Origin of the sequence: Hymenobacter aerilatus (genome assembly GCF_022921095.1) — a bacterium.
Lineage (GTDB): Bacteria > Bacteroidota > Bacteroidia > Cytophagales > Hymenobacteraceae > Hymenobacter > Hymenobacter aerilatus.
Genome location: NZ_CP095053.1, coordinates 1469901 through 1527571 on the forward strand (window position 1 = coordinate 1469901; position 57671 = coordinate 1527571).

Annotated in this window: 51 protein-coding genes (1 of these 51 only partly in view); 28 read left to right on the forward strand and 23 right to left on the reverse strand. The window is 55.1% G+C overall.

Going from position 1 to position 57671, the window contains the following annotated elements:
- The first annotated feature begins 159 nt into the window (after positions 1 to 159).
- Positions 160 to 1584, forward strand: coding sequence for a peptide MFS transporter (locus MUN82_RS06160; RefSeq protein ID WP_245095817.1), 1425 nt, complete (start codon positions 160 to 162; stop codon positions 1582 to 1584).
- A gap of 346 nt (positions 1585 to 1930) precedes the next feature.
- On the opposite strand, the gene groL is transcribed toward MUN82_RS06160, so the two are convergent.
- The 8 genes from groL to MUN82_RS06200 form a co-directional block, all read right to left on the reverse strand.
- On the reverse strand, positions 1931 to 3568 hold the full coding sequence (gene groL / locus MUN82_RS06165; protein WP_245095820.1) for a chaperonin GroEL: 1638 nt from the start codon (positions 3566 to 3568) through the stop codon (positions 1931 to 1933).
- A 51-nt stretch (positions 3569 to 3619) separates the two neighbouring features.
- Positions 3620 to 3910 carry a co-chaperone GroES gene (gene groES / locus MUN82_RS06170; protein ID WP_185283850.1) on the reverse strand — a complete coding sequence of 97 codons (291 nt, stop codon included), beginning with the start codon at positions 3908 to 3910 and terminating at the stop codon, positions 3620 to 3622.
- A 261-nt stretch (positions 3911 to 4171) separates the two neighbouring features.
- Positions 4172 to 4582 (reverse strand): preprotein translocase subunit SecG, encoded by a 411-nt coding sequence (gene secG / locus MUN82_RS06175; RefSeq protein WP_245095822.1) that lies wholly within the window; start codon positions 4580 to 4582, stop codon positions 4172 to 4174.
- Between the two features lies 1 nt (position 4583).
- Positions 4584 to 5822 carry a DUF8458 domain-containing protein gene (locus MUN82_RS06180; RefSeq protein ID WP_245095823.1) on the reverse strand — a complete coding sequence of 413 codons (1239 nt, stop codon included), beginning with the start codon at positions 5820 to 5822 and terminating at the stop codon, positions 4584 to 4586.
- Positions 5823 to 5981: 159 nt separating this feature from the next.
- A complete protein-coding gene (gene lptE, locus MUN82_RS06185) occupies positions 5982 to 6395 on the reverse strand; it encodes an LPS assembly lipoprotein LptE (RefSeq protein WP_245095825.1) in 414 nt (137 codons plus the stop codon).
- Between the two features lie 106 nt (positions 6396 to 6501).
- Positions 6502 to 7818, reverse strand: a complete 1317-nt coding sequence (locus tag MUN82_RS06190; protein WP_245095827.1) for a sigma-54 interaction domain-containing protein — start codon at positions 7816 to 7818, stop codon at positions 6502 to 6504.
- Between the two features lie 165 nt (positions 7819 to 7983).
- Positions 7984 to 9447 carry a tRNA (N6-isopentenyl adenosine(37)-C2)-methylthiotransferase MiaB gene (gene miaB / locus MUN82_RS06195; protein ID WP_245095828.1) on the reverse strand — a complete coding sequence of 488 codons (1464 nt, stop codon included), beginning with the start codon at positions 9445 to 9447 and terminating at the stop codon, positions 7984 to 7986.
- A gap of 253 nt (positions 9448 to 9700) precedes the next feature.
- Positions 9701 to 9949: an HAD family hydrolase gene (locus tag MUN82_RS06200; protein ID WP_245095830.1), complete on the reverse strand. Its 249-nt coding sequence runs from the start codon at positions 9947 to 9949 to the stop codon at positions 9701 to 9703.
- Between the two features lie 177 nt (positions 9950 to 10126).
- Between MUN82_RS06200 and MUN82_RS06205 the strand changes: the two genes are divergently transcribed.
- Positions 10127 to 10783: a chloramphenicol acetyltransferase gene (locus tag MUN82_RS06205; protein WP_245095833.1), complete on the forward strand. Its 657-nt coding sequence runs from the start codon at positions 10127 to 10129 to the stop codon at positions 10781 to 10783.
- A gap of 136 nt (positions 10784 to 10919) precedes the next feature.
- On the opposite strand, the gene MUN82_RS06210 is transcribed toward MUN82_RS06205, so the two are convergent.
- The 4 genes from MUN82_RS06210 to MUN82_RS06225 are packed head-to-tail and all read right to left on the reverse strand — an operon-like array spanning position 10920 to position 15636.
- Positions 10920 to 12194, reverse strand: a complete 1275-nt coding sequence (locus tag MUN82_RS06210) for an anthranilate synthase component I family protein (RefSeq protein ID WP_245095835.1) — start codon at positions 12192 to 12194, stop codon at positions 10920 to 10922.
- Positions 12195 to 12241: 47 nt separating this feature from the next.
- Positions 12242 to 13741, reverse strand: a complete 1500-nt coding sequence (locus tag MUN82_RS06215) for a tetratricopeptide repeat protein (RefSeq protein ID WP_245095837.1) — start codon at positions 13739 to 13741, stop codon at positions 12242 to 12244.
- Positions 13742 to 13796: 55 nt separating this feature from the next.
- The gene (locus tag MUN82_RS06220) at positions 13797 to 14546 is read right to left on the reverse strand and encodes a zinc ribbon domain-containing protein (protein WP_245095841.1); all 750 of its coding nucleotides are present in this window, start codon (positions 14544 to 14546) and stop codon (positions 13797 to 13799) included.
- Positions 14536 to 15636 carry a Nif3-like dinuclear metal center hexameric protein gene (locus MUN82_RS06225; protein WP_375374092.1) on the reverse strand — a complete coding sequence of 367 codons (1101 nt, stop codon included), beginning with the start codon at positions 15634 to 15636 and terminating at the stop codon, positions 14536 to 14538. The genes MUN82_RS06220 and MUN82_RS06225 overlap by 11 nt, the downstream gene beginning before the upstream one ends.
- Positions 15637 to 16137: 501 nt before the next feature.
- Between MUN82_RS06225 and MUN82_RS06230 the strand changes: the two genes are divergently transcribed.
- Genes MUN82_RS06230 through MUN82_RS06240 form a run of 3 tightly spaced genes read left to right on the forward strand, consistent with a single transcriptional unit; the run spans position 16138 to position 21960 of the window.
- Complete coding sequence (locus tag MUN82_RS06230; protein WP_245095844.1) at positions 16138 to 19365, forward strand: SusC/RagA family TonB-linked outer membrane protein; 3228 nt, start codon at positions 16138 to 16140, stop codon at positions 19363 to 19365.
- Positions 19366 to 19380: 15 nt separating this feature from the next.
- Complete coding sequence (locus tag MUN82_RS06235) at positions 19381 to 21264, forward strand: RagB/SusD family nutrient uptake outer membrane protein (protein WP_245095847.1); 1884 nt, start codon at positions 19381 to 19383, stop codon at positions 21262 to 21264.
- A 9-nt stretch (positions 21265 to 21273) separates the two neighbouring features.
- A complete protein-coding gene (locus tag MUN82_RS06240; protein ID WP_245095849.1) occupies positions 21274 to 21960 on the forward strand; it encodes a DUF3823 domain-containing protein in 687 nt (228 codons plus the stop codon).
- A 63-nt stretch (positions 21961 to 22023) separates the two neighbouring features.
- On the opposite strand, the gene MUN82_RS06245 is transcribed toward MUN82_RS06240, so the two are convergent.
- Positions 22024 to 22704 carry a uracil-DNA glycosylase family protein gene (locus MUN82_RS06245; RefSeq protein ID WP_245095852.1) on the reverse strand — a complete coding sequence of 227 codons (681 nt, stop codon included), beginning with the start codon at positions 22702 to 22704 and terminating at the stop codon, positions 22024 to 22026.
- A 106-nt stretch (positions 22705 to 22810) separates the two neighbouring features.
- Here MUN82_RS06245 and lpxK point away from each other — a divergent pair, with 106 nt between their 5' ends.
- From lpxK to MUN82_RS06265, 4 genes are all read left to right on the forward strand, one after another.
- Positions 22811 to 23866: a tetraacyldisaccharide 4'-kinase gene (gene lpxK, locus MUN82_RS06250; RefSeq protein ID WP_245095854.1), complete on the forward strand. Its 1056-nt coding sequence runs from the start codon at positions 22811 to 22813 to the stop codon at positions 23864 to 23866.
- Positions 23859 to 25973 (forward strand): putative porin, encoded by a 2115-nt coding sequence (locus tag MUN82_RS06255; protein ID WP_245095857.1) that lies wholly within the window; start codon positions 23859 to 23861, stop codon positions 25971 to 25973. Before lpxK ends, MUN82_RS06255 begins: the two co-directional genes overlap by 8 nt.
- Before the next feature lie 116 nt (positions 25974 to 26089).
- Entirely contained in the window at positions 26090 to 26686 is a 597-nt protein-coding gene (locus MUN82_RS06260) for a MiaE family protein (RefSeq protein ID WP_245095859.1), read from the forward strand.
- A 222-nt stretch (positions 26687 to 26908) separates the two neighbouring features.
- Positions 26909 to 28810: a glycoside hydrolase family 2 protein gene (locus MUN82_RS06265; RefSeq protein WP_245095861.1), complete on the forward strand. Its 1902-nt coding sequence runs from the start codon at positions 26909 to 26911 to the stop codon at positions 28808 to 28810.
- Positions 28811 to 28885: 75 nt separating this feature from the next.
- Here MUN82_RS06265 and MUN82_RS06270 read toward each other — a convergent pair whose 3' ends face one another.
- The gene (locus MUN82_RS06270; protein ID WP_245095863.1) at positions 28886 to 29983 is read right to left on the reverse strand and encodes a glycoside hydrolase family protein; all 1098 of its coding nucleotides are present in this window, start codon (positions 29981 to 29983) and stop codon (positions 28886 to 28888) included.
- Between the two features lie 166 nt (positions 29984 to 30149).
- Entirely contained in the window at positions 30150 to 31427 is a 1278-nt protein-coding gene (locus tag MUN82_RS06275; RefSeq protein WP_245095865.1) for an asparagine synthetase B, read from the reverse strand.
- 223 nt (positions 31428 to 31650) lie between these two features.
- Here MUN82_RS06275 and MUN82_RS06280 point away from each other — a divergent pair, with 223 nt between their 5' ends.
- The 4 genes from MUN82_RS06280 (at position 31651) to MUN82_RS06295 (ending at position 35917) form a co-directional block, all read left to right on the forward strand.
- The gene (locus MUN82_RS06280) at positions 31651 to 32889 is read left to right on the forward strand and encodes an ABC transporter permease (RefSeq protein WP_245095866.1); all 1239 of its coding nucleotides are present in this window, start codon (positions 31651 to 31653) and stop codon (positions 32887 to 32889) included.
- Between the two features lie 280 nt (positions 32890 to 33169).
- Positions 33170 to 33727, forward strand: coding sequence for a hypothetical protein (locus tag MUN82_RS06285; RefSeq protein WP_245095868.1), 558 nt, complete (start codon positions 33170 to 33172; stop codon positions 33725 to 33727).
- Between the two features lie 186 nt (positions 33728 to 33913).
- Positions 33914 to 34909, forward strand: coding sequence for an aldo/keto reductase (locus MUN82_RS06290; protein ID WP_245095869.1), 996 nt, complete (start codon positions 33914 to 33916; stop codon positions 34907 to 34909).
- A gap of 90 nt (positions 34910 to 34999) precedes the next feature.
- Complete coding sequence (locus MUN82_RS06295) at positions 35000 to 35917, forward strand: helix-turn-helix domain-containing protein (RefSeq protein ID WP_245095871.1); 918 nt, start codon at positions 35000 to 35002, stop codon at positions 35915 to 35917.
- Positions 35918 to 36132: 215 nt separating this feature from the next.
- On the opposite strand, the gene MUN82_RS06300 is transcribed toward MUN82_RS06295, so the two are convergent.
- The 3 genes from MUN82_RS06300 to MUN82_RS06310 form a co-directional block, all read right to left on the reverse strand.
- On the reverse strand, positions 36133 to 37182 hold the full coding sequence (locus MUN82_RS06300; protein ID WP_245095872.1) for an aldo/keto reductase: 1050 nt from the start codon (positions 37180 to 37182) through the stop codon (positions 36133 to 36135).
- A 180-nt stretch (positions 37183 to 37362) separates the two neighbouring features.
- On the reverse strand, positions 37363 to 38700 hold the full coding sequence (gene mtaB, locus MUN82_RS06305) for a tRNA (N(6)-L-threonylcarbamoyladenosine(37)-C(2))-methylthiotransferase MtaB (RefSeq protein ID WP_245095873.1): 1338 nt from the start codon (positions 38698 to 38700) through the stop codon (positions 37363 to 37365).
- A gap of 66 nt (positions 38701 to 38766) precedes the next feature.
- Entirely contained in the window at positions 38767 to 40623 is a 1857-nt protein-coding gene (locus MUN82_RS06310; RefSeq protein WP_245095874.1) for an LTA synthase family protein, read from the reverse strand.
- A 387-nt stretch (positions 40624 to 41010) separates the two neighbouring features.
- On the opposite strand from MUN82_RS06310, the gene MUN82_RS06315 reads away from it, so the two are divergent.
- Complete coding sequence (locus MUN82_RS06315; protein ID WP_245095876.1) at positions 41011 to 43200, forward strand: glutamine synthetase III family protein; 2190 nt, start codon at positions 41011 to 41013, stop codon at positions 43198 to 43200.
- Between the two features lie 216 nt (positions 43201 to 43416).
- Here MUN82_RS06315 and MUN82_RS06320 read toward each other — a convergent pair whose 3' ends face one another.
- Positions 43417 to 44769: a phage integrase SAM-like domain-containing protein gene (locus MUN82_RS06320; protein ID WP_245095878.1), complete on the reverse strand. Its 1353-nt coding sequence runs from the start codon at positions 44767 to 44769 to the stop codon at positions 43417 to 43419.
- Positions 44770 to 44919: 150 nt separating this feature from the next.
- On the opposite strand from MUN82_RS06320, the gene MUN82_RS06325 reads away from it, so the two are divergent.
- Together MUN82_RS06325 and MUN82_RS06330 are read left to right on the forward strand one after the other, a co-directional pair.
- Positions 44920 to 47004, forward strand: a complete 2085-nt coding sequence (locus MUN82_RS06325; RefSeq protein ID WP_245095881.1) for a PAS domain-containing sensor histidine kinase — start codon at positions 44920 to 44922, stop codon at positions 47002 to 47004.
- An 18-nt stretch (positions 47005 to 47022) separates the two neighbouring features.
- Entirely contained in the window at positions 47023 to 47433 is a 411-nt protein-coding gene (locus MUN82_RS06330) for a response regulator (RefSeq protein WP_245095883.1), read from the forward strand.
- A gap of 122 nt (positions 47434 to 47555) precedes the next feature.
- Here the strand turns inward: MUN82_RS06330 and MUN82_RS06335 are convergent, their stop codons facing one another.
- From MUN82_RS06335 to MUN82_RS06350, 4 genes are read right to left on the reverse strand one after another with little or no spacing between them, the layout of a single operon-like run.
- Positions 47556 to 49601 carry a hypothetical protein gene (locus MUN82_RS06335; RefSeq protein ID WP_245095886.1) on the reverse strand — a complete coding sequence of 682 codons (2046 nt, stop codon included), beginning with the start codon at positions 49599 to 49601 and terminating at the stop codon, positions 47556 to 47558.
- A 14-nt stretch (positions 49602 to 49615) separates the two neighbouring features.
- On the reverse strand, positions 49616 to 51010 hold the full coding sequence (locus tag MUN82_RS06340; RefSeq protein ID WP_245095889.1) for a hypothetical protein: 1395 nt from the start codon (positions 51008 to 51010) through the stop codon (positions 49616 to 49618).
- 23 nt (positions 51011 to 51033) lie between these two features.
- A complete protein-coding gene (locus tag MUN82_RS06345; RefSeq protein ID WP_245095892.1) occupies positions 51034 to 52026 on the reverse strand; it encodes a DUF4062 domain-containing protein in 993 nt (330 codons plus the stop codon).
- Between the two features lie 48 nt (positions 52027 to 52074).
- Entirely contained in the window at positions 52075 to 52575 is a 501-nt protein-coding gene (locus MUN82_RS06350) for a helix-turn-helix domain-containing protein (RefSeq protein ID WP_245095895.1), read from the reverse strand.
- A 110-nt stretch (positions 52576 to 52685) separates the two neighbouring features.
- On the opposite strand from MUN82_RS06350, the gene MUN82_RS06355 reads away from it, so the two are divergent.
- The 12 genes from MUN82_RS06355 to MUN82_RS06410 all read left to right on the forward strand — a co-directional run.
- Entirely contained in the window at positions 52686 to 53051 is a 366-nt protein-coding gene (locus tag MUN82_RS06355; RefSeq protein ID WP_245095897.1) for a hypothetical protein, read from the forward strand.
- Positions 53052 to 53101: 50 nt separating this feature from the next.
- Positions 53102 to 53347 carry a hypothetical protein gene (locus MUN82_RS06360; protein WP_245095899.1) on the forward strand — a complete coding sequence of 82 codons (246 nt, stop codon included), beginning with the start codon at positions 53102 to 53104 and terminating at the stop codon, positions 53345 to 53347.
- Between the two features lie 34 nt (positions 53348 to 53381).
- Entirely contained in the window at positions 53382 to 53741 is a 360-nt protein-coding gene (locus MUN82_RS06365; RefSeq protein ID WP_245095902.1) for a hypothetical protein, read from the forward strand.
- A gap of 26 nt (positions 53742 to 53767) precedes the next feature.
- Positions 53768 to 54121 carry a helix-turn-helix domain-containing protein gene (locus MUN82_RS06370; protein WP_245095905.1) on the forward strand — a complete coding sequence of 118 codons (354 nt, stop codon included), beginning with the start codon at positions 53768 to 53770 and terminating at the stop codon, positions 54119 to 54121.
- A gap of 35 nt (positions 54122 to 54156) precedes the next feature.
- Positions 54157 to 54399 carry a hypothetical protein gene (locus tag MUN82_RS06375; protein ID WP_245095908.1) on the forward strand — a complete coding sequence of 81 codons (243 nt, stop codon included), beginning with the start codon at positions 54157 to 54159 and terminating at the stop codon, positions 54397 to 54399.
- Between the two features lie 4 nt (positions 54400 to 54403).
- Positions 54404 to 54586: a hypothetical protein gene (locus MUN82_RS06380; protein WP_245095911.1), complete on the forward strand. Its 183-nt coding sequence runs from the start codon at positions 54404 to 54406 to the stop codon at positions 54584 to 54586.
- Between the two features lie 8 nt (positions 54587 to 54594).
- Positions 54595 to 54819, forward strand: a complete 225-nt coding sequence (locus MUN82_RS06385; RefSeq protein WP_245095914.1) for a hypothetical protein — start codon at positions 54595 to 54597, stop codon at positions 54817 to 54819.
- Between the two features lie 246 nt (positions 54820 to 55065).
- Positions 55066 to 56478, forward strand: a complete 1413-nt coding sequence (locus MUN82_RS06390; RefSeq protein WP_245095915.1) for a hypothetical protein — start codon at positions 55066 to 55068, stop codon at positions 56476 to 56478.
- A 21-nt stretch (positions 56479 to 56499) separates the two neighbouring features.
- A complete protein-coding gene (locus MUN82_RS06395) occupies positions 56500 to 56808 on the forward strand; it encodes a hypothetical protein (RefSeq protein ID WP_245095918.1) in 309 nt (102 codons plus the stop codon).
- Entirely contained in the window at positions 56805 to 57065 is a 261-nt protein-coding gene (locus MUN82_RS06400; protein ID WP_245095920.1) for a hypothetical protein, read from the forward strand. Before MUN82_RS06395 ends, MUN82_RS06400 begins: the two co-directional genes overlap by 4 nt.
- Positions 57062 to 57454, forward strand: coding sequence for a hypothetical protein (locus tag MUN82_RS06405; RefSeq protein ID WP_245095922.1), 393 nt, complete (start codon positions 57062 to 57064; stop codon positions 57452 to 57454). The genes MUN82_RS06400 and MUN82_RS06405 overlap by 4 nt, the downstream gene beginning before the upstream one ends.
- Positions 57455 to 57652: 198 nt before the next feature.
- Positions 57653 to 57671, forward strand: the 5' end (the start) of a protein-coding gene (locus MUN82_RS06410; RefSeq protein WP_245095925.1) for a hypothetical protein. The gene runs 599 nt beyond the window's last position; 19 of the gene's 618 nt are visible here — the first part of the coding sequence; the start codon lies at positions 57653 to 57655; its stop codon lies beyond the right edge, outside the window.

Sequence of the window (57671 nt, forward strand, 5' to 3'; positions counted from 1 at the left end):
TAAAACACTACCTAATTGGCAAAATCAACGCGGCAAAGTCGGTGGAAAGCTGTACGGGTTGCCTCTGCGGCGCAGTAGGGAAAGTTTTGTAGCTTTACCAACCCCCATTCGGCTTTAGCTAGGGGAGTTTCTGTCTTTCATCATTTTCAACTTCTTTTCATGCAAACTGCATCTGCTGTTCAAGAACAGCCCGCTATGCGGCAAGGCCATCCGCCGGGCCTCTATCTGTTGTTCTTCACCGAGATGTGGGAACGGTTCAGCTATTACGGTATGCGGGGCCTGCTCATTCTCTATTTATCTAAAACAACCTTAGAAGGTGGCCTAGGTATTAGCCCCGATAGTGCCTCGCTGATTTATGGCTATTTCACGGGGTTTGTATATCTGACGCCTATTATTGGAGGCTGGCTAGCTGACAAGTACATAGGGCAGCGGCGTGCTATCCTAATGGGTGGTCTGACAATGGCGGTGGGGCAGTTTTTTCTGTTTATGCAGCCTGCCCTGTCAAATGCACCTTTTTTCTTCGGTCTACCCTGGCCTACGGTAATAGGGTTGCTCCTACTGATTCTGGGCAACGGCTTTTTCAAGCCTAATATTTCTACCATTGTAGGCAAGCTATACAGCCAGGGCGACCCGCGGCGCGATTCAGCTTTCACTATCTTCTATATGGGTATCAACACCGGGGCATTTATTGCTCCCTTGGTGTGCGGATACTTTGCTGAGGATCTATTTGCCACTAAAACTGTAGTAGATGGTGTAACGCAGGTGGCTAGCTATGGCTTTCGCTATGGGTTTCTGGCAGCTGGTATCGGTATGCTATTCGGTCAGTTGGTATTTAACCTACTAGGCAAACGCTACCTCGGCGACATTGGCATGTATCCTGAAGGGCAAAACGAAGACAAAAGCGTTGTAAAAGCGCCGCTGACTAAAGAGGAAACCGACCGCATGGCCGTTATCTTCATTATCACCCTGTTCGTTGTGTTCTTCTGGGCTGGCTTTGAGCAAGCTGGTTCCTCGCTATCCTTGTACACCGATAAATACATCGACCGCGAAGTAGCTGGGTTCCTGATTCCTACTTCTTGGTTTCAATCTGTCAATGCGGGCTTTATCGTTTTACTGGGCGTGCCTATGGCTTCTTTGTGGGTGAGCCTTAGCCGCAAAGGCAAAGACCTTAGCATTCCCGTAAAAATGGGATTGGGGATGGTGCTGCTAGGAGTAGGCTTCCTATTTATGGTAGGAGCCGTGATGCAACGCGGTGGCGACGTGCCTGATCAAACAATAAAGGCTAGCATCTTGTGGCTGCTGGCTACTTACTTCTTTCATACAGTAGGCGAGTTGTGCCTGTCGCCTGTAGGGCTTTCCATGGTATCGCGCCTGTCGCCGCCTACCCTCACGTCTATGCTGATGGGCGTGTGGTTTCTGGCTCCCTTTGTGGCGCAGATTGCTGGCGGCTATATAGCAGCCTATGTGGAGGAGCTAGGTGCCCTGAAAGTATTCGGCCTTATTGCTGGTTTCGTTATTGTGGCGGGACTACTACTGATTGCCATTGCCCGCAAGCTATTCGCGATGATGCATGGTCGAGGGTAAAGCTAGTAACGCTACTTAAACAAAAGGGCCGTTGCGCATATCGCGACGGCCCTTTTGTTTAAGTAGCGTTTACTCCGTAAGCAAGACATTATGTAGTCGTGGGAATAAGATGCACGCTAGAACAGAGCTGAATCAATAAGGAAGGTTTTACAATAGGAATAGAACGAGGCTTAGATGCGATACATACTGCACAAAAGTGAGAAGGTCCTTCGCAAGCGGACGCCAGATCAGGGATGACAGCAAGGGTAGGGCGTCAAAAACAGAACGGTCCCGCAACCATCGTTGCGGGACCGTTTTAATAAGCATCCGATTCAGCGAAATCCGCTGAATCAGCGGTGAGCTGCGATTACATCATGCCACCCATGCCACCCATACCAGCAGCACCAGCGCCAGCACCGCCTTTGTCTTCTTCAGGCTCGTCGGTGATAACGGCTTCCGTGGTCAGCAGCAGGCCAGCAATGCTAGCCGCGTTTTCTAGTGCCAGACGCGTTACCTTGGTGGGGTCCAGGATACCAGCCGACACCAGGTTTTCGTAACGGTCTTCGCGGGCGTTGTAGCCGTAGTCGCCTTTGCCTTCGCGCACTTTCTGTACTACTACCGAGCCTTCGCCACCAGCGTTAGCCACGATGGTGCGCAGGGGAGCTTCGAGAGCCGTGCGGATGATGTTTACGCCGGTACGCTCGTCGCTATTAACAGTGTCAACTGCTTCCAGCGAATCCAGAGCACGTACCAGAGCAACACCACCGCCGGGTACTACGCCTTCCTCAACGGCGGCGCGAGTAGCGTGCAGGGCATCGTCTACGCGGTCTTTCTTCTCCTTCATCTCTACTTCCGTGCTAGCACCGATGTAGAGGATAGCCACACCACCCGACAGCTTGGCCAAGCGCTCTTGCAGCTTCTCCTTGTCGTAGTCGGACGTAGTGGTACCGATTTGAGCTTTGATTTCGTTTACGCGAGCCGTAATGGTCTCTTTATCACCGCGGCCATTGACAATCGTCGTGTTGTCTTTGTCGATGATGATCTTCTCAGCCTGACCCAAGTACTCCAGCGTAGCGCTGTCGAGCTTGTAGCCACGCTCTTCGCTGATAACCGTACCGCCCGTCAGAACAGCAATGTCTTCCAGCATAGCTTTGCGACGGTCGCCGAAGCCAGGAGCCTTCACAGCGGCAATTTTCAGCGAGCCGCGCAGTTTGTTTACTACCAGAGTAGCCAGCGCCTCACCGTCTACATCTTCTGAGATGATAACCAGCGGCTTACCCGTCTGAACTACCTGCTCCAGTACGGGCAGCAGCTCTTTCATGGTGCTCACTTTCTTGTCGTAGATCAGAACGAAGGGGTTTTCAAACTCCGCTTCCATCTTCTCCGGGTTGGTTACGAAGTAGGGCGACAGGTAACCGCGGTCGAATTGCATGCCTTCCACCGTTTTCACTTCGGTTTCAGTGCCACGCGCTTCCTCTACCGTGATAACGCCTTCCTTGCCTACTTTGTCCATCGCGTCGGCAATCATCTTACCGATTTCCGCGTCGTTGTTGGCCGAAATAGTACCAACTTGCGCGATTTCCGACGAATTCTCAATTTTCTTCGACTGCGACTTCAGGTTTTCCACAACGGCTTTCACCGCCTTGTCGATACCACGCTTTAGGTCCATCGGGTTAGCACCGGCAGCTACGTTTTTCGAGCCAGCCGTGTAGATAGCCTGGGCCAGTACAGTAGCAGTGGTCGTGCCATCACCAGCTTGGTCGGCAGTTTTGCTGGCTACTTCTTTCACCAGCTGAGCGCCCATGTTTTCGATAGGGTCTTTCAGCTCGATTTCTTTAGCTACCGTCACACCGTCTTTGGTGATGGTGGGGGCACCAAATTTCTTGTCAATAACCACGTTGCGGCCTTTGGGGCCCAAGGTTACTTTCACGGCATTCGCCAGTTTATCTACGCCGCGCTTCAAACGGTCGCGGCCTTCGGTATCAAATTGGATGTTCTTAGCCATCTTGGTATTGAGGGGAAATTACTGCAAAAAAGAAAGGAAACGGATATCGACTTACAGAACGGCAAAAATGTCCGACTCCTTCATGATGAGGTAGTCTTTGCCTTCCACAGTGATTTCAGTGCCGGCATATTTGCCGTACAGCACCTGGTCGCCCACGCTTACCTGGGGCTTAATAGCAGTGCCATTGTCGGCCACTTTGCCTTCGCCTACGGCTACTACTTCGCCGCGCTGGGGCTTTTCCTTGGCCGTGTCGGGGATGATGATGCCAGACTTGGTCTTTTCCTCGGCAGCGGCCGGCGCGATGATAACGCGGTCAGCCAGCGGTTTAATGCTTAGTGACATATTGGTTGTTTTGGGTGAAAGTGAATGTAAAACTAAAGGGTGTTAGCAGAGGAACACTTCTTATGCCAGCCCACCAAAACCTGACAGAATGAACGCCCGAAGTGCATTTTTCGGGCTTTTGCCCTGTCAGGACTGCCATACGTGGCAGGGTGGCTTACTCTGTTCTTGTCAGCACGTGGCCGCGCAGGCCACAAAAAAACCAGCCACTTCTTGGAGAAACGGCTGGTTTATAATGATCCGGCGATAAGCCAGTTACTGCGGCTACTCTGCGGCCGGGGCGGGGGCAGGAGTAGTTGGGGCAGGGGTAGGCGTAGCGGGTTGCTGAGCCGGGGCGCCAGCAGGAGCCGGGGTAGCGCCTGTGCCAGGAAGGGCCGGCGACGAGGGTAGGGCTGGCGTTTCGAGGGCGCGCTGCTGGTTGATGCTGCGCACAGGACCATTGCCGCCGCCACTAGCCAGCATGTGGGTGCCCAACGACAGCACCATCAGAGCAATAGCAAAGCCCCAGGTCAGCTTCTCCAATAGGTCACCGGTGCGCTTCACACCCATCAACTGAGCCGTGCCGCCCGCGCCAAACTGGCTGGAAAGTCCGCCACCTTTGGGGTTCTGGGCTAGAACTACCAGCGCCAGCAGCAGGCAAACAATGAAGACAAGAACAAGCAGTAGGTAATACATTCTATTCCGAAGATTTCAGTTGTGCAATTTGGTCGGCAAAGTACGCCTTTTTTTCTGGCTGCCGCACCATCAGGCGCTCATATATTTCAATGGCCTTGGCGGTTTTGCCCTGCTTCACCATAATTTTTGCCAGGCTTTCTGAGGCTAGTGCGGGGGTAGCGCTGGTGCTGGGTACCGATAAATCGGCCTGCTCTGCAGCGGGCGGTACTGCGGTAGGTGCTTTCAGGCGGGGCTTGTTTTTCAGGAATTGGTCGATGATGGCTAGCGTCTTACGCGGAGCGGGTTGGTGCGCGGCCACATGACCCAGCAGGAGCGCGTCGGGTAGAAAAGAGCTGGCGGGCGGTAAGTTGGTCGTATACTCGCTGTGCGGTTGCAGGCTAGCGCCTAGGCGACTCCCTAAGTCCAGGCCGTAGCCAACGGCAGGATCGGCGTAGAACGGCGGGCTGGCTACGGTATGTGCAGGTGGGGTAGGAGCCTCAATGAGTGGCGCCTCGTCGAGTAGCTCGTATACGGCTGGGGTAGGGAGCGACGCATCGGCCAAGCCAAACTCAAAGCGCGAAGACCCCGCATCGGCCGGCGGTCGAATAGGTGGTGCTGTGGCGGGTAGCAAGTCGTCTACAACAACAGGAGCAGCCTCGTCGATAACTTCTTCTGCAGTTTCCGTAACAGCTTCAGCTTCTGTCGTCTCCTCAGCAGTAGGCAAAACCTCTTCCGTGTGCTCCGCTACCTCCATTTCCGGTTCGGCTATTATATCCAAGGCTGGCACAGAATCGCTAAGCGCTGGCAATGAAGTAGTAAATACTTCATTGCCAACCTGGGCGTCGGCCTCGGTAGCAGCCGGAACTTCTTCAACTGGCTCAGCGGATGCCTCAACATGTACAGAAGCTACCGTTTGGTCTTCCGTCGGTGGCATTTCGGCCGAGGGTAGGGCCAAGGGGAGCTCAGGAGTAGCTAGCTGAACTGATTGTGCAGAAGCAAGCGCCGAAGAAGCAGCCGGCAGTAGTACGTCGGGCTGCTCAATGAGCAGGCGCAACAATTGACGGTCGGCGGCGTAGGTAGCCGCCCGGCGTAAGCGCTGACTGGCCAACATACTGCCCTTATCGTGAGCAGCTTTGGCTAGTAGTAAGTGGGCTGTTTGACAGTAAGGAAAGGCCGTAGCCAGCTGCACCAGCTCCTGATTTTCGGCTTCCGAAATAGAGCCGACGTGGTCCAGAATATGCAGCAGCGACGCACGGGTCATTTTTGAAGGGTTAAATGTTTAAGAGTTAACTAACGCAGTATGTCATTTCGACCGCGGGGAGAAATTCCGCGTGCGATGTTAACTTAATCAGCAGAGATTACTGTTGCACGTGAGGTTCCCCCTCCGCGGTCGAGATGACGTGCCGCAACACCCCCTACCTTACCAGTTGGCCACCGACTTGTTGAACACGTCGGTGATGATGTTGGTGGTGATTTTACGGATGGAGGACGGGTCGCTGTTAATAGTGACGATGGATTGCGACGCGGGAAAGTCGCCGTTGCTCTGGAAGGTTTGCTCAAAGCTCTGCGTGTCGTCCTTGGTGTTGATGAATTTCACCCGCACCTGAATCGTGAGACGGTTGACACCGGCCTGGTCTACATTGCCCTCGCGCTGGATAGCAGCCGGGGCAAAATCGTAGGCAATAATCTCCCCCTCAAGCTGTAAGTCGCCGTCGCGCTGCTGCATTTTTAGCGGCGTGTTGCGCTGAAAGTAGTCCTTGAAATCCTCCGTAAACTGCTGCGACAACGCCGAGGGGCCGTTGCTGGAGTTATTTTGGAAGGTAGCAATGGACATGGTTTGCACCGACGGGTCAATATTGGTCCCGGTGAAGGAATAAACCGAGCAGCCGCTCATTGTCACTACGCTAATGGCCAATAGCCAATAGCTAAAAGCTAGAAATCTACGCTTGTTCCAGATCATACTGTTTGAGCTTGCGGTACAACGTGCGCTCGGAGATGCCCAGATCGTGAGCGGCATACTTGCGCTTATTGTTGTGCTTTTTTAACGCTTTGATAATCATTTCCTTTTCCTTGGCTTCCAGGGAAAGGGTTTCCTCTTCCGTCTCGTGCGGAATATCTTCAACGCGTTGCTCCTCGTCTTCGTATTCGGTAGCGTCTTCTACTTCGGGGTGCATGAAGTAGTCCGACGAAGCGCCGGCCGCGTCGGCGGGACGGGCGTTCAGGCGGCCACCATCGTAGGGCGCCACATTGAGGTTGGTGAACAGGTGGCTGTTTTGGCGCAGCAACTCCTGGGCCTCCTGTGGGCGCTGACCGGCAGCCAGATCCAAGACCAGCTTTTTCAGGTCAGTCATGTCGCGGCGCATGTCGAAGAGCACCTTATATAATAAGTCACGCTCGGAGTAGGCGTTGCCTGCGCCATCGGTGGCCGGACCCGCCGCGCTCAGTAGCATGGGTAGGTTGCTGCTCTGCTCTTGGGGGAGGTACTGGCGCAGGTGGGTAGCGTCTACCTCGCGCTCCATTTCCAGCACCGACATTTGCTCGGCTACGTTCTTGAGCTGGCGGATGTTGCCGGGAAAGCGGTAGCGCTGCAGCTCCCGCACGGCCTCCGGCGACAGCGAAATGGGCTTGACACGGTAACGGTCAGCAAAATCGGTGGCGAACTTGCGGAACAGTAGATAGATGTCGTCACCCCGCTCGCGAAGGGGAGGCACCGTGATGGGTACCGTATTAAGGCGGTAGTAGAGGTCTTCGCGAAAGCGGCCGTTGCGCACGGCATCCATCAGGTTCACGTTGGTAGCCGCTACTACGCGCACGTCGGTTTTCTGCACTTTGGAAGACCCTACCCGGATAAACTCCCCGTTTTCAAGCACACGCAGCAAGCGGGCCTGCGTACCCAGCGGCATTTCCCCAATTTCATCCAGGAAGATAGTGCCGCCATTCGTCACCTCGAAATAGCCCTTGCGCGCCTCGTTGGCACCCGTGAAGGAGCCCTTTTCATGCCCAAACAGCTCCGAATCGATAGTGCCCTCGGGAATGGCGCCGCAGTTGATGGCGATAAACTGTCCATGTTTGCGTGGCGACAAGGCATGGATAATCTTGGAAAATGACTCCTTGCCAGAGCCGCTCTCGCCCGTTATCAGGACTGTCATATCGGTAGGTGCTACCTGCGCTGCCACTTGGATGGCGTAGTTCAGCGCCGGCGCATTGCCGATAATGCCGAAGCGGAGCTTAATAGATTGTATTTCGGAAGGTGTCAAGGGCGTGGTAGGTTTTCGTAGGGTAGACGAAAAGCGGCTGTAGTTATTTTAGCGAAGCGATTGATGGCGCTTTATTCTTATCCCATGCATCAATCACAGCACAAAAAGTTATGGTCTTCTCTGTGCTCGTGAAATGCAAGTCAAGCCTCTTCGATAAAATATGTATTAATCGACCGCCTCGCCTAATAGCGCTGCGCCGGTAGTACTCGTTGCCAGCACATTCACATAGTCACCCTTCTGGAAATTACCTTTCGGGAAGATAACCACCTGGTTCTGGCTGTTGCGGCCGCTTAGCTGTTCCTCTGAACGTTTGGAACGACCTTCTACCAGCACCTTGTGCACGCGGCCTACCATGCGAGCGTAGCGGGCGCGGGCATGCAACTGCTGCCGGTCGATGATTTCCTGGAGGCGGCGCTTCTTCACGTCTAACGGAATATCGTCCTCCAATTTGCGGGCGGCCAGCGTGCCGGGACGCTCCGAGTAGAAGAAGTTGTAGCCCATGTCGTACTGCGCGAAGTCGAGCAGGGTGAGGCTATCTTGGTGCTCTTCCTCGGTTTCAGAGCAGAAACCGGCAATCATGTCGGTGGAAATGGCGCAGTCCTCACCCAAAATACGGCGGATGGCGTTTACGCGCTCCTCATACCAAGGACGGTCGTAGGTGCGGTTCATCAGCTTGAGCACGCGTGAGTTACCACTTTGCGCGGGCAGGTGGATGTACTTGCAGATATTCTCGTGGCGCGCCATGGTGTGCAGCACCTCATCGGTGATGTCCTTGGGGTGGGAGGTAGAGAAGCGCACGCGCAGCTCGGGGCTTACTAGCGCCACGCGCTCCAATAGCTGGGCAAAATTCACTGTTTCGATGCCGTCTTCGCTAGCCCACTTATAGCTGTCTACGTTCTGACCGAGCAAAGTAACTTCCTTGTAGCCAGCTGCCACCAGTTCGCGGCACTCCTGCACGATGCTATGGGCGTCGCGGCTCCGCTCGCGGCCGCGAGTGAAGGGCACTACGCAGAACGAGCACATATTGTCACAGCCACGCATGATGCTCACGAAGGCTGTGATGCCGTTGCTATTCAGGCGAACGGGCGTAATGTCGGCGTAGGTTTCCTCGCGGCTCAGCAGCACGTTCACGGCTTTCTGGCCGCCATCTACCTGTTTAATGAGCTGGGGTAAGTCGCGGTAAGCGTCGGGACCTACGACCAGATCGACCAACTTCTCTTCCTCCAGAAACTTACTTTTCAGGCGCTCGGCCATGCAGCCCAGTACGCCCACCAGCAAGCCGGGGTTGCGCTTTTTGTGGCCGTTGATCTGCTTGAGGCGCATCCGCACGGTTTGCTCGGCCTTTTCGCGGATAGAGCAGGTGTTTAGTAGCACCAGATCGGCACTGTCCAGCTGCTCAGTAGTGTCAAATCCTTCCTCAAACAGGATGCTCGACACGATTTCCGAGTCGGAGAAGTTCATCTGACAGCCGTAGCTCTCGATGTAGAGCTTGCGCTGCCGACCGGTGCGGGTGGCCGGGCTCACGCGCACGGCGCCGGAGGGCTCGTGGGCGTGCGTGGTGGCGTCTACCGACGGTGTATCGAGGGTAGGGGTATCTAGAAAATCGAGGGTAATCAGCGGTTGAGACATGGAGGCGCGCAGCTTCAGCTTCACATTTTGGGAGCGGCAAAGGTAAGGTTTTTACCGCAAAAATGACAGAATGGCAGAGGCGGAGATGGGCTGATTAAGGATGAATCGATGTGTAAATGATTGTCATCCTGTGCTTACGAAGGACCCTCTCACGTTGGGACGAGTCGTTGGTACGCCTGTTGTTCTGTGCCCTGTGTCGCCGCTTGATACGCGGAACGCACAGGACCACAATCATCTACGCATCACCATTTCACTATCTCACCATTCTCAGCACCATACGGATGTCTGGTACTCGTTGGAAGGTTACGCCGTCGAGCAGGCTAGGGCGCCCGTGCTCGAACACCTGAGTGTCATGGTAGGAAGCGTGCATGGCTGGAAAGTTCAGCTTCGCCGCCGGAAGAATGTTGGATTTGAGTGAGTTGCTGCCTGTTGCAAACGCCTCAATAGTAGTACTATAGCGCGTGAGCAGGCGGTACTGTGTGACCTGATAGACCTTCGACATAATCGAACAACTTGCCCTTGGTGAGCAGCTGTAGCTGGCAGTGGTCGCAGGGACGCAGCTTCGTAAGTGCTTGAGAAAAAGGCTATTGTCGGCACTGAAGGCCACCAGATAGGAAGCGGGCATGGCAGAAACCATGTGGAGGGTAGAAAAGCCGATAAGTTCCCGAACTTACCGCCCATGAAGCATCGCGTTGACCTAACTACTTGGAACCGCCGAGAGCATTTTGCGTTCTTTTCTACCTTCGATGAGCCCTTTTTTGGGCTGGTGGCGCCAGTCGACTGTACCCAGGCACGGGCCGAAGCAAGACGGCTGGGCGTGTCGTTTTTCCTGTATTACCTCTACCATTCCCTGCAAGCCGCCAACCAAGTGCCGGAGTTCCGCACACGCATCGAGAACGGCGAAGTGTACCAATACGACCAGATACACGCCTCCGCTACCATCGGCCGGGCCGACCACACGTTTGGCTTTTCCTTTATTGAACTGCACGATGCGCTGCCTGATTTCGTAGCCGCCGCCACTGCCGAAATAGCGGCTGTGCAGGCCAGCACCGGCCTGCGGCTCAACGACACTACCGGCCGCCCCGACGTGGTGCACTGCTCGGCCATCCCGTGGGTGCGCTTCAGTGGCCTCACCCACGCCCGCAGCTTCCGCCACCCCGACAGCTGCCCCAAGATTTCCTACGGCCAAACGTATGAGGAAAACGGCCGCCTCTGGCTGCCCGTAGCCGTCAACGTCCACCACGGATTAGCCGATGGCTACCACGTCGGGCAGTTTCTGGCTGCGTTTCAACAGGGGCTGAATGGAGGAGTTGAGGGTAGGAAGGCGGGAGGGTAGGAAGTGTGTCATCCTGAGCATTCCGCACATCAAGCGGCGACGAAGGACCTTATGACGGTAGAACGACCATTATACCAACGACTACGTTCTTACGTGAGAAGGTCCTTCGCTAGGCTCAGGATGACATACTCGCTTTTCACTCACTCACTTCCGCGCCCAGCACTTCTAACATCGCCTGCGCTTTCAGCAAACACTCCGCGTATTCCTGCTCTGGCACAGAGTCATAGGTGATGGCCGAGCCGACCTGAAATGAGAGGTAGCCCGTGTCGGCGCGGTATTGCAGGCTGCGGATAACCACGTTGAATTCAAAGTTGCCATCGGGCCACGCGTAGCCGAGGCAGCCGCTGTAGAGGCCGCGGCGAGTACGCTCGTAGTGTTCAATGAGCTGCATAGCCCGAATTTTGGGCGCACCAGTCATGGAGCCCATCGGGAAGGTAGCGCGCAAGATGTCTACCAGGTCTGCATCGGGTCGTAATTCAGCTTCTACGGTCGATATCATCTGCCACACGTGGCGGAAAGGGTAGAGGCCAAACAGCTCTGGCACTCGCACCGAGCCAGTTTCTGCCACGCGGGCCAAGTCGTTGCGCACTAGGTCTACAATCATCAGGTTCTCAGCGCGCTCTTTTTCGCTGTGGAGAAGCCGTTGGCGTTGCTGCTCGTCCTCGTCCGGAGTAGCCCCGCGCCGGATGGTACCTTTAATCGGCTGCGAAATAATACGTGTACCCCGACGCTGCACAAAACGCTCAGGCGAGGCGCAGAGTAAGTAGTGGTCGGCTACCTTATAGAAGCCCGCAAACGGCATCGGAGAGGCTTCGTTCAGCCGCAGGAACATAGCCACCGGATCAAGCACAACATCCTCCGCGAAAAACTCCATACACAGATTCAGCTCATACACTTCACCATTCAGAATGTCTTCGCGCACGGCTTCTACGGCCGCCAGGTAGTGGGCTTTGGGTAGGCGTGGCTGCATAGTAGCAACGCGAGGCACGGCCGGGGCAGGCGGAGTAGTAGTCAGAATCGCCGCTAATACCCCGCGGGTATTGCCATGAATTTCCACTGCCTCGTCGCGCCAGTGCAGCCAGGTTTGGGGCGTGAAAAAATGCAACGCGGGCCAATCCAGACCAGTGAAGTTTTGGCTGTGCAAGGCCTCAATTTCGTTTTTTAGCTCATACGTCAGGATGCCGAAGCGCGGTCCGGCCTGGGGGCCTTGTTGCATCCACGAGGACAGCTCAGCCAAACAGGTCGGCGAATCCGCCGCATCGGCTACGCCCAGCAGCCGGTCGAATGGCCCGCCAGGGTAGGGGGCGTGGTGATTGGGCTCGTAATAGGCGCAGTAGCGAAACTGCACCGCCCACTGTAGGGCCCGCGCCCGAAAATCGGGTGGCAACTCAGAATAAGAAATAGTCAGCACAGCACAAAGATGCAGCGGTAATGGTAGGTAGGGGACAGATTTTACCCCTATAACGCCGCCAGGGCCACTTTTGCTTTGGTATCAGTACTGTTTTTGTACTCATGCTTTGGATAGCCCAGCGCCTTCTGAAAATAAAACCGGGCCGTATCCTCTTTGCCATCAGTCTGATACAGATACCCCAGCTGCAGGGCCGACTGCGGCGCAAAATAATAGGGGGCCGCACCCGCCAGAGCAATCGTGCGCGCATAATAAAGGCGGGCCGAATCGGGCTGACTGAGTAGGTGCCAGGCACGGGCCTGGCGGTAGGGCCATTCCAGCCGGTCGCGCAGGGGGGTAGTGGGCGAGGGGGCGAAAGTACGTAGTGTGGCCAACGCCTCGGGGTAGTAGCCGCCGTCGGTTTGCAGGCGGGCGCGGGTGAGGGTACGGTGCAGGGGTAGGGCGTCGTCGTAGAAGCGCTGGGCGTAGTGGTCTTCCTCTAGCACGTCGCGGCCCTGCGCGTCTATCTGCCGGCGGTACTGCGCGGCCGCCACTTGGTTGCCGCCCAGCCAAGTGGCCAGATAGAGCTTGAAATATGCGTCCTTACGGTAGTGTTGGCCCCGGTATTCGCGCAAAAACTGTAGGTTTTCTTTTTCTGAGGCGGCGTACTGACCCTGGTACAGCAGCAGGTCGGCGGCCATGTGGTGCAGGTAGGGCAGCGGCAGGTAGGCAGCGCCGGTAGGGCGGCCCCGGTATGCGGCCAGCGCTGCCGCCGTGTGATGCAGCTTCTTCTGCTGACTCATCACTAAATAGCTGAGCAGCAGATTGTCGGGTTGTTGCGCAGCCAGCTGCTCAAACTGCCGGGCCGTGGCTTCGCCATCTTTCAGATACGTTTCGCGGAGCAGGGCCAAGATCAGGCGCGACTCCAATTGAAAATCGTGGGGCGAGCGGGCGGCGGCCGTCAAGTTTTGTAAGCCCGTTTCTACGCTGCCCGGCAGACCCAGTAGCTTCAGAAACCAGCGGTAGTTTTCGGGCAGCGAGCCGATGAAAAACTGGAGCATCCCCAGCGTCTTGCGTGCTGGTAGGTAGGCAGGGTAGCGCCGGACCACGGTCTGCATTTGCTGGTAGGCCTGCCGCAGGTTCCACGCCCCCCGGATTTCGTGCCCAAACGTGACTTGGGCTGCCGCCTGGTGCAGCCGGATTTCGGCGCGGGCGTAGTCGGGTAAGGCGCCGGTTTGCTTTTCCAGCAAGGCCAGTCGTTGGTCCTGCGCAGCTATGGTGGCCGCGTAGCGCCCGGCGTCCTGCAACACCAGCAGTTCCGCAAACTCGATGCAGTCCTGCACCAGCAAGGTGCCGGCAGCCTGGGCTGGCTCGGTATGCAGCAACGCGCGGGCCGTAGCAGGCCGTAGTTTGAGTAACTCCGCATACGCACGGGCCGCGGTGGACGTCAGGGTAGGCAGCGTTTCCCGCAGAGGTGCAGCTATGCCGAGACGCGCAGAAAACAGCAAGGCGGCCAGCCACACGCCGCCGACCATGCGGGAAGCAAGTAGGGTAGAAAACCAACTCCTCATATAGCAAAAAAGGAACGACCCACGGGCCGTTCCTTTTCAAAAGATAACCGGAGGCTTACTCGCCACGGGCAGCTACGTCGGCCAGAATCCGGCCGCAGTGCTCGCACACAATGATTTTCTTATGCGACATAATATCGGCCTGGCGCTGTGGGGGCACCGTGTTGAAGCAGCCGCCGCAAGCGTCGCGCTTTACGGGCACCACGGCCAAGCCGTTGCGCACGTTGCCACGAATGCGGGTGTAAGCTGTCAGCAGACGCTCCTCAATGGGCTGGGTAGCCTCACCGCGCTCGTCCATGAGCTTCTTCTCGTCGGCTTCGCTTTCGCCTACAATGGTTTGCAGCTCAGACTGCTTATTATCGAGGTCCTTACGGCGCTCCTCAAGGCGCTGCTTGGTACCGCTGATTTCGGTGTTTTTCTGCTCAATTTGGTACTGAGCTTCTTTGATTTTCTTCTCCGAAATCTGGATTTCCAGCTTTTGCAACTCAATTTCCTTGGCAATAGCCTCGTACTCACGGTTGTTGCGCACGTTCTGCTGCTGATCCTCATACTTGCGGATGAGGCCGTCGGCGTCCTTCGCGTTTTGCTTACGCTGCTTGATCTGGTCGTTCAAGCCCGAGATTTCCTCGTCGAACTTGCTCACGCGCACTTCATAGCCGGCAATTTCGTCCTCCAGATCCCGCACTTCTTCGGGCAAGTCGCCCCGCACGCGCCGAATTTCATCGAGCTGCGAGTCAATGCGTTGCAGGTTCAGCAGTGCTTCCAGCTTACTGGCAACGGGGGTATCCGCGGAGGTATTAGAAATCATATCGAACGGGGTTGGTCAGGGTCTCTGCAATTAAGACCGCAAATTTACGGGTAAATGCGCTGGTAAGCAAGTCCAGAAAGATCTCGCTGGTAAACTGTTCACTTTCGTAATGGCCCACGTCGCAGAGCATGAGCTGGCCTTCGGCGGCAAAGTACTCATGGTATTTCAAGTCCCCGGTTACGTAAGCCTGCGCACCCGCCGCCCGTGCTTTGCCGGTCAGGAAGCTGCCCGCCCCGCCGCACAGGGCTACCGTTTTAATAGGCTGTTCAAACTCCGTATACTTCACCACCGGCACACCCAGCGCCGCCCGTAGCCGCGCCCGAAACGCCTGCGGGGGTAGGGCCTCCGGCAACTCGCCTACCATGCCACTGCCCACATCCTGGTGCGTGTTTTCCAGCTTTAGCAGCTCGTAGGCGACTTCTTCGTAGGGATGCGCCTGGTGCAGCGCCCGCAGGGCGGCTCCTTGCAGGTGCAAGGGTAGGAGCACTTCCACGCGTTGCTCCTGAGCCGTTTCGGGCTGGCCGGGGGTACCCTGAAAGGGGGTTGTGTCCGTGCCGGGCGTGTACGTACCCGTGCCGTCAGTGCGGAAGCTGCACTCGGAATAGTTGCCTACCTGGCCGGCACCGGCGGCATAGAGCGCCTGCAATACGGCTTCGGTGTGAGTAGGTGGTACATACGTAATAAGCTTGCCCAGCGTGCCAGATTTAGGATCGAGGATGCGCAGATTTTGCAGGCCAAGCTTTTCGGCTAGCTTGCGGTTGACGCCGTGGCGCACGTTGTCGAGGTTGGTATGGGCCGCGTAGAGCGCCACATCGTGCTTTATAGCCTTTACTAGTGTTTGCTCTACCTCATTGGCGCCCGTCAGGCGCTTCAGGGGTTTGAAGATAAGCGGGTGGTGTGCCACAACCACATTGCAGCCCCGCGCAATGGCTTCATCTACTACGGCCGGCGTGCAGTCGAGCGCAATAAGTACCCCCTTGATTTCCTGCTGCGGGTTGCCGCATTGCAGCCCGGCATTGTCGTAGGATTCCTGGTAGGCGAGGGGCGCTGCTTGCTCCAGCACGCGCATGAGGTCGGCGAGGGTAGGCATGGGGGTAGGAGGAAAAGTAATACGCAAAAATAACGCAACAGACGGGTTGAAATCAGATCCTTGGTTAAGCCAACCCAAAGGGGATAGTTTAAGACTGTTGCCTGTATTCAGCGCAAACGATTTTAGCTTTTCTGTAACGCAAACGTTTGTGTAAGCTATTGAAAAAAAATACGTCTGCTGTGGTTTCAAGCCAGATTAAGGCATAATGAATCGTTTTTTTATTTCGACTACTATTTTTTCCTGTTGTAATTCAATATAATTAGCTCAGCTTATATAGGTTATATGAAACGGCGCAGCGAATAATAGCCATAGACACGTCTTGGCTCCGCTGCTTTTTATTCATCCGTAGTGCAAAAAAAGGGGCTTTTTACGCAAAAAATTGCAAACGTTTGCACTCAGTGAATAAGCTGGCTTTTATTTCCTGTATCCAGCACTTTAGATGCATACCATTCCAATCAGTTTTCCTACCAATAACCCTTTCACTAAAACATTCTATAAAGTATGAACAATCGAATACGCAATAAGCGGCAGTGTAGAGTAAGGCAACATAGACGTGTTGTTGTGCCAATAGTGCTATGTACAGCACTTGGGTTGTCAGCAAGCCAACCCACCTACGCACTGCCTACAACGGCTACGAACTTTGCCCCATTTGCATTAACGCTAGCTGATATTACAGTCCAGGGCCGGGTAGTAGACGCAAAGGGAGATGCCATTCCGGGCGTAAACGTCGTGCAAAAAGGAACCAGTAATGGTGCTCAAACGGATGCGGACGGGAACTTCAGCTTGGTAGTGCCAGAGGGATCTACCTTAGTCGTCTCCTTCATTGGCTACCAAACACAGGAAGTTTCCGCTGCTGGTGGAGCACGCCTTACTATTCAGTTGGGAGCTGACCAAAAGGCTCTTGGTGAAGTAGTAGTAGTAGGGTATGGTACCCAATCGCGGGCTACCGTGACGGGGGCTATCAGCACTACCAACTCCGCTCAACTAACCCGAACACCGGCTACTACCACTTCCAGTGCGCTGGTGGGTAGGGTACCGGGTATATCAGCCCGCCAGCCCGATGCCCGCCCAGGCGGCGGTACCAATATTCAAATTCGTAATATGGGCAACCCGCTATTCGTTATTGACGGGGTAGTGGCTGATGAAGGGCAGTTCAACAACCTGGGCCAGAATGATATTGAGAACATCTCAATTCTAAAAGATGCTTCGGCGGCCATCTATGGCCTGCGTGCTGCCAACGGAGTCGTGTTGGTGACGACTAAACGGGGTACAAAAGGCAAGCCGACCGTTAATATATCTGGTTACTACGGCCTGCAAAACTTCACCCGCTTTCCGCACCCAGCCAACGCCTACCAGCACGTACGGGCACTGGCAGAAGCAGGGCAAAACCAAAATAGGGGGGTAATCAACGAGCCGGTAAAAAGCGAGAGCATTACTCCAGAAGTATTGGAGAAGTGGCGCACAGGTGCTCCTGGCTATGAAAGCTTTGACTACTATAAAATGATATTCCGCCCGAATGTACCTCAGTACTACCTAAACGGTAGTATATCGGGTGGCTCAGATAACATTCGGTTCTATGTATCAGGCTCTCACTTAAGCCAGGATGCTCTTATTCGGGATTTCCATTTCAAGCGAACCAACTTACAGGCCAATATAGACGCGAACATAACGAAGCGACTAACAATTGGTACGCAGATTTCCGGGCGTGTGGAAGACCGCTATACCTTGGGGGTGCCTGGGGGCGACGACTACTTTAACCCGTTGCTGAGCGTGTTCAGCATGTGGCCCACCGAGCGGCCCTATGCCAACGACAACCCCAACTATATTAATCAGACGCACAACGTTAACGTGAATCCGGCTACATATAAGGAAGACGTTACGGGGTATTTTCAGGACTACTGGCGGGCCGGCAAGATTAACCTAACAGCCCAGTATGACTTTGACTTTGGTTTGACTGCGAAGGTAATTGGATCTTACAGCTTGGCCAACCGCATTGCAAACGGTTTTGAATACACCTACAACGCTTATCGCTATAATGCAGCCGCTGATACTTATGAAACTAATCCTTCGTTTGGTAACCAAAATCCATATCGTGAAAGACGGACCCGAAATGTTATTGACCGATATGGGCAGTTTCAGCTAAATTATAATAAAACGTTTGGCGACCATGGAATAGCGGCCGTAGCAGCGTATGAGCGTTACGACACGGATGACCGAGAGTTTGGTCTTAACACAGTGCCCCCTAACAACACCATTCCACTACTATTATTTGCTAATGCTCGAAACTTGGATGATGCCATTCGGGAGCAGGCGCGGGCAGGCTATATTGGCCGTGTCAACTATAATTACAAGCAGAAATATCTGGTAGAAGTATTAGGGCGTTACGATGGTTCTTTCCTGTTTCGGAAAGGTAGTCGCTACGGCTTCTTCCCCGGCGCTTCGCTGGGCTGGCGCATCACCGAGGAGCCTTTCATTAAGGAGCGAATTGGAAACGTGCTTAGTGAGCTGAAGCTACGCGGTAGTTATGGCCGTACGGGTAGCGATGTGATTAACAATAACTTTATCGTAGACCGTTTCAGCTATATAGGTGGTTATCGGTTTCCTGATCGTAGCTCCATCTTCAATGGCAGCTACGTGATTGGTATCGACCCACGCGATCCTCCTATCACTACGCTATCGTGGGTGACCAACCAAACGGCAAACATCGGTATAGATGTTGGTTTTCTGGAAGGTAAGATAACAGGACAATTCGACATCTTTGAGCGTCGTCGTAAGGGGTTACTTGCCGGTCGCTACGATGTGCTGCTGCCCAACGAGGTAGGCTATCCACTGCCGCCAGAAAACCTTAACTCCGACGCGGTGCGCGGTATGGAGGGTATTATAACGTATTCCAGTGCCGTAAACGACTTTACGTATACTGTGAGCGCACATGCTACCATGGCTCGCAACCGGGATTTGAAGCAGTATAAGCCTCGTTTCGGCAATTCCTGGGAAGAATACCGCAGCTCGATCAACGACCGTTGGGCGTATCTCAACTGGGGCTACCAGGTGATTGGTCAATTCCAGTCGGAACAGCAAATTGCTGAGTACACAGTCAACAATGATGGGCAAGGAAACCGCAACCAGTTGCCAGGCGACCTGATTTACAAGGACGTAAACAATGATGGAGTTATTAACTACCTCGACGAGCGGCCTATTGGTTATACGGAAGGAGCAACACCCTACTTTACCTACGCGCTCAATACCAGTCTAGGATACAAGGGTTTCTCACTCAACTTCGATTTGGTAGGGGCTGGCATGCAAACCTACCGCCGCGAGGTAGAGCAGCGCATTCCGTTTCAGAACAACGGTACGTCGCCTAACTACCTATTCGAGGACCGGTGGCACCGCGAAGACCCTTTCAATAACGATAGCCCTTGGATTCCGGGCAGGTATCCGGCTATCCGGCGCGATGACGGTGGCCACCCGAACTACAACCGCCGCAGCGACTACTGGCTCACCAACGTGCGGTATCTACGCGTGCGCAATCTGGAACTAGCCTATACGGTTGGTAAGCCTTTCCTAGAGCGATTTGGGGTAGGATCGTTGCGCGTGTATATCAATGGCACTAATCTCTACTCATTTGACAACCTAAAGGAGTTTGACCTAGACCCAGAAATTTCGAATAACGGTGGCCTGGTATATCCTCCCCAGCGCCTCTACAACGCGGGTTTCTCTATTGGCTTCTAATCTTCCTATTTCATCATGCAACTTACCTATAAAACACTTGCACTCAGTGCCGGACTACTTCTAAGCCTTTCTGCCTGTGAAAAGGACTTTCTGGAGCGAGACCCACCTGGTATTGTGCTGGATGAGCAAGTCTGGAATGATGCCACGCTGATTACTAGTCTGCTAGCTAACAACTATGACCGCCTGCCGGCTCACTCCCAGATAGATGCTGGCTGGGAGCAATTTGCGGCGTACGACGAGGCTACGTGGTCGGGCGGTGGCGATGGGTCTAATAACCTAGTTGATTATGGCTACGGCCGGTGGTTCAACTGGGATTACGGCTTGATTCGCGATATCAACCTAGCGCTAGAGAACATTGATAAGTACAGCACTACGCTACCAGAGGCGCAAAAAAAACAATTCAAAGCAGAGTTTCGCTTTTTACGAGCTTATATGTACTTTGAGATGGTGAAACGCGAAGGCGGTGTTCCACTGGTTACGCAGCAACTGATTTACGACTTCAGTGGCGACCCCTCACCGCTGCAAAAACCTCGCGATACAGAGGCTGCTGTATACGATTTCGTGGCCAGCGAGCTGGATGCTATCAAAAACGATATTGGCAACGATGGCAGCAGTTCCACAAGCGCTTTTAGTAACACCCGCGCTAACCGCTACGCGGCAATGGCTCTTAAATGCCGAGCCATGCTCTACGCAGGCTCTATTGCCAAATACAACGCGGAGTCAGGGCTGAATATTCAGACACCCGGTGGCGAAGTAGGCATTCCGGCCAGCCGGGCGCGTGAGTACTACCAGAAAGCTCTGGACGCTGCTAAGGAAGTAATGGCTGGCCCCTACCAACTCTACACTACAAATCCAAATCTGGGGGAAAACTTCTACGATGCCATTACCCGCAAAACATCTAACCCAGAGGTAATTTTAGCTAAAGACTTTTTGGTAACCAGAGACCGGCGTCATGGGTTCACGTATGATAACATTCCTCGCGGTATTCGGGAAGACAACTTATCTTCTTCCATTATAACTCCTGCACTGAATCTGGTAGAGGCATATGAATATCTGGATGGAACATCGGGCGAAATAAAAACTCGTACGGCAGATAACTCCGATTTCATTTACTATGATAATCTGAGCGCACCCTTCGCCAATAAAGACGCACGGCTCTACGGCACGGTTATCTATCCGGGTACTACGTTTGCCGGGCGTGAAGTGCAGATTCAGGCGGGTGTAATGGCTTGGAACGGTAGTTCCTATAATACCATAGAAGGCGGTCTAGCAAGCACCTATGGACCGCCTACCTATCCCAATGGCGACAACAAATTGCTAACGGGTAGCTCGGGGCCGCAGCGTTCGGAGGTAGAAGTTTCTAACACAGGATTCTATCTGCGTAAATACATTGACTCGACACCAAAAGCCAGTACGCGTGGCGTGCTGAGTGACACGTGGTGGGTGCGTTTTCGTCTGGGCGAAGTGTTATTGAACGCTTCGGAGGCGGCTTTGGAATTAGGGAATCAGGCCGAGGCACTGACGTACGTGAACCGGGTTCGGCAGCGAGCTGGCTTTCCTGCCAATAGCCTGACCTCGCTTACTCGCCTACGATTGGAAAACGAGCGTCGGGTGGAGCTGGCGTTCGAGGATCATCGGGTGTGGGACTTAAGGCGCTGGCGTCGGGCTCACGTTTTGTGGAACGGTAACAGCGCCAACCCTAATGCTGTGCTATATGCGCTATATCCCTACCGCATTGTGCGGCCTGGTGACTCCCGTGATGGCAAGTATGTGTTTTTGAAGTTGCAGGCACCGCGTTTCCGTGCACCGCGCAACTTCCGCTTGGGTAATTACTATTCGGCCATTGACCAAGGCGTACTCAACAATAATCCTAAACTCGTTCGTAACCCCTTCCAATAAGGCCTACTCATGAAAGCACTATTGTATAGCCTAGTAGCAGGCACTGTTTTGCTGGTAAGCTGCGCCAAAGACAACGTTGACCCACCAAGCTCTACGCTGAGTGGCCGGATTGTGTATCAGGATCAAGTGGTGGGCGTTCGGTCCAATGCCTCACAAGATTTAGGGAACAGATCGACTATGCTGGAGTTGTGGCAACCAGGATATCAGTTCTTCGAAAAGTTTCCAATCTTCGTTAATCAGGATGGTACTTTCACCGCCACGCTCTTTGATGGTGACTACCAACTGGTACGTACCCGTGGCAATGGACCTTGGGTAGATAACACAGATACTATTGAGGTGCAGGTGCGTGGTAATACAGTATTAGATGTGCCTGTACAGCCGTACTTTACAATTCAAAATGCATCTATCCAAAGAAGCGGAAACACTGTAACGGCCACATGCCGGGTAAAACAAGAGGTTTCTGCGAGAAATATCGATCAGGTTACGCTATTCATTAGTCGGACTCAGTTTGTAGATAACGTCAACAATACTGCCCAGAATTCGAAAAGTGGTGCTGCTTTGGCTAATTTAAATCAGGATCTAAGCTTTTCAGTTTCCGTACCAGCCTCGAATAAAGGAGTCGTATATGCCCGTCTTGGGGTGCGAGCTGCTGGAGCTGGAGAATTCATGTTTACGCCAGTTCAAAAGCTGGAGTAACACACTTTGATTTATATCATGGAAAAAGGCGGTCTAATTGACCGCCTTTTTTTGTAGTCTATCTTAAACGACAGCTTGGCCCAGCACCTCCACATACCTGGCCACATTCTCAGCCAGCGCCCGACGCTTGTACTGCATCAGGTAACGCGGGTGGTCGAGGATGTGCAGCGTGTCGAACAATTGCAGTTCCTCATTCAGGCGCTGGAAATACTGCCCGTTGCGGCGGCCCAGACACACGGCGGCGTGGCGGGCCAGCCCTACTTCCGTCGTCATCTGCTGCACGGATTGCTGAATGTCGGGCCATAGGACGCGCGTCACAGCTGGCGAGTCATAGAAATTATAGTTCAGTTCGTTTTTCAGCAGCACCAAGGGGTAGAGCGAGCCAAGGAAAAAATGCTCATAGAATACTTGTGGGCCACCCATGGCTGTAATGACGGACTGCACAAACTCGCTGCTTGGTTCGCGGCGACGCGGCAAGCCGTTTTCGATGCCCCAGGCCGCGAGGGCAGTAGGGTCGGTGAAAGCCACGCCGGTTCGGCCGTTTCCCAGCCGGCCAGGATTGATACCCAGGAGCGCTACTCGCGGGCGGTTGGTAGCATAGTAGCGCGCGGCAAACTGCGTGAGCAGCCGTAGTGGCTCGGGCTGCTGATAGGGGCTTACAGCCGCTACGTCCTCGGGTAGGGGAGCAGAGGGTAGGGGAAACGTCGTGAGAAAGTGCAGGAGGCGGTCGGCGAAGGTCGGCATAGGGTAGGAGTAGGGCTGCGTCTTCCTACGGCGCAATGGTTGACAAGGGCCGGGTTTCCTGCGGTTTTCCCGCTACTTTTGCGGGCCGGGTCTTCTCTCGCCGCTCATGCCCACGCTGTTGACCATCCTGCTGCTACCCTTCGCCTGGCTGTATGCCGGTGTGATGCGTGTGCGCAATTGGCTGTACGATGGGAATATGAAGGGCAGCGAGCAATTTTCGGTGCCCGTACTCAACGTGGGCAACCTGCGGGTAGGGGGCACCGGCAAAACGCCCCACGTGCTCTGGCTCACGCGCCAGTTGCTCCAGCACGGTCAGCACCCGGCTATTTTGAGCCGGGGCTACGGTCGCCAGACCCACGGCTACCGCCTCGCCACCCCCTCCGATACTGCCCAGATCATCGGCGACGAGCCCCGGCAGTATTTCCAAGAGTTTGCCGGGCAAGTGCCCGTGGCCGTGAGCGAAGACCGGTGCGCCGGCATCCGGCAACTACTGGCTCTGTCGCAGCCGCCTACCGCCGTGGTTCTCGACGATGCTTATCAGCACCGCCGCGTACGCCCTACCCTCAATCTGTTGCTGACCGAGCAGCAGCGCCCATTCTACGAAGACTACGTACTGCCGGCTGGGCTCCTGCGCGAAAGCCGGGCGGGTGCCCAACGGGCTGACGCCGTGATTGTCACCAAGTGCGACCCACACCTAACTGCTGCTCAGCAGCAGGAGATTACGCGGCGTGTGCGGCGCTACGCTCTCCCCCAAGTATCAGTGTTTTTCTCTACCTACCAATACGGTGCACCTGTGGCTGTGAATGCTTTGCAAATAACTGCAAGCCAGGAGGTAGTGTTGCTGACGGGAATTGCAAATCCGGCGCCGTTGCGGGCGTATCTGCAAGCCGCAGGGTACCACGTGGTGCACCACGCAGCCTTTGCCGACCACCATTTGTTCAGCGAAACCGAGCTTGGACAGGTGGCTGCGCAATTACGGCCGGGCGTCAGCGTTTTCACCACGCAGAAAGATGCTGCCCGCCTGCAGGTACCTGTCTTACAGGCGATAGTAGCCAACTGGCCTTTATTTTATATTCCGATTGATGTGCAGTTTCTGGCCGACGGTGAAAGTCGCCTGCTGGCACTGCTGACACCTTATTTTCAGCCCCACGCTGTTGTCTGATTTGTTTCGTTTTCTGCTTGCAAGCCGGCTACTGCGCCGGTGGTTTTCGTTGCCGCTGAACCGGAGAAGCTGGCTGGTGCCGCTGCTTGTGCTGGTGTGGTTGCTACCCCTGGTTACCCACGCCCAGATTGTGGACGACTCCACGAAGGTGCTCTACGGGCCCAAAACCACGTTCATCATCCGAGAGGCCGATGTGCTGCGCGATACCATCACGCCGGTCATGATTGATACCACTCTCACGCGCCTACCCCAGCAGCGCTATTGGCTACACGACAGCACGTTTCAGCAGGACCTGGGCAACCTGGGCACTGCCACCCGGCCGCTGTTGTGGCAGACCAATACGCAGTTGGGCAACCGCCTGGGCCGCAACGTGTTTGATAAGTACGCCATCAATCCGGCCACTATTCCCTACTACGATACTCGCTCGCCTTACTCGTATTTTCAGTTCAACTCGGGCAGTACCGGCGAGTCGACGTTCCGGCTGTCTTATTCACGTAGCGTAAAAAAGTATTTCAACGTGGGGGCGGTGTACGAGCGGTTTACCTCTACCCGTACGGTAGGCGACCCGACTGGCCGGCAAGACCTGGTGCGCCACACCAACGTGTTGGTGTTCATGCGCTACCAATCGCCCAACGATCGGTACCACGGCCTGTTCAATGTCACCACCTCCCGGCACCGCGCCATCGAGCAGGGTGGTATCCGGCGCGATAGTGACCCGGTAGCGGCCGACTCCTTGGTTGGGAATGGATTATTGTTCATCCAGCCCAGCACGCAATCCACGTGGTTGCAGACGTCTGCCGGGGGCGCCACTGCCGCCAACGAGGAGGAGCGCAACAATGTGCATTTGGCGCACACCTACCGGCTGCTGGGACAGGGCCTCACGGCTTTTCACGTGCTGGATTACAGTTCCCAGCGCAACCGCTTTTACGACAACGGTATTGTACGCGTAGGAGGCCGGCCTGAATATCCCGGCTACCCCAATACCTTCCTCAACCTCACCAAAACCAACGATATTGCCTCCTACCATCAGGTAGAAAACACGTTGGGCTTTCTGGGGACTACCACCTGGAAAGGTTCGTTGGTAGAATACCGCGTGTACGCCCGCCGCCGCGACATCAGCCTGCGCCTGGAAAGCCTGTTTTCTACCGTAACTGGTACCGACTCGGCTGGCCGCTCGCCGCAGTTGCCGTTGCTTAGCACTACTACACCAGCCGATGCGCGTAAGCTGACGCCTTTGGACGTGTACCGAGGTGAAGGTAAATCAATTGCAGGCCAGGTATTTGTGGGGGGTAATGCGGCATTCAACTACAAACAATTTGCAATTCAGGCAGAAGGCGAATACCTGATTCTAAATGATGAGTATAAATTTCGCGGACAGGCAAAGTTAGGACCGCTAACAGGGGAGCTTCTTTTAGTAAGGTATTCACCTACCCTTACTCAGCAATTATTTAGCGGTAATCACTTCCAATGGGAGTATCGCCCTAAAAAGGGTGATAGTACGTTAGATAATACCAACGTGCAGCAGTTTTCTGCTTATTTCTCGCAGAAGCTGGGCAGCCACCAATTTAATGCCTCCGGGGCTCTGATTAATATAACCTCCTTGGTATATTATGGAACCGACGGACGGCCCCGAAATGCTGAGAATGCCCAGCAACTTGTGACTCTCACGGCCCGGCACCGCTTCAACTACGGTAAAGTGCATTTCGACAACCAGGGCACCTTCACGCTCGGCGGCCAGGGAACGGGCGACGACGACCCGATTCGTATTCCGGAGTTGGTGTCGCTGTCGCGGGTGTACTACCAGAACGAGATTTTCCGCAAGGCGCTGTTCGGGCAGATTGGGGCCGAGATGTACTACCAGTCGAGCTACCGGGCGTATCAGTACAGCCCCAGCACCCAGCAGTTTTACTTACAGAATAGCTTCACGATTCGCAACTATCCGGTTATCAACGTATTTCTGGCGGCCGATGTGAAAACGGTGGGCGTGTTCGTGAAGGTGGCCTACCTCAACCAGGGCCTGGCCGGCAACGGCTATTTCACCACGCCCTATTACACCGCTCAGCAGCGCCGCATCCAGTTCGGCATCCGCTGGCAGTTCTTTAATTAGGAGGCAAATGGTTGAATGGCTTGATGGTTGGATGTCTAATGGCTACGCCTACAAACAACCAGCTAGTGATTGAAGAGCCAACCATTTAACTATCAAGCCATTCAATCATCTAATTCATGAAAGAAAAAACCATCCTCAAGCTCAAGCTGAATACCGACCCACGGTGGGTGGATATTGCCAGCAAAAACATCGAAGATATTCTCGTCGACCACGCCTACTGCGAGCAGAAGGCGGCCAGCACCGGCATTTCGCTGATTGTGAAGTATCCGGAAAAAACGCGGCTGGTAGATGAGCTAACGCTGCTGGTAGCCGAGGAATGGAGCCATTTTGAGCGGGTGCTGGAGGAGCTGCGCAAGCGCGGCCACCAGCTGGGCCGCCCCCGCCGCGACGAGTACGTGGTGCAACTAATGACGCACGTGCGCAAGGGCGGTGCCCGCGAGCGGCAGCTCATGGACCAACTCCTGGTATCGGCCCTGATTGAGGCGCGCAGCTGCGAGCGGTTCAAGCTGCTCTGGAAACACATTCCAGACCCCGAGCTGAGCCAGTTCTACTACGAGTTGATGGTGTCGGAAGCCGGCCACTTTGTGAGCTATGTGGACCTGGCCAAGGAATACTGCGACCCCAAGGAGGTAGACGCGCGCTTGCAAGAGCTGTTGAAAATTGAAGGCGACATCGTAATCAACCTACCTGTGCGCGACGACCGCATGCACTAAGGGTAGGGGGAGTAGGGTGACGAAAGCAATAGGTGTAGGTAAGCAGCCTTAGCGGGTAGGGGGTAGTCTTTGCTACAGGTTGGGCGGGGTATCACGAATTTTTGGTAACATGCCGTGCTACGACCACTTACACGCCTCTATACTCACCAAAACCCTACTCGCATGATGCACGTCAAACGTATTGGTTTACTTTTCAGTCTTGGCGCCTCTTTACTTGGTGCCATGCCGAGTGCCTGGGCCCAGGCACCGGCCAGCGCGCCGCCTGAGGTGCGCAAGGCACCCATTATGAGCCGGTGGGAAAAGAAAATTACCCCCGATAATGCCTGGCGCGAATACCCGCGCCCCCAGCTAGTGCGCCCGCAGTGGCAAAACCTGAACGGGCAATGGGACTACGCCATCACCACCCAAACGGTACCCGCGCCTACCTCGTTTGAGGGTAAGATTCTGGTACCCTTCTGCGTAGAATCGACTCTTTCGGGCGTGACCAAGCCCCTGCGCCCCGAGCAGCGCCTGTGGTATCGGCGCTATGTGCAAGTGCCCACGCAGTGGCAGGGCCAGCGGGTGCTGCTGCACTTTGGGGCCGTAGACTACGAGTGCAGCCTATGGTTGAACGGTGGCCTGGTAGGCAGCCACACCGGCGGCTCCGATCCGTTCAGCTTCGACATTACGGACTTCCTGAAAACCGAGGGTGACAACGAGCTGGTGCTGGGCGTGACCGATCCGAGCTCTACCGGCGAGCAGCCCCGTGGTAAGCAAGTAACTAATCCTGAGGGTATTTGGTACACGCCCGTATCAGGTATCTGGCAAACGGTATGGATGGAACCCGTGCCCACCGCCGGCTACCTCGAAGAGGTGCGCCTGACGCCCGAAGTTGACTCCAGCCGCCTGCGCGTGGAGGCCCTTCTGCACCGTCCGGTCAGCGAAAGAAACTACACGAGCGCCATCCGCATCACGGCCATAGATGGGAAGAAAACGGTGGCTAGCACCGTGGTTAAGGTAGGGCAGATAGCCTACCTACCCATCAAGAACCCCAAGCTATGGTCGCCTGATAAGCCGTTTTTGTATGATGTGAAAACCGAGCTGGTAACCGTGGAGGACCCTTTCGGTGATATGGCCCGCAACAAGCGCCCCCGCGGTGGCCGGGCCCTAGCCGATGCCTACGCCAAAGCCAACGTGGTAGGCACGCCCACGGATGTAGTGACGGGCTACTTTGCCATGCGCAAGATTGCGCTGGGACCAGGGCCGGTGCAGGGGCAGCCCGTGCTGCTGCTCAATGATAAGTTCGTATTTCAAAACGGCCCGCTCGACCAAGGCTGGTGGCCGGCCGGGCTGCTCACGCCGCCTTCGGATGAGGCTATGATCTTTGAGTTGGACTTCCTGAAGCAGTCCGGCTTCAATATGTTGCGCAAGCACATCAAGGTAGAGCCCGACCGCTACTACTACCAAGCCGACCGCTTGGGCATCCTGATCTGGCAGGATATGCCCTCGGGCTTCCTCGACCATACTTCCCAAAACGACCACGAAGGTGTGAAGCAGGAGCCACTGCGCCGCTCGCTGGCCAAAGAGCAGTTTGAACTGGAGCTGCACCGTATGATCGACCGCCTCTACAACCACCCCAGCATTGTGACCTGGGTGGTGCACAACGAAGGTTGGGGCGAATACGATAACCAGCGCCTCGCCGCCCACGTGCAGAAGCTCGACCCCAGCCGCCTAGTGAATGCCGTGAGTGGCTGGAACGACCGGGGCGCCGGCGACTTCTTCGATATTCATACCTACGAAGAGGAGCCCCGCGCCCCCGAAGCCAAACCCAACCGCGCCGTGGTGATAGGAGAATTCGGCGGTATTGGCTGGCCCATCGAGGGGCACCTCTGGAACCCCGAAATGCGCAACTGGGGCTACCAAACCTACCGCGACGCCAAAACTGTGGAAGACGCCTACCGGAAGAAATACGCCAAAATCATTGAGTATTACCGGAACCGGGCACTCTCAGCCGCCGTCTACACCCAAACCACTGATGTGGAGGGCGAGGTAAACGGCCTGCTGACGTATGATCGGGAAGTCATTAAAATCCCGGTGAAAACGCTACGCAAGATTCACGCGCCGCTATTCAAAGAGGTGAAATAGAAATAGAAGCACTAAAAGACCGTCATGCTGAGCGGAGTCGAAGCATGACGGTCTTTTTCTATAGCAAACGAAGCCTTACTGCGCCGTTGTTACCTGCGCAGATGCCGTTTTCAGCGCCAGCAGCGCCCCATCCGACACGTCGCCGAACAGCGACACGCCGGCCGCGCCATTGCGCAGGGCGTTTTCGATGCCTTGCTGCACTTCTTTATCATTTTTGAAATCAGGCAAATACAGGCCGGCGTAGAGAGGAAATTTGCCCTTGAGTGCCTGCACGCCCTCGGCCACGGCCTGCCCAATCCAGGCTACGTTTTCTTTGTAGAAACCGTGGTAAATCATAGGGCACACACCGCTGATGTTCCAGTTCACCCAATCCTGCTTCACGTTGCGGTGGGCAATGTCGGGGGTAGGGAACACGGCTGCCGTGATGGGCTTCTTGTATTGCTGGGCTACTTTCGTCAGGCGCTCCACCACCCGGTTCACGCGCTGGTAGCGAAACAAGCGCCACGAAGGGCTGGCCTCGGGGTACTGCACCGTATCAATGTCGATGCCGTGCTCGGCTTTGTAGGCGGCTTTGCACACGGAGCAGTAGCAAAAATCGTACTCGGGCAACTCACTAGTCTGCACAATCTTATACGTATCCCACAGATTTACGGGGAGTATCACGTCGCAGAAACGCACGTAATCGAGGTGCACGCCGTCTACGTAGTCCTTTTTCAGCGCGGCGGCGTAATCGTCCTCCAGGTATTTTTTTACCTCTTCGCGTGACGGGCACAGCCAGCGGTAGTAATCCACGTAGGGCGGGTGGGTAGCGCAAGACTTGCCCGTGCGGCTCACGGCGTACCACTCGGGGTGGGCTTGCAGTAGCGACTTCTCGCCGCGGTTCATGGTCCAGATCCAGCGGTGCGCTTCCAGTTTCTGAGCCTTAGCGGCGCGGCAGTGCTTTTCGCTGTCGGCCTCGAAGAAGATGCCTCGCACGCCGGCTTCGTAATATTTGCGGTAGCGCTCGGCCAGTTGCTGCTCGGTGTCTTTGGCGTCGGGGTTGGTCCAGACCCAGTGCTTCCAGCGGGTTTTGGGAGCGGCTGCGGGCACGGCCGCGGCGGCCATGCCAGGCAAAAGGGAAGCAGAAAGGCCCGCGACTACGCTATTCTTAACAAAGTTCCGACGGCTGGTCATAGAGGTTGAGGGTTTTGGAGGTAGGGCAAAGAAAGTCAGGGCAAATATACTAGCACTGTCCTCCTGAGCAGCGCGAAGGACCTTCTCACGCGTGAACGAGTCGTTGGTACGTCAGTCGTTCACGCGTGAGAAGGTCCTTCGCACTGCTCAGGAGGACAAGGAGATTTTAGGTTTTCTGCTTCTTCTTCTTCGCGGCCGGGAAAAGCACGTTGTTGAGAATCAGGCGGTAGCCAGGCGAGTTGGGGTGCAGGGCTAAGTCGGTAGGTTCTTCCTCTACCATGTGCTGGTAGTCCTCGGGGTCGTGGCCGCCGTAGAACGTCCAGGTGCCTTTGCCCAGCGTGCCGTGCATGTAGCGCACCTCGCCCGAGGCCTTATTTTCGCCCATCACCACTACATCGGGCTTGATGAGCGACTTGCGGAAGGCCGTAGTCTGGCCCATAAAGCCTTTTATCACCTTCTCGTGGTCCTGCGTGAGCATGGTAGGCACAGGGTCATACTTGGCCGAAAAGGTGAACAGCTGGAAGTAGTCGTTGCCCTCGTACACACCCCGTTCGGCAGGCTGCATGTCGATGTTAGAGAATTCGTACTCGTACGGGTCGCGCACAATCTGGAAGTTCTGGAAGGCCAGCGTGCGGTTGAAGTTGAGCTTACTCTGCGCCTGCGGGTCGGCCGCGTCGCCGTCGTACATATTCTCTACCATGTCTACCCCCAGGCCGGCCAGGGCAATATCGTAGGTGTCGGTGGCCCCGCACATGGCAAACATAAAGCCACCGCCGGCAATAAAGGCCTGCATTTTGGTCACCACGGCGCCTTTCATCTCGCTTACCTTGGCAAAGCCGTTGCGCTTGGCCGCGGCCTCAGAGTCGCGCTGTTGCTGCTGGTACCAGGGCCGGAAGCGGTAGTTGCGGAAAAACTTGCCGTATTGGCCTGTAAAGTCTTCGTGGTGAATGTGCAGCCAGTCGTACTTGGGCAAGTCGCCGCGCAGCACTTCGTCGTCGTAAATTTGGGTGTAAGGAATTTCGGCGTATGTCAGCACCAGCGTCACGGCATCATCCCAGGGCTGTTTGCCCTTGGGCGTGTACACCGCAATTTTGGGCACCTTCTCCAGCTTCATGATGTCCATGTTGGCGTTGGGGTCGGCAATCTGGCTGAGCACGCTGGTGTACTGCGCCTCCGAAATCACCTGGTACGTGACGCCTCGCACGGCCAGCTCGTTTTCGGCGCCGGCCACTGCATCGAATGCAAAAGCGCCGCCCCGGTAATTCAGCAGCCAGTCTACCTCCACTTGCTTGCCCAGCAGCCAGTAGGCCATACCGTAGGCTTTCAGGTGCTCCTTCTGCGCCTCATCCATGGGAATAAGGATGTGGTTGGCCCACGCTGCTGCGGGCGCACTCAGCCACAGAACAGCCAGCAGCAGGAAAGAATATAAACGCTTTATCAGCATAGAGTAAACGACTAGAAACCGCAAAAAAAGAACAACGCGCCTAGCCCGAAAAATGAGGTATAAGCCCGTATACTGCGCCGGTTGTCAAGCCCGTAGGCCCGATCGGCAGCTGGTATCCTATCTAAACAAATGTAGCGAAACGAGGCCGGAGTTGCGCCGAAAGCGCCTACCTTGCACTACCCACTACCTGGCCCGTTGCCCGGTAGCTGCACCACGTTTTGCCATGCACTTTTTAGAAAACATAAAGGAGGCGTTCCGTTCCATTCAGAGCAATCTGCTGCGCACCGTTCTCACGGCGCTTATCGTGAGCATTGGCATCATGGCCCTGGTGGGCATTCTGACGGCTATTGATGCCATGAAATTCTCGCTGAGTCAGACCTTTGCCAGCCTGGGAGCCAACTCGTTCGAAATCAGCGCCAGGGGTTACAACAACCGCTCCCGGCGTGGGGGCGTGCAGGAAAAGGTGTACCCGGCCATCACCTACTTGCAGGCTCGGCAGTACAAGCAGCAGATCGGCGACGAGGGGAGGGTAGGCATTTCGGCCTTTATCTCGGGAGCCGTAGAGGTGAAGGCCGGCAGCGAAAAGACCAACCCCAATATGCGCGTGGTGGCCGGCGATGATAATTACCTGCTGATTCAGAGCTTCAACCTGCTGGCGGGGCGCACGTTTTCGGCGGCCGAGCTGGAAAGCGGCGCCAATGTGGCCATTGTGGGTCAGGAAATCAAAGACAAGCTGTTTCCAAGCCAAAGCCCGATAGGGCAGTACATCTATCTGATGGGCCGCCGCTTCTTGGTGGTAGGTCAGCTGGAAAAAAGCGGCAGCACCATGGGTGGCGGCGGCGCCGACCGTACCGTGCTGATTCCGCTGATAACCGGCAACCAGATGCCCCGGCAGCAGGCCCTCAACTACGAAATCAAAACGGCCACGCCCGACCCCAACAACCTGACTTACCTTACGGGCCTAGCTACGGGTACCATGCGCGCCGTGCGCCGCGACGCCCTCGGCCAGCCCGATTCCTTCGAGGTAGAGCGTAGCGACTCACTGGCCGCCAAGCTCGATGAGCTGTCGGGCAACATTCGCATCGGAGGCTTTCTGGTAGGGTTCATCACGCTGCTCGGGGCCAGCATTGCCCTGATGAACATCATGATGGTATCTGTGACGGAGCGCACCCGCGAAATTGGTATTCGTAAGGCGTTGGGCGCTACCTCCCGCCAGATCCGGCAGCAGTTCTTGATGGAGGCCATTGTGATTTGCCTGCTGGGCGGCGCGCTGGGCGTACTGCTGGGCGTGGCCATGGGCAACGGCGTGATGTTGTTTGTAGGAGGCGGTGGCTTCCTGGTGCCTTGGCTCTGGATTACGCTGGGCCTGCTGATTTGCGTGAGTGTCGGGCTAGCCTCAGGCTACTACCCAGCCAGCAAAGCCGCCAAGCTCGACCCCATCGAGTCGCTGCGCTACGAGTAATTTCTCACGCTATTTCGCTCCCGGTTTAACACGGAGCTAGAGGATTCAAGAAAGGGAGTGAACAGGAATGCAGTCATGTGGCGGTATTCCTGTTCACTCCCTTTTTGATTTTAGCCCTGTTTGAAACGTTATTATACAAATGGTATTATTATGGATATGTAAAAACAAGTATATATTTGTGCTTTCACAGAAGGTAGCGTACATGGCCACAAGTAGCACAGTAGGACAACGAATCAGCCAGCTGATAGCACAATTGGGTATTTCCAAAAATGCCTTTGCTATGTCATTAGATAAGACGGCTACAGTGATTCAACATCTTGTAGACGAGCGCAATAAGCCGGGGTTTGACCTTTTGTGTAAGATATTTGAAGTGTACCCAGCTGTGTCGAAAGATTGGTTGATGCAGGGGACAGGTAGCATGTTTGCCACTACGGTTCCTGCTGTGGAGGCGGCGCAGTTTGTGGCTGCTCCACCGGTCGCGGCCACCGCGCCGACACCCGTAGAGGAGTTGCCCGAACCAGAGCCTGTGGCACCTGCCCCAGTTACACCGACACCTGCTCCGGCTCCCGTGGCCCCAGAACCTGTACCCGAAGCACCGGCTCCTACACCACCTACGGCTACGCTACCCCCTGCGCCAGCACCCGCCGTCGCTCCGCCAGCGGCCGTACCTGCCACGCCTGCTGTTGCCGCTGCCTCCGATGCAAGCTGGCAAACGGCTCTCTACACGCAGCAAATGGCGCATCAGCTGGCTATGGCTGAGATGCGCAACCAGCATTTGCAGGAGCAGCAGCGCATGATGCAACAGATGATGGAGATGATGCAACGGCAGCTTAGCTAAGTAGACTGCTTGTTGAAGCCAATAGTAATAGAGAGCACCGGTAGCCACCGGTGCTTTTTTTATGATTTACAAAGCGCTACTGCGTTTTGTGTAGCATTCCCCACAGTTTGTATACGCGCCACGGTTAGCCAATGCTGGACCTTTGTTGAGCAAAAAGATAGTTCAACAAGTAGGTACAACACCATCATGAGCAACATCAAACGAGTAGCCTTGGGCAGCCAGGGCCTGGAAGTGCCCGTCGAGGGACTGGGCTGCATGGGCATGACCGGCGGCGTCAACGGCATGAGCGTGTACGGCGCGGCCGACGAGCAGGAAAGCCTGGCAACCCTGCATCGCGCCCTGGAGCTGGGTGTGAATATGCTGGACACCGCTGACCTATATGGTCCCATGCTCAACGAGCGGCTGATCAGCAAAGTCCTGGCTGGCCAGCGCGATAAGTACCTTGTGGCCACCAAATTTGGCTTTGAGGTAGACGACCAGGAGAACTGGACCGGTGGCTACAACGGCCGCCCCGAGTACATGCGCAAGTCCATTGAGCGCTCCTTGCGCAATCTCGGCACCGATTACGTAGACCTGTACTACCTGCACCGCATCGACCCCAATACGCCCTTGGAAGACACGGTAGGCGCTATGGGCCGCCTAGTAGAAGAAGGCAAAGTGCGCTACCTGGGGCTAAGCGAAGTATCCGCCGACGAGTTGCACCGGGCGCATCAGGTGCACCCCATTTCGGCTCTGCAAACGGAATACTCGCTGTTTGACCGAGGAGTGGAAGAGAAAGGCACGTTGGCGGCGGCGCGTGAGCTGGGCATTGGCTTTGTGGCCTACTCGCCGCTGGGGAGGGGCTTTTTGTCCGGCGACATCAAAACGCCCGACGACTTCGAGCCCAACGATTCGCGCCGGTTCTTTCCGCGCTACCAGGGCGAAAACTTCTACAAAAACCTGGACCTGGTGGAGAAGTTGCAAGCCCTAGCCCAGGCAAAAGACGTGACGGCCGCACAGCTTGCCCTGGCCTGGGTGCTGGCCCAGGACGTAGTAGTAATTCCCGGCACCAAGCGTCGCAAGTACCTGGAGCAAAACGTAGCCGCCGCCAGCATCGAGCTGACGCAGCAGGAGCTACAGGAGCTGGAAGCCATTATGCCGGTGGGTAGTGCGGCCGGTGAAGCCTACCCAGAGGGATTATAAGCGAGAAGTTTAACAAAACATTGCAGCTGCTTTAGCATTACTGAAATATCGAAGCAGCTGCATTTCTACCATCTATTTTCAAACCAACGCATGAAGTCTTCAGCAAGAGAATTCCGGTTGCTTGCCTCCGTATCGGATTTCACGCGGCATTTCGGGTTTCCCGAGCCGACGCATCCGTTGCTGACCATCATTGATCTGGAGAAAACGCGCCACCTCACGCCGCCTACCTTGCCGGCGCTGCGGCAGCTGTACATCATCGCTTTGAAAAAAGAACTGCGCGGCCAGATGCAGTACGGCCGGCAGAACTACGATTTCAGCAACGGGGTGCTAGGCTTCTATGCGCCCGGTCAGCTCTGCGAAGGCAACGATGGGCTGGATATTTCGACGCTGAGCGGCTGGATGCTGGTCTTCCATCCCGATCTACTAGCGAAATATCCGCTGGGCAAGAAAATCACCGGCTACGGCTTTTTCTCCTACCAGGTACACGAGGCCCTGCACCTCGCGGCCCACGAGGAAAGCGCGCTGGCCGGGCTACTCGATGGGATGCGACGGGAGTGCGAACAGCCCATCGATGCCTTCAGCCAGGACGTGCTGGTGTCGCAGCTCGACGTGCTGCTGAGCTACGCCAACCGCTTCTACCACCGGCAGTTCCTTACTCGCCGCACCGCCGAGCACGACCTGCTCAGCCGCTTCGAGGAGCTACTGACCACGTATTTTGCCCAAGACGACGGCGAGCAGCCCCTCCCTACCGTGCAGCACTTCGCCGACGCCCTGCATGTATCGCCGGCCTACCTCAGCGACATGCTCCGCAGCCTCACAGGCCAAAGTACCCAGCAGCACATCCACCAGGCCCTGATCGAAAAAGCCAAGCGCCTGCTGCTGTCTACCTCGCTGACCATCAACGAAACCGCTTTTCAACTTGGCTTTGAGTATCCACAGTATTTCAGTCGGTTATTCAAAAGCAAAACGGGCCTCACACCAGCCGAATTTCGCTTTTCGGTGCAGTAGGGTAGGTATTATTTGGTATAGATGGTGGAGAGACTAAAAGGCGGTCTGAGTTTACTACTGTACGATGTAGAGACGCATACTTGCGTCTCGTCGCTGAACGGCCACCGCTTGAATCGTTCAACGACGAGACGCAAGTATGCGTCTCTGTATTATTCCAATTACCTTTTAGCCAACTCAAACGGCCTCTTGGGGATGGCGAAATCTATTAGATAAAGCTATTGCAAGCCCTGTACAGCGTTGCCGCCGAAAATACTTTTGTTCACGGCGGGCGTGAAGATGCCGTAGGGGAAAGCCGGGGGTAGGGCGCTGGCTTCGCTGAGCTGTTGGAGTTGGTTGGGGGTAAGCGTGAGGTCCAGCGAAGCCAGGTTATCGTGTAACTGCTCCAAGCGGCTGGCGCCCAGTATCAGTGACGTAATGCCGGGCTGGGCTGTGGCCCAGGCCAGTGCCACCTGGGCCAGCGGCCGGCCAGCTTGTGTGGCCACTGCCCGTAAGGCATCCAGCACGCGCCAGTTGTGGTCCGTAAATTTGGAGTCCCCAAACGGATTGCTGCCGCTCAGCCGGCCTTCGCCGGTCGTACCGGCGGCGTGACGCTGGTATTTGCCAGCCAGGAAGCCCGCCGCTAAGGGGCTCCAGGGTAGGATGCCCAGGCCGCACTCGCGGGCAGCGGGAACGTGCTCCTGCTCAATGTGACGCTCTACGAGCGAGTATTCCAGCTGCATAGCAATGGGGCCGGGTAGGGCGTGCACCTGGGCCAGCGTGGCAGCCTTGGTAGCGTACCAAGCTGGTACATCAGAAAAGCCGAAGTAGCGGATTTTGCCGGCGCGCACCAGGTCGCCCAAGGTTTGCAGTACCTCTTCTACGGGCGTTACCATATCCCACACATGCAGCCAATACAGGTCGATGTAGTCGGTACGCAGGCGGCGCAGCGAGGCTTCCAGGGCCTGGTAGATATGCTTGCGGCCGTTGCCGCCGGCGTGTGGGTTGCCGGGTGCAGTGTTGAACGCAAATTTAGTAGCCAGTACCAGCTGGTCGCGGAGGCCCCGCTCAGCTATGTAGCTGCCTACTAGCTCCTCGCTGCGGCCCTTGGCATACACATTGGCCGTGTCGATGGAGTTGCCGCCGGCATCCACGTAGGCATCAAAAATAGCCTGCGACACGTCATCGGCGGAACCCCAGCGCGGCGTGCCAAACGTCATGGTGCCTAGCGTAAGCGGACTAACCAGTAGGCCGGAGCGGCCCAGGGTACGATAATCGGTGAGGTGCATAGGGTAGGGGGTAGAGTACCGCTCGTGTAACAACCAGCGTGCTACAAAGGTGGGGTGGCCGCCTACTGTTGCCGCAACACAAACCGTCGTTTTTGCAATACAAAACGCGGCAAGGCGCAGGGCTGCCAGCCATAGTGGCCAGTTGCCCCGCGCCTTGCCGCGCTTCAGTGGTTTTCGTAATTAATGCTGGAATACTTCTACCCCAAGCTCTTCTACCTCCATCAGGTTTTGGGCCGTTACGGTGGTAAGGCGCAGGCGCTTCAGCTCGCCTACTAGTAGCGGGTCGTATTTGGCCGTTACGCGGATGTAGTTGGGCGTGAAGCCTTCCATCTGCCCGTTGGTCACGTCGTCCTCAAACAGTACTTCGGTTTCCTGGCCGGCGTGCTGCTCGTAGAAGAAGCGCTTCTTCTTTTCCGACAGGCTGCGCAGCTGCGTGGTGCGCTCGTGACGGGTGCGGTCCTGCACCCGACCAGGAAGGGTAGGCGCCAGTGTATTGGCCCGCTCCGAGTACGGAAATACGTGCAAATAGCTCACATCCAAATTATTCAAAAACTGATACGTGTCAAGGAAGTCGGCTTCGGTTTCGCCAGGGAAACCTACAATCACGTCTACCCCGATGCAGGCGTGGGGCATCACCTCCTTGATCAGGCGCACGCGCTCCTGGTACAGCTCGCGGCGGTAGCGGCGGCGCATCAAGCCCAGAATTTTATTGGAGCCTGATTGCAACGGAATGTGAAAATGTGGCGCAAACCGCTTCGACTGGGCTACAAACCGGATAATCTCGTCGGAGAGCAGGTTGGGCTCGCAGGAGCTGATGCGGAAGCGGTTGATACCTTCCACCTCATCCAAGGCGCGTACCAAATCGTAGAAGTTTTCGCGCCGCTCGCGCTCCGGGCCTTGCAGGCCAAAATCGCCCAAGTTCACGCCCGTCAGCACGATTTCCTTCACACCAGTAGCGGCCAGCTTTTCCACGCGCTCTATCACGCTTTGCACCGAGTTGGAGCGGCTGTGGCCGCGCGCCAGCGGGATGGTGCAAAACGAGCAAGAGTAATCGCAGCCGTCCTGCACTTTCAGGAACGTACGCGTCCGGTCGCCAAAACTGTGGGCCGCGTGAAACTCGGTAGCCTCGCTGATAGGCGACGCGTACACGCGCCCTGGCCCGGCGGCGGGCTTCTCAAAACCCGCCAGCGTTTCCACCAGCCGGAATTTCTCGGCAGCCCCCAGCACGGCGTGCACGCCGGGAATCTCGGCAATTTCCTGGGGCTTGAGCTGCGCGTAACAGCCCACGATGGTTACGAAAGCCTCGGGGTTGTGCTTGAGAGCTTCCTTCACCACCTTGCGGCACTTGCGGTCGGCGTGGTCCGTGACCGAGCAGGTATTGATAACGTAAATATCGGCGGCGTCCTCAAAGGCTACTTTCTCGAAGCCGTGTTCCTCAAACTGCCGCCCAATGGCAGACGTCTCGGAGAAATTGAGTTTGCAGCCCAGCGTGTAAAAGGCAACTTTTCTGGTTTCCATAAGCAAGCTGCAAAGATACGACGCAGGCGCTGAATGATATAACCCCGAGGTGGGAAGCAGGGTATTCTATTTCCGCAAGAAGTCCTCGAACGTTACCTGCTGATACGCTTGGCCCAGTTGAAGCTGGGCAGCCGTAGTACCAGGCGTTTTCCGAATCACGCGCCTACCCACGTTGTCGTATACTACCGTGTCTTGTGGAGTGAGTAGGCCGAACCCATCAGTAAAGCAGTAAAAGGCGAAGGGGCGCGTTGTGGGGCGCAACAGGTCGCGGCTGAAGGGGTAAGACACGGCCGGTAGCCCTAGTTGGCCTAGCAACGTAGCCGCTACATCTGTTTGAGAGCCCAGCACATCAATCGTGCGTCCTTGCGCAGCAGGTAGCAACGCGCCGCCCGCCAGCACCAGCGGGATATGGAATTTCTTGGGGGCGTAGTTGCGCGTGTTGCCGGGCTGCGGATGGCCGTGGTCGGCTACCAGCACCACCAGCGTGTTCTGCCACCACGGCTGCTGGCGGGCCACGCGCAGAAACTGTCCTAGCACGTGGTCGGTGTAGTAGATGGAGTTGCGGAACAGGCTAGCCTCGCTGGTACCGGGGAAACGCGTGCGCATGGGCACGTCAAACGGCTCGTGACTGCTGAGCGTGAAAGCCGTCACGAAGAACGGCTGCCGCTGATGTTCCAAGTCGGTAAGGATGCGCTGGAACAGCACATGGTCGTGGGCGCCCCACTTCGAGTTTTGCTCCGCGGGCTGAAAATCGGCCCGTTCCGTTAGGGCATCATAGCCGCCGGCTACCAGGTAGCTTTTCATGTTGGCAAAAGCCAGCTCGCCACCATAATAATAGTGCGACGAGTACCCCGCCGCCCGCAGAGAGCCTACCAGCTGGGGCAACCGCTCAGTTTTGCGCGGATACTTGATAATGCTGGTGGTAGGCTGATTGGGGTAGCCCGAGAGCAGGGCCACCAAACCCTTCTGGCTCCGGTCGCCGGCCGCATACACTTGGCTGAACCGCACTCCTGTGTGGCTCAAGCTATCCAGGGTAGGTGTCACGCCAGTTTCACCGCCTAGGCTGCCCACCAGCTTGGCCGTAAAGCTTTCCAGTATAATAAACAGCACGTTGGGCCGCGGCGTACGCAATAGGGTAGGTGGCACCGCCGCTGAATCTGGCTGGTGGTATAGAGCCGCAACCAGGCGAGACGCCGTGGTGTCGGGCATGAAGTGATATGGATTGGGGCCAGCATTCTGCAAGAACAGTGAGTTCATCACGTTCCAAGGCACATTCACGGCCGCATGGTTGGCAAAGGGCTGCGGCGAAAAGTATACGTCGCTCTGGTTGATCGGAATCTGCTGCAAGCCACCGCGCAGGGGCACCACCAGCAGCAGCATGTACAAGGCGCCAATCAGTCCGGTCCTACCTCGGCCCGTGTGCAAGGGTAGGGGTGGCAGCCTGCCTACCACTCCTTTATATAAGAGCCAGCCTACCAGAAGCAGACCTATAAATAAGGCCACTAGCAGCAGCAGAGGAGCCGAGGCCGCCGAGGCCGCCATTTCGCCGGGCGTATTCAGATATTGCAGCGGCGTGGCATCCAGTCGAAATCCCCAGGCCTGATACAACGCCAGATCGGCCACCGACAGAAACGAGACGACCACGCCCGCCACCGCTGAAAAACCGCGTACCAGTCGCTCCAGCCGAAAATTGGGACCTAGCAAGCCGCCCAAGGTGAGAAGCGCAAAGGGTAGGAGGCACAGGTAAGCTGTGGCCGAAGCGTCCAGCCGCAAGCCGTAGCCGAAGATGCGGGCAACCGTACTCAGGGGCAGCATAGCAGTGTCAGCCCACTGATAAACAAGAAAAAGAAGCTTGGCAACAACGAAAAAAAGCAGCCAGAACAGAAAATAACGAGGCTGAAAAGCAAAGCGAGTAGTATTCACAGCGCAAAAGTAGCTGGTCGTGCCCAGGGTGTTAGCACAAAGACCATATGGGCCTCGATAAAATATAGAAGCAGTGAAGAATGCTTCCCGCCTATGCCTACCAACTGCGCAAAGTAGGCGTCGCTGAAAAAAAATGCCCGCTTACATAAGCGCAAACGTTTTCTGAACAGCAGCACTAAAACAAAGGATAAAAGTCAGGTTGTTTTTCAAACGTTTTAGTTGACGACTGGGGTAATTTTTTAGGGGATACCAGTGCCAAACAACTGTTTTTTATCGTTAGAGGGGTGAAAAAATAAGGGGGTACAGGTTTGGTTTTTAAAAAAATGGTGCTTTACCTTTGCTAACACCACCCGTCAACTGCCAACCTTATCCTGTTCACTTTCTTACATGGCCATTCTTCGCTTTAAAGCTCTTGAACTTGCTGACACGCGTCAGCCGTTGCCGGTTTTCACCTCTACTGAGCGCCGCTCCGATAATTTCGGTAAAAACGTCTTTAATCTGGATGCGATGCGGGCAAATATGCCCGGTGAGTATTTCAAGAAGCTACAGAATGCCATCAAACAGGGTGCCGCCGTGGAGCGCTCCGTGGCCGATGCTGTAGCCGCTGCTATGAAGACCTGGGCCATGGCCAAAGGCGCTACGCACTACACGCACTGGTTTCAGCCACTCACAGGCTCTACAGCCGAGAAGCACGACTCATTTTTTGACCTGAACTCCGACGGGCGGCCCATTGAGAACTTTAAAGGCTCGGCGCTGGTGCAGCAGGAGCCCGATGCGTCGTCGTTCCCCAACGGTGGTATTCGCAATACCTTCGAGGCCCGTGGCTACACTGCCTGGGATCCTACCTCGCCTGCGTTCATCATCGAAACGGCAGGTGCCAAAACGCTATGCATCCCCACGATTTTCGTGTCCTACACCGGCGAGGCACTCGACTATAAAGCCCCGCTGCTAAAGTCGCTAGCTGCCCTGGAGAAAGCGGCCGTTGACGTTTGCCAGTATTTCGATAAGGATGTACAGCGCGTGAACACAACGCTGGGCATCGAGCAGGAATATTTCCTGGTAGATAAGGCGTTGTTTAATGCCCGTCCTGACCTGGTGTTTACCGGCCGCACCCTGTTCGGCCATGCGCCAGCCAAGGGCCAGCAGCTCGAAGACCACTACTTTGGCTCTATCCCGAGCCGGGTGCATGCCTTCATGCTAGACTTTGAGGAGGAAGCCAACAAGTTGGGTATTCCGCTGCGTACGCGTCACAACGAAGTAGCTCCCAACCAGTTTGAGTGCGCGCCTACCTTCGAAGACGCTAACCTCGCCGTCGACCACAACCAGCTCCTGATGGACATCATGGATCGGGTGGCCGAGAAGCACGACCTGAAAGTGCTCCTGCACGAGAAGCCGTTTGCCGGCGTAAATGGCTCGGGCAAGCACAACAACTGGGCAATGAGCACCGATACGGGCGTTAACCTGCTCGCCCCCGGCCGCAAGCCCAAGGAGAACCTGCAATTCCTGACGTTCTTCATCAACGTTATCAAGGCCGTGCACACCCACGGCGGGCTGCTGCGCGCCAGCATTGCCTCGGCCAGCAACGACCACCGCCTGGGCGCCAACGAAGCGCCGCCAGCCATCATGTCGGTATTTGTAGGCTCGATGCTGGACTCGGTACTCGATGAGCTGGAGCGCACGGCAAAAGTACCGCTCGACAAAGGCGACAACATCTACCTGAAGCTGGGCATCGATAAGATTCCGGCCATCCTGCTTGACAACACTGACCGCAACCGTACATCGCCGTTTGCCTTCACCGGCAATAAGTTTGAGCTGCGGGCGGTAGGTTCCTCTGCCAACTGCTCCTCGGCTATGACTACCCTGAATGCTGTGGTAGCCGATCAGCTGATCGAGTTCAAAAAGTCGGTGGATGAGCTGATTGAGCAGGGTAAAAAGAAGGAAGTGGCCATCGTAGACGTGCTGCGTGAGTACGTAATCTCGTCGAAAGACATTCGTTTTGAGGGCAACGGCTACTCGCAGGAGTGGGAAGAAGAAGCTGCCCGCCGCGGCCTGCCCAACGTGCGCACCACGCCCCAGGCGCTGGACGCCCTAGTAACCGCCGACGCCGAAGCCCTGTTTGCCCGTCACGGCATCTTCTCGACGGTAGAGCTGCATGCCCGCCACGAGATTCTGCTGGAGGAGTACATCAAGAAGATTCAGATTGAAGGCCGCACGATGGGTGATCTGGCTATCAACCACATCATTCCAACGGCGGTAGCCTACCAAACCAAACTCATCGAGAACGTACGCGGTCTGCGCGAGCTGGGCCTCGACGACGAACATTCGCAGGTAACGGTAGATACCATTAAAGCTATTTCGCGCCACATCAGCACCATCAAAACCGAGGTGGATGCCATGACCAACAGCCGCAAAGTAGCCAACAAGATTGAAGACACGCACGCACGGGCCATTGCCTACTGCGATACGGTGAAAGGACATTTCGACACCATCCGCCGCTCTACCGACAAGCTGGAGCTGATGGTGGCCGATGAGGACTGGCCGCTGGTGAAGTACCGCGAACTTTTGTTCCGGCACTAATACCAGCAGCACAGAACCAAACCGAAGTTGGGTGGGAATTTTCTTCGGTTTTGGTTTTGAAAAGGGCGTTCCGGGTGGGGCGCCTTTTTTTTTGACCCTGCTATAGAGGGTTAGGTAAAAAAGCCCTTCACAGCATGTGAAGGGCTTTTTCATTAACTACGTAAAACCGTGTAAAGCGAGCAATAACACGAAACTGCCCCAAAATCTGCCCCGGAATTAGGCCACGCGGCGGGCGGTTTTGCGGTAGGCTTCAATCAGCTCCTGCTCGTCAATGCCCAGGTAGCGGTTGAAGCTGCGCTCGGTTTGGTGCCCGGTGGCCAGCATCACCTGCGCCTTCGGCACGCCCTGATAAATTTTCAGGGTGGCGAAGGTCTTGCGGCCGATGCGGCTGGTGAGCTTGACTCGCTTGATGCCCGAGAGCCGCTGCAGGTGGGGGAGGTAGCGCTCCAGCTGCCGCACGTAGGGTAGGCACGTGGCCAGGCCCTGGCCGGCGTAACTCTCCACCAGGGAAACGGGCTTGAACACGTCGTCGTCGAAATAGGGGATGACGCAGAGCACGCCGGTCTTGTTGGCGCGGATGCGCGCCACCTCGCCGGCCAAGTGCTCAGGCGCTAGGCGGTCGGCGTCGCCCAGGCGTAGCCCGAAGTAGCAGCACTGCAGCAGCTTGTCGCGGGTGTGCTGCAGGCGCTCTAAGTGCTGGGCGTGGGTGAGCAGGTTGCGGCCGCCGCGGTGGTCAGCCGGCGCGGGGCGGCGCTCGACCAGGTGCAGGTCTACGTAGGCGTGCACGGCGGGCGTATCCAGGTCCAACGCGGCCAGCGTCAGCAGCTCACGCTGGGTGAGGGCATCCACTCCTTGGTAGTTCTCGGGCGACTCAAATTTGCGGTAACGGCGGTTTACGGTAATATCTTGGTCTTCGGCCCAGCCCAAGAAGGACTTGAGGCGTTTGATATGGTTGCCGAAGGTGTTGATGCTGTGGCCCCGCACGTCGAGCACATAGTCTCGGAACTCGGCGTAGAAGGCAGGCGACATGCCGGCAAACGTGAGCGAAGCACCCTGGTGCGCGGCCAGGCGTTGCAGCTCGTTGCGGGTGCGGCGTAGGGCCGTTACGGTCTTCTTGTTCAGCCGCCGCCCACTGGCCAGGGAAATTTTGCGGGCCTGATGCTCCAGCCACTCGTCCATGGTGGCCAGAAACTCGGGCGCCTGCGGGGCTAGCGGGGGCAAGCCGGGTCCACCCTCCGGCTCGGCGTCGATGCCCGCGGCCAGCAGGGCGTAACGCCGCAGGATTTCCGCCTTCATCTCGGGCGGTGTGAGCTGTCGGCCGCGGGCCAGCGCATCCTGGTAGGCACTTTTGCCGGCTTTGGTCCAGTTCTCCAGTACTAGATTACGCTGGGTAGCGTAGGCGTTGGGCTTATCTTTTACTTCCTGTTTCTTCTCGTTCCAGTGAGTCTGCTGGCATTTCTCACCAGAGGTCATGCGCAGGCGGTGGCCATTCCAACAGAAGACTACTCGAATAGAGGCAATGCCATTCTTTCCTACTGTATCACGCCGAAATTCGCGGGTAACTTCCATAGCAGCAAGTATAGGCAGAAGCAGCCGCTCCTTGTCAAATACGAACCGCGACGGGACTCTCGCAGCAGTAATTATAGATTTATGGATAATTATTTAGATTAATGTAAGATCATATGTGTTCTTTGTACGTTCTACCGCGTATGCTTCTCCATGTCTGATTTATCTAATTCTGCTCTGCCAGACGATATTACGCATCCTACTGGCTTAGCCCGGGTGCTGCTGGAAACCGCGCTAACGGGGATTATGGTATTGCGTCCCTGCTACGCCGAAAACAGCGATACCATCGTGGATTTTGCGTACGTATCGCTCAATTCGGCGGCGCAACGGCAAGTACGCCTACCCGAGTGCCCATCGGAGTCGTTGCTGACGCTCTTCCCTTCTTCCCAAGAGGAGGGCATATTTGCGTTTTACTGCGAGGCTTTTCGCTCGGGTGAGGTCGCGCGTTGGGAACGAATGTACCAGCAAGATGGACTAGATGGCTATTTCCTCATTGTTGCGCAGCGCTACGAGCAAGTATTGGTCGTCAACTTTACCGATAGCAACGACCGGCCCCGTACAGCCGTGGAAGAAGCCCTACGGGAAAGCCAGGCCCGCGAAAAGGCAGCCCGCGCCGAGGCGGAGCGCCAGCGGGGCGAGCTAGAGCGGGTGTTTGAACAGGCGCCGGCAGCCATTGCCGTCTACCGAGGGCCGAACTATACCATCGAACTGGCCAATTCGACGGTAGCCCGGCTCTGGGGACGCACGCAGGACCAGTTGATCGGCAAGGGCTTATTTGAGGCGTTGCCGGAGGTGGCCGGTATGGGCTACGAAGAGCTATTAGATGGCGTGATGGCAACCGGTGTGCCCCACGTAGCGCACGCCATGGAGGCGCAGCACGATCGGAACGGACAGCGCGAGACTGTGTATTGGGACTTTGTGTACGTGCCTATGTACGCCGCCGAAGGCCATATAAATGGGGCGATGGTGGTAGCCAACGAAGTGACTCAGCAGGTACGTGCCCGTCAAAAGGTTGAGCAGCTCAACCAGGAGCTGGAAGCCCGCGTTGGGGAGCGCACCCGTCAGCTGACCGAGCAACAAACACTCCTACGCCAGATTCTGAGCAATGTGCCGGCCTACATCGCTACCCTCACGGGTCCGGAGCACCGCTTCACCTTCTTCAACAAGTCATACCGCCAGCTTTCTGCTGACCGCGTGGAACTGAGCTTGCGTTTAGAGGAGGTGTTGCCCGAATCAGTAGCGCAGGGTTTCGTTGATATCCTGGATCAGGTATACACTACCGGTATACCCTACATTGGGCAGGAAGTGCCCGTTTCTCTTTACAACGCAGCTTCTGGGCAGCAAGAGCTGCAGTATCTCAACTTCGTGTATGAACCGCTCACCGACAAGCAGGGGCATACGGTGAGCATCCTGGTATTTGCCGTGGATGTAACGGAGCAGGTGCTCGCGCGCCAGCAAACAGAAGCCGCGCAGCAACAGGTACAGCAACTCAACGAGGAACTGCAGGTAACGAATGAAGAACTGCTCGAATCAAACAAGCAGCTGCAGCGCATCAATACGGACCTGGATACGTTTGTCTACGCCTCCTCACACGATTTAAAGGCGCCCATTGCCAACATTGAGGGGCTGCTCAACGCCCTGCGGGAGTACCTGCCCACGGAAGAACAGGAGCCCATGGTGCCGCGCCTGGTCGGCATGATGGACAACTCCATCACGCGCTTTCAAAAGACCGTAGGCCACCTCACGGAGGTGTCGCGACTGCAAGCCACTCGGCAGCTAGAGCAGCCAGAGACGCTGCACCTGGCTGCCATCTTGGAAGAGGTGCGGCTGGACTTGCTGCCGCTACTGGAGAGTAGCCGCGCCGACCTGCGCATCGAGGTAGACAATTGCCCCAGCATTCATTTTTCAGAGAAGAGCATGCGCAGCGTCTTTTTCAATCTGCTGAGCAATGCTATCAAGTACCGGGCCCCCGACCGCGACCCGCGCGTGCAGATACGTGCTCAGTGCCTGCCGACGCGCCTGGTGATAGAAGTGCAAGACAACGGGTTGGGCTTGAGTGAGGCGCAGCAAGTGCAGCTCTTTACCATGTTCAGGCGCCTGCATACGCACGTGGAAGGCTCAGGCGTGGGCCTGTATTTGATCAAACGAACAGTTGAGAATGCAGGCGGCAACATTACAGTAGACAGCCAGCTCGGTGTTGGCTCAACCTTTACGGTGACGTTACCGCGCCGCGCGTAACCTAACCACCCTTCCGCCATGGAAAAGCTTCCGCAGATTCTGCTCGTCGATGACGACGACATCACTAATTTCATCCATAAGACGCTGCTGGCCAAGTTGCAGGTAAGCGACGATATCCGCGTGGCGACGAGCGGGGAGGAGGCGCTGACGCTGCTTACCCAGCAGCCACCCTACCTGCCCACCTTGCTGCTGCTGGATGTGGCAATGCCGGGTACAGGAGGCATCGGGTTTTTAGAAGCCTTCCAGCGCCTGCCGCAGGCTCAGTGGGGTGTCACCAAAGTTATTGTGCTCACTACCTCCATGGATTCACGCGACTTGGCGCGTATTGACGAGCTACCGATTGCCGGACTGGCTAGTAAACCCCTTACCCCCGAGAAGATTGATACGTTGCTGCGGCTCCATTTTCAGCGGCAGCTGCCAGCAGAGTAGGTGGGGGGCTAATAGTAGACGCCTGCAAGAAGGCGTGAATAGATACATGCGCACATTCTTAATTCGCAACTTAGTCTGCGTGTGCTTCTAGAATAATGTAAGCTTCTCACAGAAGACGTACTCTAAGCATGGCCAATTCCTAATTTATCAAATAAAATTTGATTCCGTTGCTTAGAGTCTTTTACAAGCTTATCGAAAGAAATAAGCTCTATATAAGCACTGTAATTTTGATTATACCAGAAGTAACCTTCGTTATCCTTTGATGCTGTGCAGCCTCGATCTTTTGCAAAGGCGCGTATTCTCTTAGTCAAATCGCAGATGATGTAGCAGTAAAACTTAGCGCCACTAGGATTAATAGGTCTTCCGTCATTTGTAGTGGCATCTCCAGATTGAATGTGAGCTAAGTATCGCTGTACCTGAGCTATAGGATCTTCTTCCTTACCATAGTTTTTACGCATTGGGCGCTTAAATTCTATTATAGTGAAAGAATCATAGGGTGCGGCTTCTCTATCTGTATAAAGTAGATTGTTCTCGAAGCCAGCTACAATATCAGGTCGGGGCGCATTGTCATCCTCTACATCTAGAGGTTCATCTGAACGCAGAAACTTGTGGTAAGCTAATCGTTCATCTATAAGCCATAGGTTATGATCTTCATAAGCCACATGGTCTGAGTTCTTTTCCATCGGAAATACGATGTTGTGAATCCGTTCCTCCAACTCGTATTTGCTGTCGTCTCTGAGCTTAAGTACCCGTTCGAAAAGCATTAAGATCATCTTACGCTGAAGTACGTAATCAACTAAATTGGTCTGAGTAACATTGTTAATCATTCCCATCAGTTTATTCAAATCCTTGGTAAACTCCTCTGTATTGGGCGCTTGGGCCTCACTTTCATGCAGTATTTTACTGAGGTCCTGCTTAGTTTCCAGCACTAACTCATTACGGAGCTTATGTAATTCAATATCTAATTTCTCGTCACTAAGTCCTGGCTTAATTTTATCTAACCTATCTACGTATTGTAGTAAGCTCCGATACTGTGGTGCAGTTGTTTCAACGAACCGTTTGAAGTGTTCATGCTTCTCCTGCCGCACTTCCGTTAGGTAGCCTTCCAAGTGCTCATACGTCCGTTCAATCACCTGCTCCTGTATCTCGGCTAGGGAGAGCAGCGGTTTGCCCATTACCTTATTGGTGCGGGGCTTCGCTGGAATATCCAGCTTCGTCCGCTCCCGGTTGACGTGCTGATCGAAGTAGCTGCTGCTCACGAGCACGTAAATGTCAAACAGCTCACCCGTTTCGTACTTCAGCGGCTGGCTTAGATTCGGAATGAGGGTAGCCAATGCTTCTGAGTGGGAGGTGACCACGCGCTTGTTGGCGCTGTAGAGCAGCGTGTGGCGTGGCTTGCTCGTATCACTCTTGATTTTGAGGAAGGCAATTTCGAAGGTATAGTTGTCTATCTGGATTGAATCTGCATCTTTATCCAGGAGAAATTCATCCAGAAAACGCCTTTTCAGATCGAATTGAACCGAGGAGGTCTTATCGGGCCGCTCCTCTCGCAATACTATCTCCGGGCAGCTGTCGTCTACCAGGAAGTGGATGTGGTGCTCAATGATCGAGTCGGCTAGCTCTGCCAGTGGCCCGGAGAAGCACTCGGCGTATTCCGGCCGCAGCTCGCATAGCTTGATGCTTGTGCCTATTGGCTTTGCGTTGCCATTGGGTAGTGGTACCAGGCGCTCATCCACAATAGGATTGCGGTTATCGAGCACGAAGCTGAAACTGCGGTTGTGCAGTTTTTGATCAGCATATTCTTTGAAAACGGAACGCACCTCGGCTCTATCGAACACCTTGAGCCAGAGGAAACGCCCGATGCCCTTGCCACCGATCTTTAGCTTATAAGTCGATTCGGCCGTTTGGAAGGAGTTATAGTTCTTCCGGTTGAAACCAACGCCATTATCCCGTATGACAATGTCCTTAACGGGTGGCAAACCGTCAAATTCCGGGGATGCAGTAGGGTCGCGCCGTACATCAATGACTATCTCGCCATCAGGACGTTTAGCGGAGTCAATCGACTGTAGGGAGTTGACAATGGCTTCGTGCAGCGCCATAATACCATCGTCATACGACAAGGAAATGTTGCCGACTTTGCCGATGACGTTGGTTTTGATGCGTGGCATTTATAACAAATTATTTATTGAGGCTGTTCCTTAGCGAAGAATTCAAGCGCTTGTTGATTTAGTTCTTCGTTTAATCTTATCTCATCGAATAATGGCCAGTCGTCATAATCATCTAAAGTTAAATCGTCAGCATGTATAGCTTTCGGTATTAACTTGACGGCATCATCTAAATTATTTTTTAACACGCAATGTGCAATTTTGAAGATTGGTGATAATGCACCAGTCTTCATATACTTCATTATTTCATCTAGTTCTTTTTGTTGATTGCTGCGCATTAGGGCTAAGCAATGGTTGTATTTTATTCTTATAACAAGCTCTTCTTGCTCGTCATCATTTGGTTTGATTCTTTTAGAAGTGTATTTACATATATTTATGACTGATTGATAATCTTTTGTTTTGAGAAAATTGAATGATAAATCCATTAATTCTTTAATAGCATCAGTTGCTTTATCTTTATCAAGTTTTCCCCAGAAATTTATAATAAGTAATGTTCCAGCTAATCTTAATTCAGATAATGCATTCTTGAAATATTCTTTATCTATAGTTATAATTTTATTTAACTCCAGATTAAATATATTTTTGCTTCTGCTCAAATATTTGTTATTAATTACAGAATTATTGTGTACAATTATATGTCTTCTTTCTCTTGTCTCATTGATGAAATCCCAATTAATTATATCTTCTTCTAAATCAATTTTAAGTTTGTCTTTAAAGTAATTTTTTAATTCTTCAAAGTTTAAATCTAATAAAGTTGATTCTACTTCTTTATAAATTATATCTTCGTACGCGTCATCAATAGATGAATATTTTTTCAGTTCGCCTATTGAAATAGACATTTTTCTATTATCTATAATGCTGCTATTTCTCAGGTAAAAATATGTAAGCAAGTCTGAGAAGATATATTCAAAATAATTATTCAACATTATAAAAGAACCTCTTGCTAAGATATCTAAGTTTGTCGTAGAAAGTAGTGATAAAGTCTTTAAATGATCTAATACACCATTTACAGCATTTTTTCTATTTTCAGGAGTTAAATTTTTTAACTTTGATTCTGCTTCTGCTGGATCATTTTGAATATCTTCTATTATTTCTTCAACTGTTTCCTCAATAAAATTTATAAAATCGCTATTTGCTGCTTCATCCTCTGTTTCAGCTGCTGGAGAGAGCCTGTCAAAAAATAAATCTATGCTTTTAATATTGTCACTGAATGACTCATAAATATCACTAATGGTTCTAGTTGATTTTGGGGATAAAGCTTCAGTTGGTTTCGCTTCAGATGATTTAGGTTGTTTATTTGATGACTTGGTACTTGTCGAATCCTGTTGTTTCTTATGTGTTTGCTTAGGCGTATCTTCTGCTTTTGATACTTTTGATGCTTTATTCGGTGTTGCTTTCTTGTCTGCTGACATATGATAAAAGGAAAATAACGTGGTTATTTATTATTGTCTATTGTAGAAGCTGTAGATCCATGTTTAATTCTGGTTAGCAACAGCTTTCCCTTTGTTGTTAATGTCCAATGTGTAGATTTGTCTACTTTTCTAGAAGAAATGAGATCTAACATGGATAAATTTTGCGTGATACTAATACTTATTTCCCTTATTTCATTTTGATAATTCTCTTCAAATATATTACTCATATCGTCCTCTATTTCTATGCCAGCAACAATAGAATCAACATGATTATAATAGTGAAAATTACTTATCTCTGTCACTAATCCTGGTCCAACTAGAATAAAAATAGACAGACAATCAATAGTCTTGTATTCATGGTCTGTGCTGTACTTGATCTTGTATTTTATATTTAATAATATATTCTTAACTTCTTCTATTTCATCTGGCTTATTATTTTCAGATAATAATATTTTGAGTTCATTATTTTCCTTGCTTAATCTAGATATCTCTTCAGCTACTAATGGACTAGTAGTCGCTTTATTAGCCCTAACCCATCCAATTCTAGGGTTATTAGTAATCAATGTTGATAATGAATGAGATACTTGTAGTGCTAGATTATCTTTAGAAGTCCAGAAGTTGACGAGCTTGTTTTTGAATCTAGCTTTGAACTTATCTAATTTCTTTTTCTGCTTTCCAGAGTCAATAAAGTCGTTGTGCCAATCCTTTATGGAATTGTCAATCATGAATGCTATACAAGGTATATTTTGCTCTAAAGCATAGCTATATTCCTTTTCTGTGAAACCCATTCCATCTGAATCCTCAGAACCATACCGATGCGCTATGATCAGTAGGTAATAGTCAGAGTTATTGATATGCCTTTTTATCGTTTCCCATTGGCTATCATCAGCAGCATCGAACATTTCCATCCCGACAGGTAGGTGCCCCATGCGTAATACAGTCTTAACTACCTGTTCTCGTTGCTCTTTTAGATCAACATATGTTGAGCTTATAAATACTTGATATTTCGTATCCATAAGGTACTATTTTTAATAAGTTAAAATATTTGCAACTGCTTTAGGGCATTAATTCGGCCGATTATGCCCACCCCGCAGCAGCATCAGCACCTCATCCTTTGCCGCAATCAGCGCGTCCTTGGCCTCAATAATGGCATCCTTCCCAGCAAGCTGGCCCATGAGCAGCTCAACTTGTTTTTGCGAGGCTTCTAGTTCGCGTCGGCAGTCATCAATGTTGTGGACAGTCACAGTAGCATCTCCGCTATTACTATTGACTATAGGGCCGCTGTTGTTCTGATATGCATTGGATTTATCGCCAGATATGGAGACTGATTTAGATAAAGCATTGTCTTTACCAGTCAGTAACCATGTAGCATTCAATCCATCTATTCTTTCTACCATCAGGGTGAGAAAGTCTGCACTAGGCTTAGCCTTGCCACTCACATAGTTGCGAAGTGTACCGTCGCTGACCCCTAAAAGCTTACTTATCTTGTGTGTATTGCTGTTTAGCGCTTCTTCAATCAGAAATTTAATCCTCTGATTAATAGAATTTTCCGCTGATTCAGTCATTTTATTTATATATTTTATTCTAATCAGTTGATTTATTCTTCTGATCTAGCGTATGTTTGTACGACTTCACCGCCAAGTAAAGCAGCTTCCGGTGAAATCGTCCAAACACGATGGAAGAGCAAGTGCCCTTTATTTCTGAGCACCCTCCGCAGTTGAGCGAGCCGATTGCCGCGCTGCTGCGTGAGTATGGGTTTGTCACCTCCCGCGTCCTGTCGGCTGGCGAAGACCAGGCCGTGGTAGGCGGGTGGCGCTGCCGGGATGGGCAGGACTTTCAGGCGTACTACCACTACAATGCCCGCAGTGGGCAGCAAACCTTCGAGCTGCGGGCCCGCAGCGGTGAGTACCAGGCCCACATGGGTCAGATGCTCGTGCGCGAGCCGCAAGACGTGCAGTTTCTGCTCACGGCCTGGCACGTGCTGGTGGCCGCTCGCCGCATCCATGCGCTTCTCCTGCCACCCGAAACCGAGGCCTCTTAGGTAGGCGGGGCAAAGCCATATATACGACTTTCAAAACTACGCTTTTTCCTATGACTGAAAAGCAGAAGTTCTACCATTTGCTGGGCGATGTGTGCGAAGACATGCCGCACTACGCCGTGGATACGGCCATTCGGGCCGGCTACGGGCAGCAGTACGCCTCGGCCTCCACGCGCTTGCAGCACGTGAAGCAGGGAAAAGTGGCCTGCCTACCCGACCTGGTGGCGCTCGTGGAGCACTCCATGCCCGATTTCAGTATTCCGGCGCACCTGCTGCCGGCCCAACTCGTCACCCCTTAACCGTGGCCTGCGGGCCCGCAAATACCTTTTCCACGTGCGAACAACCCTCTGCCACCCCGTCAGCGTCCAGGACGCCCAGACGGGGAAACGAATCCGCATTGCCCATTTCGAGCGCGGCGCCGCCCTGTGCGCCCTCACCCAGGAGTGCCCGCCGCAGCTCCTAACGCCGCAGCCCATCCTGGGCTACTGGCTGCGCCCGGCCCGCCTGAACGTGTACGTGCCCGGCACCATGCCCGCCCACCTGCGCACGGCCGCCGAGGAAGGCTGCACCCAGCAGGAAGTGCTGCTGGAGCCCTTGCCCGCCGGCATCCAGGAAATCGACCTCACCGACTGCCGCCGCGAGTTTCGGGTGCTGCTGCACCCGGCCACGCTGCGCCACCTCACTGCTGCTTAACCAAGTACGCTCACTTGCCTACCGCCATGACCCGCGACGACTTAGCCACTGTAGGATACATCAACGACTGCTTCCAGGCCGTACTGGCCCGCCTCGACCAGCCCGGCGCCGGTGCCGCGGGCCCGGCCGGTGGGCCGCCCCAGCTGCTGAGCATCGAGCAGGTAGCCCAGGAGTGCGGCGTGCACCGCGCCACGGTGCAGCGCTGGATCAAGCAGGGCAAGCCCGGCCGGCACGGCGGCACCGTGAAGCTGCGCGCCTACTACTTCTCCTCGGCCGAGCCGCGCATTCCCTGGCCCGCGCTGGCCGCCTTCGGCCAGGGCCTCGACTTCGACTTAACCACGCTCGACCGCGGCGCGCCCAACATGCGCCTAGCGGGCTGATACTGCTTTTTAACCCTCAAATACCTTTTCCACCAATGATTTACGACACGCTCACCCCCGACCAGCTCATGGGCCTCACCAGCGAGGAAATCCGCGCCATCATCCGCAAGATCGGCCAGCGCATCAACCAGCTCCACGACCAGGCGCAGGCCATCCTGCCCACGGAGGAGCGGGAGAAGCTCTCGGCCGAGTGGCGCAGCATCGTGCAGGTGCGCAAAACCCTGTACGACCGCCTCTACGAGCTGGGCGAGGATGCCTTTCTGGCCCAAGCCGCCTAACGCCATGCCCACGCAAGCCCGCATTTTCATCTACGTCGCCGACGCCAAGCTGCCCGAGTTTGCCCCCTACATCCGGCTGCTGGCCGAGAACCTGGAGCAGCCGGTGTATCTGTGCGGCCTGTCGCTGCTACCCGTGCCGCCGCCCAAGGCGCCCCAGCCCCTGCCTACCCCTCATGCTGCTCACTAGCCACGTCTATGCCGCCAACGAACTCGAAGACCACCACTGGCCTGGGCCGCCTCGGCAACGCGCTCGTGCTGCTCACGCTCGCGCTGCTGGCCCTGCGCCTGCTCGGCGTGCCGCCGTTCCAGTACTGGAGCTGGTGGCGCCTCACGGCCCCGCTGTGGGGGGCCTTTGCCGGCCTGTTAGCGTTGGGGGCGCTTGTCGGTTTGTGTCGTTTGCGCTGGCCTGACGTGGATTGAGGATGGACTTTGCACACACCTACCTGCCCGAGCGCGGCCCACCCGCGCCGAGCCCTGGAGCGCGATTCCGCCCGGCCTAGCCGGTGCGCGCCCCGGGGCCACCACACTCACTACACCTATACTCCCTGCCTGAATAGGGTGCTGCTTTTTACTCGTGGAAAAGGTATTTGACAGCTGCCGGCTTCGGTGCCGGCCAGGGAGCGGAGGGTCTGCAACCGTGCACACCCGGCCGGGGTAGGGCCGCGGATGGGAATACCCGCCCGCCGCGGCCACCCGGCCACCTTTTACACTTTCCGCCCTAAGCCCACCGTTCCTTTGCAAGTATCCTTGCTTCCGTTAGGCGCCTGTCTGCTGCGCTGGCACCAGAAAATTGATGCGCTGTGGCACAGTACCCCGCGCATCCAGATTACCCGCACTATCACCAAGGGTGTGCGTGCAGGGGTAGAAGAAACCATCGTGCGCCGTGGTGCCCGCTTAGTCGTGGACGGAGCCAAAGCTACCGGCGAGGTGCTGCTCAAGTGGTACCGCAAGCGCGTGGAGCGCATGCTCTACTCGTCGTTTCTGTTTGATACCCTCGTCACCGACGAAGGCGTGATGATGCCCTCTATTCTGGTGGACGCACGCCTGCTCATGCAGCAGCGCAGCCTCACCGAGCGCACCATGCGCAACCACCTGGCCCAATTGTTGAAAATCGGCTTTATCCTGCGTAAGAAGTGGCACGGCCGCAAACGGCAATTTGAGCTGTGGATAAACCCCGAGTTTGTTATACAAACGGATAAAAAGGCTGTAGAAAAGCCCGTAGAGGCCGATTCTGGCGTATGTCCAATTGGTGAGATAATATCCACAAATGGTATAAAATTTCCGCCTAGAGAGCTTCCTGAACTTCAGAAAGATCGGAAATCTGAAATCGGGCAATGTGCAGAAATAGTAACGCCCGACCTCTCCGAAAAACCCTTTCAGGAAGCGGAGGGCCGCAACCCGGCTGCGGGCGTCGTTCAGACGGCGAAATCTGAAGCTGGGGCGGGCGGCGCTGCCGCGGCGGTTCCCGCACTGCCCGCCGCGGAGGACCCCGCACAGGCCGAGAAACAGGCCAAATACAGCGCCTACGTCGTGTCGGCCTGGCTGCTGGCTAAGGCGCTGCTCTACCCCGAGCACCACTTCACCCCGCACCAGGAGCAGTTGGCGCTAGCGGCCATCCGCACCGGCGTCTACCGCGACTTCCAAGACCCGAACTTCGACTTTGCCCGCTACCACCAGGGCGTGCTGCGCCGCCTGGAGCTAGTTGAGAAACACTTCCAAAAGCACGCTGGCCGCTACTACGCCCCCATGCCCTGGGCCGAAATCGTGAAAGGTAGGGGCTATTTCGACTGGGAAAACGAGAAGGGCTTCCGCGGCACGATGAAGTGGCTGCTGGCCGACCAGCGCGCCGAGCACCTGGCCAAGGTCAACCGCACCATCCGCCAGGCCCTGGGCCAGCTCAAGCTGCGCCGCAAGCTCGACCGCGGCGAGAAAACCACCCGCAAGCCTGCCAAACACATCCTGGCCACCACGCTCACGACGCTCTACCAGCACCACGCCCAGGCCATCGAGCAGCTCGGCGGCCTGCCGGCCCTCAACAAGTTCAACCTGCAGGTGCAGACCCTGCTCAAACGCAAATAGCTCACCCAAAACCTTTTCCACGTGCAACCGACCGTTTCCAACAACTCGCCCGGCGCGGCTAGCTACGCCACGCTCAAGTACAAGTCGCTGACCAAGGCCCGCGTCTACTTCGCTACCCCCGCGCCCGGCACGCCCGGCCAGTGCGACTACTACAGCTTCGACACCAGCGGCCGCTACGAGGTGCAGGATCCGCGCGACTACGGCCTGCGCGGCCTGGTGAAGATGATCGACAAGATGGGAGCGAAGGTAGCCCGCGCCATTATCTACGACAACCAGGCCCCCGGCCGGCCCGAAATCATGCGCAAGGAGCGCGGCAGCTGGAACGGATGATGCTGCGTGAGGGCGACATCATCCGCACCAGCTACGGCACCGGGCCGTACCGCATCCGGGAGCTCACCACCGTGGGTGGGCGCCTCAGCCTGGTGTGCGAGGACCTGCGCCCGGACGTGGGCCGGGTGACGGCTTACCTCAACGACTACGAGCCGCTACCGGACGGCACCTGGCAGCGCGCCGGCTCCACGGACCAACTATTTTTCATCGAGCGGCCGGCCCCCAGGCCCGGCACGCAGTTCGACCTATTCGCATGAATCTGCGCACCTGGGACCACTCCATCGCGCTCTATCAGAGCGAGGCGCAAGCGCTCAAGGCCGCGCTGGAGGCCTACCACTACCGCCTGGCCGCCGGCGCCGAGCAGCGGCCGCTCACGCTGGCCCAGGCCCTGAGCATCAAGCCCACCACGCAGGTGCTCGCCCGGGTGAGCCGCCTGGTGGCCAGCCCCTGGCCCCGCCCGGCACCAGGGCGCCCAGCCCGGCCCCGAAAGCTGCGGCTGGAGTTTGACGAGCAGCTCCAACTCTGCGCGCTCTACGCGGCCGGGCAATTGCGCGCAAGCCTGCCCGGGCAGGTCCTGGAGCTGCGCGACGTGCTGGGGCGCGTGCACCGGCAGGCCCAGCCACTGACGGCCTATTTTCAGCTATAAGCTTGTCGATCAGAGTCTAGATTAGAACTTTGGTATAGCTTTGGTAATTAGCTATATTGTAGAGAGTATGATTACTGTATAATTCCTAGCGCTAGTGCAAGCACTCTTACCCACCCAATACCCACCAGCGGGCGCAGCAGGCCGTCCTTTCCCTCTTTTTACTACCTGGCTAGGTTTGAATCTTTCAAAGACCGACCGATGCTAAAGACCCTGGATT

Excerpts from the sequence above, each read along its gene's own strand:
- MUN82_RS06295 (WP_245095871.1), top strand. The coding sequence starts at position 35,000 with ATGAAGTCTTCAGCAAGAGAATTCCGGTTGCTTGCCTCCGTATCGGAT.
- MUN82_RS06275 (WP_245095865.1), bottom strand. The coding sequence starts at position 31,427 with ATGCTGATAAAGCGTTTATATTCTTTCCTGCTGCTGGCTGTTCTGTGG.
- MUN82_RS06240 (WP_245095849.1), top strand. The coding sequence starts at position 21,274 with ATGAAAGCACTATTGTATAGCCTAGTAGCAGGCACTGTTTTGCTGGTA.
- MUN82_RS06385 (WP_245095914.1), top strand. The coding sequence starts at position 54,595 with ATGCCGCCAACGAACTCGAAGACCACCACTGGCCTGGGCCGCCTCGGC.
- MUN82_RS06360 (WP_245095899.1), top strand. The coding sequence starts at position 53,102 with ATGACTGAAAAGCAGAAGTTCTACCATTTGCTGGGCGATGTGTGCGAA.
- MUN82_RS06230 (WP_245095844.1), top strand. The coding sequence starts at position 16,138 with ATGAACAATCGAATACGCAATAAGCGGCAGTGTAGAGTAAGGCAACAT.
- MUN82_RS06270 (WP_245095863.1), bottom strand. The coding sequence starts at position 29,983 with ATGACCAGCCGTCGGAACTTTGTTAAGAATAGCGTAGTCGCGGGCCTT.
- MUN82_RS06390 (WP_245095915.1), top strand. The coding sequence starts at position 55,066 with ATGGGAATACCCGCCCGCCGCGGCCACCCGGCCACCTTTTACACTTTC.
- groES (WP_185283850.1), bottom strand. The coding sequence starts at position 3,910 with ATGTCACTAAGCATTAAACCGCTGGCTGACCGCGTTATCATCGCGCCG.
- MUN82_RS06300 (WP_245095872.1), bottom strand. The coding sequence starts at position 37,182 with ATGCACCTCACCGATTATCGTACCCTGGGCCGCTCCGGCCTACTGGTT.
- MUN82_RS06215 (WP_245095837.1), bottom strand. The coding sequence starts at position 13,741 with ATGAGGAGTTGGTTTTCTACCCTACTTGCTTCCCGCATGGTCGGCGGC.
- MUN82_RS06285 (WP_245095868.1), top strand. The coding sequence starts at position 33,170 with ATGTCATTAGATAAGACGGCTACAGTGATTCAACATCTTGTAGACGAG.
- MUN82_RS06280 (WP_245095866.1), top strand. The coding sequence starts at position 31,651 with ATGCACTTTTTAGAAAACATAAAGGAGGCGTTCCGTTCCATTCAGAGC.
- MUN82_RS06340 (WP_245095889.1), bottom strand. The coding sequence starts at position 51,010 with ATGTCAGCAGACAAGAAAGCAACACCGAATAAAGCATCAAAAGTATCA.
- MUN82_RS06330 (WP_245095883.1), top strand. The coding sequence starts at position 47,023 with ATGGAAAAGCTTCCGCAGATTCTGCTCGTCGATGACGACGACATCACT.
- MUN82_RS06335 (WP_245095886.1), bottom strand. The coding sequence starts at position 49,601 with ATGCCACGCATCAAAACCAACGTCATCGGCAAAGTCGGCAACATTTCC.
- lpxK (WP_245095854.1), top strand. The coding sequence starts at position 22,811 with ATGCCCACGCTGTTGACCATCCTGCTGCTACCCTTCGCCTGGCTGTAT.
- MUN82_RS06325 (WP_245095881.1), top strand. The coding sequence starts at position 44,920 with ATGTCTGATTTATCTAATTCTGCTCTGCCAGACGATATTACGCATCCT.
- MUN82_RS06160 (WP_245095817.1), top strand. The coding sequence starts at position 160 with ATGCAAACTGCATCTGCTGTTCAAGAACAGCCCGCTATGCGGCAAGGC.
- mtaB (WP_245095873.1), bottom strand. The coding sequence starts at position 38,700 with ATGGAAACCAGAAAAGTTGCCTTTTACACGCTGGGCTGCAAACTCAAT.
- MUN82_RS06345 (WP_245095892.1), bottom strand. The coding sequence starts at position 52,026 with ATGGATACGAAATATCAAGTATTTATAAGCTCAACATATGTTGATCTA.
- MUN82_RS06220 (WP_245095841.1), bottom strand. The coding sequence starts at position 14,546 with ATGATTTCTAATACCTCCGCGGATACCCCCGTTGCCAGTAAGCTGGAA.
- MUN82_RS06400 (WP_245095920.1), top strand. The coding sequence starts at position 56,805 with ATGATGCTGCGTGAGGGCGACATCATCCGCACCAGCTACGGCACCGGG.
- miaB (WP_245095828.1), bottom strand. The coding sequence starts at position 9,447 with ATGTCTCAACCGCTGATTACCCTCGATTTTCTAGATACCCCTACCCTC.
- MUN82_RS06380 (WP_245095911.1), top strand. The coding sequence starts at position 54,404 with ATGCCCACGCAAGCCCGCATTTTCATCTACGTCGCCGACGCCAAGCTG.
- MUN82_RS06235 (WP_245095847.1), top strand. The coding sequence starts at position 19,381 with ATGCAACTTACCTATAAAACACTTGCACTCAGTGCCGGACTACTTCTA.
- MUN82_RS06315 (WP_245095876.1), top strand. The coding sequence starts at position 41,011 with ATGGCCATTCTTCGCTTTAAAGCTCTTGAACTTGCTGACACGCGTCAG.
- lptE (WP_245095825.1), bottom strand. The coding sequence starts at position 6,395 with ATGTCCATTGCTACCTTCCAAAATAACTCCAGCAACGGCCCCTCGGCG.
- MUN82_RS06205 (WP_245095833.1), top strand. The coding sequence starts at position 10,127 with ATGAAGCATCGCGTTGACCTAACTACTTGGAACCGCCGAGAGCATTTT.
- MUN82_RS06405 (WP_245095922.1), top strand. The coding sequence starts at position 57,062 with ATGAATCTGCGCACCTGGGACCACTCCATCGCGCTCTATCAGAGCGAG.
- MUN82_RS06200 (WP_245095830.1), bottom strand. The coding sequence starts at position 9,949 with ATGTCGAAGGTCTATCAGGTCACACAGTACCGCCTGCTCACGCGCTAT.
- MUN82_RS06245 (WP_245095852.1), bottom strand. The coding sequence starts at position 22,704 with ATGCCGACCTTCGCCGACCGCCTCCTGCACTTTCTCACGACGTTTCCC.
- MUN82_RS06225 (WP_375374092.1), bottom strand. The coding sequence starts at position 15,636 with ATGCCTACCCTCGCCGACCTCATGCGCGTGCTGGAGCAAGCAGCGCCC.
- MUN82_RS06375 (WP_245095908.1), top strand. The coding sequence starts at position 54,157 with ATGATTTACGACACGCTCACCCCCGACCAGCTCATGGGCCTCACCAGC.
- MUN82_RS06260 (WP_245095859.1), top strand. The coding sequence starts at position 26,090 with ATGAAAGAAAAAACCATCCTCAAGCTCAAGCTGAATACCGACCCACGG.
- secG (WP_245095822.1), bottom strand. The coding sequence starts at position 4,582 with ATGTATTACCTACTGCTTGTTCTTGTCTTCATTGTTTGCCTGCTGCTG.
- MUN82_RS06370 (WP_245095905.1), top strand. The coding sequence starts at position 53,768 with ATGACCCGCGACGACTTAGCCACTGTAGGATACATCAACGACTGCTTC.
- MUN82_RS06355 (WP_245095897.1), top strand. The coding sequence starts at position 52,686 with ATGGAAGAGCAAGTGCCCTTTATTTCTGAGCACCCTCCGCAGTTGAGC.
- groL (WP_245095820.1), bottom strand. The coding sequence starts at position 3,568 with ATGGCTAAGAACATCCAATTTGATACCGAAGGCCGCGACCGTTTGAAG.
- MUN82_RS06290 (WP_245095869.1), top strand. The coding sequence starts at position 33,914 with ATGAGCAACATCAAACGAGTAGCCTTGGGCAGCCAGGGCCTGGAAGTG.
- MUN82_RS06350 (WP_245095895.1), bottom strand. The coding sequence starts at position 52,575 with ATGACTGAATCAGCGGAAAATTCTATTAATCAGAGGATTAAATTTCTG.
- MUN82_RS06180 (WP_245095823.1), bottom strand. The coding sequence starts at position 5,822 with ATGACCCGTGCGTCGCTGCTGCATATTCTGGACCACGTCGGCTCTATT.
- MUN82_RS06320 (WP_245095878.1), bottom strand. The coding sequence starts at position 44,769 with ATGGAAGTTACCCGCGAATTTCGGCGTGATACAGTAGGAAAGAATGGC.
- MUN82_RS06265 (WP_245095861.1), top strand. The coding sequence starts at position 26,909 with ATGCCGAGTGCCTGGGCCCAGGCACCGGCCAGCGCGCCGCCTGAGGTG.